Raw genomic sequence first — 48335 nt, 5'->3', positions numbered from 1 at the left:
CAGATACCCCAGAGGATGATCGGCGGTTTTTGCTAGATTTAGGCTTAGTTAAGCGTAGTCCTTTGGGTGGACTAACCATTGCCAATCCCATCTACCAGGAGGTGATTCCTCGTGTTTTATCCCAGGGTAGTCAGGACAGTTTACCTCAAATTCAACCCACTTGGTTAAATACTGACAATAGTTTAAATCCCCAAGCTCTATTAAATGCTTTTCTAGAGTTTTGGCGACAACACGGGGAACCATTACTCAGAAGTGCGCCCTATCATGAGATTGCTCCCCATTTGGTATTGATGGCATTTTTGCATCGGGTAGTTAATGGTGGTGGTACGTTAGAGCGGGAATATGCCATTGGTTCTGGGAGAATGGATATTTGTTTACGCTATGGCAAGGTGGTGATGGGTATGGAACTAAAGGTGTGGCGTGAAAGAAAGTCAGATCCGTTAATCAAGGGTTTGACCCAACTGGATAAATACCTGGATGGGTTAGGATTAGATACGGGTTGGTTAGTGATTTTCGATCGCCGTCCCGGTTTACCACCCATGGGAGAGAGGATTAGTACGGAGGAGGTTATTAGTCCTAATGGGCGCACCATTACCCTCATTCGTAGTTAGATTCCCATAAATTTGAACCACACCTTAAATTATTGCCGATTATGCCCAAACACTTTAACATTTAGGGTTATTTAATTTAAAAAACTCCCCATCCTAGACGGTGGGGAGTATGAAGGAGACTGTTAATTTTTAGATCGGTAAAAATCTAAATGATCACAAAGAGTGGAATTATAACTTATCGACTTGTGAAACTTCCCCACTTACAGGAGTTTGTAAACTGTGTTTTTCAGCTTCTTCCCAGATAGTTTTACCATTGGCATCAACTTTGACAAACTTGTACTCAAAGCTAGTAGACGCAGGTAAGGAGACCTTAACGCTCCAGGTAGGATAACTAACCGCAGAGAGCTTAACACCGGAAGTGGGTTCCCAATTGCCTAGTAAGGGACTATTGCCAACCAAATACACATTCTCACCTGGTTTTGTGGTTGCATTTTTAGCGGTGAAAGTCACATCAGTTTGGGGTTTGTCACAAGCGTAGCGTTGACAAACTACATCCGGAGCATCACTCTTACCATCTTTAACGGCTACAATCAGGTTAATATATTCACCCATAGCCCAGCTAAGAGGACGTATAGAGCGTGTGGAAGTGCCAGGAAGATGAGATGCGGGAGTAATTGTTTCCCAACCTGTAATGGTAGTGCTGTTATTCCAAACTTGCTCAGGAATAAATCCTGCTTCTGAAGACATGACTTTCAGATCTTTCAGATATTTTTGACCAGCACACCCATTACCAGATTTAGCAATTTCGTAAATCCCACGTTCAGCGGTGAAAATTGGCCACAGACGACCACGACCACTAGTATCAAAATTACGGTCGTCATTGTATTCACCATAGCCATCGTAGTTATACCGGAACCAAGCTTCCGCTTCTACACCATCCTTAGAAATGGTTTGTTTCAAAATTTCATCATATTCAGGAATGGTTTCTAGAATTGTCCAGTCGTTGGCACTCATCACCCCTAAACGTACCAACTCTAAAAAGCCACCATCAATGATGTAGCGCTGATCATGTGTTCCACCACCATTACCATAGGTCAGTTGCACACCATCATTGGGATTTTTATCGCTGGTGATTCTTACATAATACTGTTTATTACCATGATAACCAGTAGTTGTAAATGTCCAATTGGCAACGTTATTACGCCACTCATCGGCTTTTTTGAGATAATACTCAGCCGCACCTGGATCATTGGATTTTTTAGCCAAGTCAGCTGCACAGACTAATCCTGCAATTTCAGCAGCAATGGTGGAAGGTGAATAACCACGCATTTCTTCCCAGCGTTCTTGCTGAGTATAGGGTCCATATTTGGCTAAATATTCAGCTGCTAACTTGATTTTAGGCCACAAATCCGTGCGGTTAAGTTTCCAAGCCAAGATGATGGGCATTCCAGTTTGGTCCATCTGGGTGCCATTCCAGTATATCCTACCATCTACATAGTTATTTTGTGGAAAACGACCAGGACGAGAATAGGGATCATCACTGGTAGTAGTCTGCATCTGAACATTGAAGAAATAGTCAACAGCTTCATTAGCTGACTCTGTATCACCAGCAGCAATCAAAGAACTAGCAAATTTGAACAAGTCACGGGGCCAAACCAGGTGGTAACCACCTTGATTTTTATCAGTGTTAGTTTCTCCCCAAGGTGTAGCAGGTCCTGCTACCATCGCACCATTACTCTTGTCTTGAATACTCTTCAGATTCATTGCTGCTAGGTAGTACTGGTCATCAGCCAATCCATTTTGATCACTGAGTTTAGCAGTATAAGCTACCCATTCTTTGGTGTAATCATTTTCTACCGCAGCCAAATCACTATTTAGAGTAGCATTTGCTACATCCATGGCAGCTTGCTCACTGTTACCAAATGCCAGTGCCACGTCAAAAGAAATCTTGGTATCAGTGGTATTGCCAAAATCTACCCAGCCAATTTGAGCAACGTTTCCACCAACAGCATTATCATAATGCCAGTCCATGGTTTTATCGCCTGCTCCAACAAAAAGGTCTGTATAGCCATCGTTTTGAGCCACAAACCCATTAGACACCATTAAAGTGCCACCAACGGTCTTCCAAGGTAGGGAAGTAGTGACAGCTGAAGAGGTAGAATTAGGCTCGGAAGCGGCTAAAAAGGTTCGACCATTGGATGACAGAGTGCGAGAGTTATCTCCACCCGTTGCTTGTGGTCCACTACAAGTATTAGCAGCACTACCACTACCCGAATTGTTGATAGATGGATTATTCAGCAGGTAGAGGTTATAGTCTTGGACTGTCTTTCCTGGTTCAAGAGTAGCGAAAGTAACTCTTTCAATTACAGTAGGACGATTGGGATCACTAAAAAATCTCTTAGTAATTTTCCAACGTTTGTCTTTATCTGTAGTTGTTACTTCCCACACCATGGAGCGTTTATTAACCTGAGTAACTTTATGGTCTTGCTTGCGCTCTTCGTCACCCCAGGTTCTTTTGGCATCGGTGACTAAAAATTGCAAGTCAACATTTTGCACGTTATCCACAGTGGGATAAAACACCTCTGTTAAAATACCTTCTCCACCAGTGAAATAAACATTGGATTTTTTGCTGGCTGAAGTACCCACAAAATCCTTGACTGAGGTTGCCCACAAGGAGGAAGCTCCAGGTGCACAAGGTGCATTTTCCGCTAAAACAATTCCAGGATCTAGAAATACTGAACCTAGAGATACACAGGCAAAAACAAGTGATGCCAGTAAAATTGATAACTTTGACTTTCGCATAAGGTTGAAAACAAGGAGAACACTTAACTCATCAATTGTCATCGGCACAAGTAATAGTCGTATTAAATACTAACTATTATTAATATCACATTAGTAGATAGTAAATTAAAAACTCAAAATCTACTTATGTTGATTGCTCCACTACCCACCCTCCACCCTCAAACTGTTGTAATGTCATGATTTTAACATAGTTATTTTGGCATCATTGTTGGTTAACAAGTTGTAATATTTTGGAGGAAACTAATACTAGGAGCAAAAAAATACTCTCCTCCTTTCATATTTACCCATAGTTTAAACGGGTGCTGTAAAGTTTTAGCCTGTCCCCAAGTTATTGGCCACTTTTGTGTTCCTTCTGGTTGACCAATGAGGGGATCTGGTCCAACATTAGCCTGAACAAAACCCCCAGCATTTGCCCATCTGGTTTGCATGAAATTGAACTGGTTTTCAATATCCGCTTGAAAACACATAAATAGTAGCCCTGAACCCTCTTCTGGTTCCTGTATGGGATTATTAGTTCCATAACTAACTCCCCTTCGGGCAATACGATGTTTTCTCTCCACGGCCAAAGCTTCATCAAATCCGGGAGAAGACACCACTTTTCCTGTGTCTCCACGGGGGTTCATTTTGCGCACGTGGGCATGAAATGGGCATTTAGTTGCAGTAAGATCCTCATCATAATTAAAGTTATTAGTTGGATTGTGTAAAAAAGTTGGTATATCTGTAAGAGTCACTGGAGTGCCATCATAGAAACGACCTACAACTAAAGCTCCTGCTAAGTCCTCTTTCACCTTAAGAGCATTAGCTAATTCTTCCTGTGATTGTCGAAACGCCTTAATATTTTGTTCTAGCTTGCGATATACTAGGTAGCTACCATAGCTATCCTCCTTTTTGCCATTGGGGTCTGGAGTCAAAATAATATCCAGAGAAGCTCTGGAGTCCCATTGGCTAAAACCACCATCTTGAACACGGGAGCGGACAACATCTCGCTTTAAAAAGATAGGTTGGCTCAAACCGTCGACGAAGCCAAAGTGCTCAACGATTTGTCCCGCTTGATTTCGCAGGATAAATCCGTCTTCTCGATGCACAATACTAGCCACTTTGCGTAGTGATTGCATCATTTGATTTACCCCTTGCAGCAGGGCAATAATGTCATCATCCGCAATAAGGATTAATCCGTGAATTTGCTGTTGAAATCCAGGTTCCCACTTATCAATTTTTGGATCTCCTAAAACAGCTCTGATGTCCTCATTTTTCATTCCCTGACGGAATGGGTTGTCTGCGGGAATCAAAAAGGGTTCAATTTCTAAATATTCATAACCTTTACATGATAAGAAAAAGTTGGTGAATAATCCACCTGATATTCTCTTTTGCCGATAGTTTACTGCTTCATCCGATTGCTGCTTAGCAGATTTTAAATACTTTTTGGCAAAATCCTCAATCCATTGCTTAACCTCAATGGTTTTATCTGGTTTAAACTCCACAAATAGGTGAACGCTATGGTCACGTCCATGTCCCCTGAGGATATTACCCTGTAAATCTTCCAGTAACCCCCCGTATTTGCCAGGATTTTCTGGGTCTATGCCGTCTTCTGGCAATTTCCGTAAATCTTCTTCTTTTAGTCCCATGGTTTGTTCTTTTTCGTAGATGTTAGTTGATTTACTCTGAGAGAGGACCCTAGGGTCCTCCTGTGCTGATTGTCACCTAGCTAGCAGCTTCCAGTTTTACCATCTTGGCCATAGAAGGTTTACCTACATCATTTAGGTAAAAGATCATGTAGTAACCCGGGGGGTAGAGATTAGCATTTTCCGGAGCTCTGAAGACAATATTAGATGGACTAGATGAGTCTTTTGCAGTTGTGATCAGTCTTACATTCCACAATTCTGCCAACTTTTGTCCATAGTCGAAGGAATGAGTAACTGCTCCTAGCTTAACTAAAACCACAGAACCTGTTGCACTAGCATTTTTGACAAATAATACTCCAGGTTTGCCATATACCACGGTTGTTGGAGCATCAAGTATTTCAGGCCGTGGTCCACTTTTGAATAAATAGGGCGGACTAAATATTTCAGCTTGCCAAATTTCCGCTGGCACAAAGGGTTCGCTATCTCCTTCTAGAAAGTAACTTTGAGGAGATTTGTAATACTCATCGACCGTAAATTCTTTCTTTTGACCAGATTTGTCCTTTAACTCAGGAAACTTGTAATATGTTTGTGGATCTCTGACCGCATTAACGTGTACAGTTCCATCTTTCTCTAGTGAAGCCCTATTGGCATTACCACCAATAACTAGAACACGAGCATCGGGCAATAAAACCGCCCCATTATGGTATAGTCTAGGCAAGTTAGCAGGGTTCATACTCTTGGTAGTATAACCCCCGGGGGCTTCAGGATTAGGTGTCATTAACAAAGGTTCATATACGGGTTTGTATTCCGGATATTGACCACCATTGACCACTAAAATCTCTTTGGTAGGTAGAATTACTGCTTCTAAATTGGCTCTAGGTTTGTCAAGAAAGTGATTGACTATTTCCCATTTGCCATTTTTCTCTCCACTCTTGTCCGGAGATACCCAGCGTTGCAAGCTATCAGCAACTCTAGAACCAGCAGGAAATCCTTTTGTGTTTCCCCCTCTACCAAAGTTAATATCGTTTGTGCCGATAATTCCGCCTAGTAAGAGCACATCTTCGCTATTGGGAACCTGTATAGCAGTTCCATAGGCTTTAGATGTTTCAGCTTTTTCTGGACCTATTTCAAAACTGACTGCGAAACTGCCATCAGCATTTTCTTTGATAGACATCAAATAGGTTTTTTTGCTGGACTGGGAGACTAAAACTCCGCCAATACCACCATCATCTCCAGTAATTAGTAGTCTACCATCTTTGGTAGGAAATACTCTAGGATAAAGGTCTATCGTGTCGTAGCTATCAACATCCTTGAGTTTAGTGTTGAAGGGACTGTTTTTAATTCTTGTCAGGTCAACATAGGAAAATTTCTGGGTTTTGGGATCGTAGATTTCCAAACTAGGGTTAATCTGGTTAGGAGCATCTAGCTTCAGACCGGAGAAAATCACCACCTTACCATCAGCTAAGGGAATTAAACTGGGATACCATCTTCCTTGTTTTAATTGACCTACAGTAGACCATTTATCAGTCTTCCAGTCATATATATTTACTTGTCTAGAACCGGTAAATGCTCCCCCTGGATAATAGCGTCCAGTACCACCAATAAATAGAACATTACCATCTGCTAATTGTAAATGACCAGAGCAGAATAAATCATTACTCTCACCAAATTGCATAGCAGGCGGAGTGGAAATACGCTTAAATTTTCCACTAACTGGATCAAACAAACTAGTATTGTCAACTATCTTATTGTCTGTGACATCTACTCCCTCAATAAACTTGTTATTGCCATTTTCATCTTTGGTTAGAGTAGTACGAAAGCTACTTCCATTCAAGGTTAATACCTTACCATTGGGGAGAACGATGGTATGAATGGACTGCATCCGGTTTTCTGGTGGTGCAAGAGGAATAGTTTCCCATGCTCCCATTTCTTTTTCGCATCCAACTGCTGGCAATGCTATTGTTTCCTCAACCCCACATAGGATGAGGGCCAAAGCCAGGAAAAAAGTCAGAAAAACTGATAGAATGTTAACCGACCTGTTATTTTTCAATACCATTATTTTTGACTACTTGGATTGTATTTTGCTCAATTGTTTTTGGGTAATTTCAATGGCTGATTTTGCAATTTGATAGGCGCTCGGGTAAGCATTTGCACTGTCTTCACCAGGAATCCAAAACTTACGTCTAGTGAGTCGGAGTAACTCCTGAAATTCAGGAATGGCATTAAAAACTTCAATGGAAAAAGGTCCTTTGTAGACCGGTACAATTGGTTCTAAAAATGATTGCCAGGGGATCCAACTAGTGTGCACAGCACCCCTGTCTGGAGGAGATATTTGGATATAATGGAGTCTTCCTTCACGAGCTAGGTGTTCTACTTGAGTTTTAAATATTTCTGGCCCATCCCCGTCTAAAATTTCATGGGCACTATCAATAACTACTCCTACCTGTTTACTTTGTACTCCTCCCAAAAACTGAATTAATTGAGATAGTTTATTCGGTGCTGGCGTTTCCCAGTGGGTAATTGGTTCAATGGCTAATTTAACTTTCTTCGTTTCCGCGTACTTACCTAACTCATTTAGGATTGGTCGGGCGTTGTCATAACGGTTTTTTAGCTGTTCTTGTAGTTCATCACTCCAAAAATACTCTTTTTTAGGTTCTTTTCCACTAGATGGTTTTTCAGGAAAAGCAGCGTAGGGAACAATAATTGGACCCATCATGATTTCACCACCCAATGCTTGGGTAATATCAACCCTTGATTTCAAGTATTCTAATGCTTTTCTTTGTGTTTCTGGGTTTGATGAACTGGGATCTGCTGTGGGAGTAACTCCAACATTAGTACTAATTTTAATGTGACTTAATCCCTGTTGATCTAAATGACGGCGCAAGTTGGTATAGTTAACTAAGTCTTCTGCGTATTTTGCTGATACATGTTCTGTCTCCTTTGGTGCAGCAATGGGAAACTCAAATCCCGTATAACCATAACTTGCTAGCTCTTTAATATGTCGAACGACAGTCTCCCGGTACTGCTCATCATGGGGTTTCACATTGCTTGTGAACATGAAAAAACTAAAGTAAATTTCTTTGCCACTCATATATTATCTACTCACAAAAATTTAGTTGGGTTGGTAAGTCTAATGAAGGAGTATTTTGGGGTTTAAAATCCTAGCCTGGGGTTATCAACTAACTTAATTAGGGTTTGTTATTCCAAATTTGGCGATCAATTTTCCATTTCCCATTTTGCCTTTTCATTATCCATAATGCATGAAAACGAACAGTTTTGGTAGGACCACCAGCTATGGGAGTAATTTGGGCTATGGAAAAGCCTATTACATAACCTAAATCGCCAATAACCCTGATTTCTTCGGCCGTAAATTTTGGATCTATATATTTATCAGCGATCTGATTCATAAATCCCAGCTTAATATTAGCAGCTCCGCAACGGTTCGTATCATTTGGTGGCATCCAAACGGCATCCTGCGTATACATTTGAGTATAAACATCAGGATTACGTAATCTCATGGCATCTGCATAATCGCTCTCAAACACTTTCTTAATTTCTTCTACATCACTCAAATTCTGAACTTGCATAATTCTATTCCTGATTCCTGGTTATGTGAGAGTAGAACTAGATTAGTTTCTACTCCCCACTCAAAAACTAGTTGAATAAACTAAAAGGAAAAACTAAAAACCTATTAGTTTTTGCAGGTATTGACGAGCCATAAGTGCGTATTGCAATGGCTCAGCCTTGTTAGGATCTTGCTCAGCTTCCACCATTAACCATCCTTGGTAGTTAACCTTGGCAAGTTCTTGTAAAATGGGCTGAAAATCAATGGCACCATTGGGATCTCCAGGAACAGTAAATATTCCTGCACGAATGGAATTTAAAAAGCTCCGACCAGTCTTCCTAGAATCATCTAATACCGACTGGCGAATATTCTTCAGGTGCACGTGCTTAATTCGATTGGCATGTTGTTTTGCTATGGTTAGAGGGTTAACTCCTGCATAGTACAAGTGACCAGTATCTAGGAGCAAGTTTACATATTCAGGGTTAGTGCCAGCCATCAACCGGCAAATATCCTGAGCGTTTTCTACTCCAGTGCCAATATGAGGATGATACATTAACTGCATACCTTCTTCTTTGGCCCTTTTACCCATTTGATTCAAACCCGCTAATAAATCAGACCATTGTTTACCATCAAAACGAGGTCTGTTGACTAATGGATCCACACCTTTATCCACACCGTTCTCGTCCAGAACTTTTTGCTGATGAACAGCACCACCTAATTCAGCCACGACTATGGTGTTGCCTCCCATCGCTTTCATGAAGGCTATTTGTTTCTCTAATTCATCAAAGGTCTCTTTACCTTTGCCTATGGTAAATTCAGTTCCTACCCAAGGCTCAGAAATTCTCAGTCCCCTAATATTTAATTCCCTTTGTAAATCCACAAGCGCTTTCGGAAATTTAGGTGCATTTTGTGTGCCCTTATAACCCGACAGTGCAATTTCGCTGAGGATTTGTTGGTATGGAATGGGGGGATTGAGATCAATAGTTAAATCATCACTGTTGCTCCACCCTGTTGGTGTAATACCTAACTTCACTTTTGTACTATCAAATGTGGGATCCAACAGGGGTTTGGTTGTAGAGGAAACCAGGGACACTAATACTGAATTGGAATCACTGGTAGCAGCCATTACGGTTAGTGGCAAGCTAGTAATGCCAACTAACAGTAAAGTAGCTAAAACTATTGATAAACGAAAGATCCTGCTAATTTTTGACAACATGGTTCTTGTACCCTAAGTCAATAATTGGTGTTGATTAAGTTACCTTTCATACCGCTTGTAAAAATGTATTCTAATCATGCTCTTAGAACATATAAAAACTCTGCGGTATTAGTTTTGGTAGTTTTTTGGTTGTTTTATTTCAAGGCGCCGAATTTAGACAGATCGCCATTGTAAATAGTACTGTCAGGCATTGTGGACTCAAATAAGTCGGTTTTAATGAATTTAGCTCCCTGAAGAATCGCCTTTGATAATTTTGCTCTTCGCATCTTACTTTCAGAAAAATCTGTGCCTGATAGGTTAGAACGGGAGAGGTTAACCTTTTCTAAGTTTGCAGACTTTACCACAGCTTCGGTTAAATTAGCATCGGAGACAATTGCTGAATTCAAATCAGAACTACTTAAATTTGCCCGGAACAAGTTGGCTTTATCTAGCAAGGCGTTATACAATTCCGCATGGAAGAGGTTAGCACTTGTTAGGTTGGCCCCTGATAAAACTATACCAGTCAAATTGCCATCGGATAAATTAGCACCCGTCAAGTTTGCTCCATCTAGCTTGGCATCATTCATCAGAGCCTTAGAAAGGTTAGTGTTAGAGAGATTGGCATTACTTAGTGCGCTGCCATATAAGTCCTTTCCTGCCAAGTCTAGGTTTGATAAATCACAACCAACACAGGAATTTGTTTCCAGGAGCTTATTATAGTCTTTGCAAACAAAAGCCCGAGCTGGCAAGCTGAATACTGTCAGACTAAGAATTACGGCCAGAGCAATTGCGGAACCTTTACGCAAGCAAGATACAATGTTCATTTTTGTTTGGGGAGAATACTTATTGGATGAAGTGCGGTTAGGGAAAGATCAACACTATGGTTATTTCTGATCCAGAGTTACCAAGGGAGGTTCACTCCAAGTACCATATCCTTGACCTTTAGCTCCTTTGGGGTTCACACCAACAGCTGGCCAGAGTAATCCCTCAGGATAAGCAGCAGATGCGGGGATAAAGGTTTTATCATTGGGCATTGTGCCATAAACATCTCGCCACTCTTGAGGTAATTGATACCATGTGGACAAGTACCAGAGCTTAATGATATTCCGGGCAATTGGTCCCAATTTTTCTGACCCTAATATATTCAACCGCAATCCTTGGGTAAGGATTGATTCTTTTCCCTGAGCTTGAGAATTAAGGTTGTGAAAGGTAGTTAATAACTCCTCAAAAATTCTCTCTCCTACCACACTATTTACCGTGTCAAAGTAAAGACTGGTTTGTCCGGTTCCTTGAAGATGAAATCGAGAAAACCCAGTTAAAACCACTGATAAATCCAGAAAATACCCTACCAACTCGGGTTTTTGATTGCCCATCTGTTGTTTACCTCTACAAGAACATCGTCACATTTTTTCAATCGGTCAAATTTACTTACCCTGGATTACCTGTCTGCTCTAACACTTGGTGCGGTTATTAAACAGTGTCAGACAGTTATCACCCATAGTCTTTTACCAAGGATAGCGTTTTTGTGGATCTTGAATATTAGGTATGACTCGGAACACAGGAGCACCATGAAGTCCTTCAGCATTTCCGGGGATCGGATTACGGATCAATTGGGCAGCAAGTTCTTTGAGGCGGAACATAGCCCCTACTGCTGGGATCAATTTCTCCCGCTCTCCTGTAAAAGAGGCTTCAATCTCTGCCAAAAATTTGCTGTACTCTTTTTGGAATGCTACTGCTGCTTGACGCAGTTCTCCTTCCGGATAGTCTGCTAGTGTGGCATTGGTTTTAATTGGATAAACCTCGTCCCAATTGACTTTTAAAGACTCCCCAGATGGTTTGTGGGGTGAGTCAGATTCTAAAGGATCGTCATGGTTAATGGTATAAAACTTAGTCTGTGTGAGCTGCTCAAAACGATAGAAGTGGGCCATTTCTCTTTCCGCATCATAGATAGCCCCAATTCTCGAACCTTCCCCTTGTTCCTGAATAATTCTGATGGCGCGGATAGCTGAACGTAAATCTGTCACTTCAATGATATCCCCACCACCGTTGTAATAGTATTCAGGGGTAATCTGTAACTTAGGATCTCCACAGAATAAGGCATCTCCTTTTTCCTTATACAAGGCATTGAGACCACGAATAATTTCTGCATAGAAGAGTCCAATGCTATAAAAAGTATTGGCAGGATTGCCCTCATGAATAGTGAGGAAGTTCTGTTTCTCTTGTGTTTCTCGAGCTACCACTAGGGGTTTATCCTCTTCTACCTCTTCTGCACGCTCGATCTTCATGAAGGTAGCGATCGCCTGAGGAGAGAATTTTATTAAATCGACTTCGAAGTCACTTGCTCCAGTGGGAATAGGAGTTGGGTAGTTGGGGATAAAATCTGGGTGTGTCAGAGTACCTTTAAGACTCCCTCCCACCGCATTCAACACATTAGACACTAAACTCAGGTGCAGCATTTCTTCTACAGCTACCTGTCGAATAATATGAAAAGCGTCCACATTCTTGCCGGGTTTGATAGAATACAAAGCCGTCAAGTAAGGGGGGATTGTTGCGTGTTCCAGTCTAAGTGCCTGCTTGAGATAGAAATGCAGATTCTCTACTGTCTTAATCAGTGTATAACCAGTTTGTGTGGACATATTTCTCCCAGTATTTTCTCAGTAATAATCTGTTCTGAATTCAGAAAGGAGGACTAACAATACCCCCAAAAAATTTCCTGACAAAGACTTATAACTCTTTGAGCATCTGTTCAGCAGCTTTAAAAGTGAGGGCAGCAATTGTCACAGTGGTATTAGATGTACCAATTGTGGGCATACTACCTGAGCCGACTAAATAGAGATTAGGATGATCCCAAGACTTTAGATTTTGATCCACCACTGAGTTTTGGGGGGTAGTTCCCATAATATGGGTACCGGAGAAGTGGTTTCCACCCTTGTAAACGTAACCCGATCCTTCAAATTCAAAATATCCGGGATCCTTGGGGTCATAGTGGGTATAGTCCTCAGCACCCAAACGCTGGAACATCAGACGGGAAACTTTTCTGGTATAGGCCAAAGTTCTTAAAGAATAATCTGGCAGGTTATAATTAATTACCGGGCGATAATTACCCAGCTTATCCTTGTACTTCGGATCTATGGTTACACGGTTACTGATATCGGGAGGCATTTCACACATAAATGCTAGTAACAGTTGACGCGAGATTCTATTAATCAGAGTTTCGCGCAATTCCGCACCATATTTATTTTTGTGATCAACAGCATCAAATAATTCCGTATCAGGGGATCCGGTTGCCCATCCCCAACCATCATTGTGAATATCCATAGCAAATCCAGATTGTTTGGCACGGAATGTTCCATCTCGCAAAGTGCCAATACCTGAAGTTACCAAAGGTCCACGCATAGTTCCAGTTACTTCTGGCATCAAAGCCCAAGCTAAAACGAAGGGGTGATCCATCAAATGGCGCCCAATCATATCACTTGTATTAGGTAAATTACAAGACAGCATGAGCCGGGCATTTTCCACAGCATTTGCTGCTAGCACAAACAATGTCCCCTCAACTTTTAGAGGAGAGTCAATGGAACCGGTTTTTTCATTTCCATAGTACTTGTACTCAATGCTTTCTATACGCCCATTTTCGCGATTGTAGTTGATATGGAAAGCTACTGCTTTTGGTAATATGTGAACACGACCTGTTTCTAGAGCTCTTGCTAGAGTACGGCGAGCATCGTATTTAGCTTGGGCGGGACAAATTGGCACACAATTAGCGTTCCCTTGACAACGTTCTCCATATTGAACAGGAGTGACACTGCTAACCCCTTGCGGCACAAATAAATTACCATGATCATACTTAGGATTGGGTATGCCATTACGTCCCTGGGGGAAGGTAGAGAATTTTAACTCTACGGTTTCACCACACACCTGAACCTTTGTGCCATCCACCTTTTCTATAACTTTCTGGTCTAGGAATGATGGTGGCATCTTTTCCATGGGAAAGACGTATCCATCTTCAAATTTGAGACCTAGGCTTTTCTGCTCTTCTACATCTCCAGAAACCCCTATTTCATACTCTGCTTGTTGATAATAAGGCATCAGGTCGTCATAAGAAATCGGCCAATCCAGACCCTGTCCATAGAGGCTTTTGGTCTTGAAATCATTGGGTAACATTCTCGGTGTCTTCGCTTCCCAGTGCATGGTTGTTCCCCCTAGAACCCTAGTGTAAGAACCTCCAAGAGTCATGGGACCCTTTTCTACAAAATACCCATTATCGTCCATGGGACTTTGGACATAGTGGTTTTCTGGATAGGGAGAGTTGGGATGCTTTTCTGTGGATCCATAGAAGGTATCCAAATAATGTTGAAATCCTGAAAGGGTTAAGTCCTTAGCCTCTCCCGCTTCCAGAATTAAGACGGTTTTGCCCTGCTGACTTAATCGTTTAGCAACAATGGCTCCAGCCACACCAGCTCCAACTATTACCACATCATATTTTGGTAACAATCTATCGGGTGTAATAAATGTTGTTGTAGTTGTTGTTTGATTTTGATTCACATTAGGCTCCTGAATAGGGAGTTCTTCCTTTTGCCAAGTAGCGCCAAGAATGGCACCATGCTTAGCATTTTTGGTTTTATCATTGGCATCCCCATTTAAAGGGTAATAAGCTACCAATCCCGCTTCACTTCCACTTAGGCGGCGGTTCATGTTTTGTTCAATTTCCTCTGGGGTGCGGGCAATGTTCCACAACCTGACCTCAGCCATTTTACCTTCAAAGTAACCATCGTTTGACCAGCTACTCTTTCCTATGTAGTTTAGCTTGCGAACCACATTGTCTGGAAGACGGAATGGTTTTGTTTGAAGCAATTTACCATTCTTGTAGAGTTTAGCCTCCCCGGATTTATTGATGGTAGCAGCTACGTGTGTCCACTTACCTATCTCTAAGGAGTTAGGAACTTCAAAAGCATATCCCCCCGTACTAGTACCAACAAGATGGAATCCCAGGGAATTAGATTTTCCTGCATGACCTAAGACAATATTTTTCTGTCCTGGTCCGTTGCCAAACTCAACAATTCTTGACCAATGCTGTTCAAAACTACCGTACCAGACCCATGCTTCTACCGTAAACCCCTGGGAGTAATCAGTATTGTCTGTTGGTAAAACTACATGATTGTCTTTTCCATCGAAGCAAAGCACATTTGATTTTTGACTCACTCAGCACTCCTATTTCAGACTGTTATTTTTCTTAAAAAGCCCCGCGCGGGGAAATTTTGCTCTGAGAAGTTTTCAAAGCTGAAAGTAATCTATCACCTTCAGATAGTAAGGTCTAGATATATAAACAAATATTTAACATTTCTTTACTTGTAATTCTAGGTCTAAATGTTTTGTCTTTTCCATACCAAGATATAGCTAGAGTCAATAAATACCACAACCACTCTGAAAATTAATTCTCAAGTAATTGACGGATTTTCCTTCATTAGTCCCCTTTTATCAACTATTTTTGGCTAACGCTGCAGTTGTATATATGAACACCTCACTCAAATTTATCTCCGTGTGGTATATGTATAATCTAGAGAATATCTAACTAAAATTTTATACTACTACCTTGTATTTTTTGCTGTATATGTATATTAATATTGGATACAATTAAACTGAGTTTTCGATTAAATTTGCAACTATAATAAAAAGCGAGATAACAGTATCGAAACCAGATCAAAGTGTGTAAAAATGATTAAAAATCAGCAGACAGTTTCTAAGCACAATTATGATTCCTATTACTGATAACTTTTATAGCTTAAAAAAGCCGAATATTACTTATGTGATAATTGGTATTAGCCTAGTCATATTTTGTGCGCAACTTATGTGGGATGTCAATGGTCAACTAGGTAACTTTATCAATAGTTGGACTACTATTCCTCGAGAATTCTCCCGAACAATCTCCAGTGCTATTGATGACAGTTTAGCTGCTTGGGTGGTTGTAGGGTGGCAATTATTCACCCTACCCGTTTCCCTATTTATACATGGTAGTTTTGCCCAGCTGCTGGGTAATATGTTATTTTTGTGGGTATTCGGAAGAACATTAGAAAGAACCATAGGGTCGTATCAATTCTTGCTGTTATATTTAACTGCTGGCGTGCTGGTAGGAATAATAGAGATTTTTGCCCAACCGCAGTTAACAGCACCAGTTATAGGTAGCACTGGGGCGATCGCCTGTATTGTAGGTGCTTATATTATGCAATTTCCCCAAATTAAAATCTATTCTGTTTTACCGTTGGTAATTGTTTTTATTCCCCTGGAAATTCCCGCAATGTTTTATTTATTCTGGTGGTTTATCCAACAATTTTTTTATGGAATTGGTGGATTAAATATTCCGGGTGGGTTTAATAATTGCAGCTATGGGAGTCAATTAATAGCCTTACTGATAGGTGTGGTTTTCATGGGGATTATACGGTTTCGGTAAATCCAGATTTTCTGCTTTCAACTAATAATTTTAATAGGTCTTAGGTTTGGCTAGATTTTTAAATTTTGTAAATTGGGGGTCAAATAGAAGTTTAACTGTTCCCGTGGGACCATTGCGATGTTTGGCAATAATAACTTCTGCTATACCGCGATCGGGGGTATCGGGTGCATAATATTCTTCGCGGTAAAGCATAATAACTAAATCCGCATCTTGTTCAATGGAACCAGATTCTCGCAGGTCTGACAACATAGGACGTTTATTAGTTCTAGCTTCCACACTTCTACTCAACTGAGATAGGGCAATTATGGGAACTGATAATTCCCTGGCTAAACCCTTGAGAGAACGGGTAATTTTGGATAATTCCTGTACACGATTGTCTCCCGCACCTTCCATTAGTTGCAGGTAGTCTATAACGATTAGACCTAGTTTGGAATTCTGTTGTGCTTGTAGTTTTCTAGCTTGACTCCGCATTTGGGTGATGGTAATATTGGGGGTGTCATCAATAAAAACGGGCATTTCTGATAGCAAACTAATAGCGCGACTTAGGGGTTCCCATTGGGTTTGACTGATCCTCCCGCTTCTTAAATAACCGGTTTCAATTTGGGCCTCACTAGCTAATAATCTTTGTACTAGCTGCTCTTTAGACATTTCTAAACTGAACACTGCTACCGGTAATTTATAGCCTACGGCAATGTTATGGGCTAGATTTAAACAAAATGCAGTGTTATGCACACAAATGTCATTGGCTATAAAGTTATGAGTATGTGGTATGGTTAGGTCATAGACCCGTTTTTCCCCCAAGTTCTCAATGGCTATGATTTCATCCCAGTAGATTTCACAGTCTGTCTGGGTTTCTATTGGTTCTAATGTTTGCGCTACAACACCAATCTCGAATCTCTCGATGGAAAGGGGTTCTGTAATTTCCACTTGCCAAGTGGTTTGGGTAGTTTGCTCTTTGTTATAGCCTTTTCCTAATCTGGCAATTATGCCAAATCTTAATAATAAATGTTGAATCTGTCTTGCTAGTTTCTCCTGGTTTGTTCTATAGGTCGTCTGTAATTTTTCTTTGATAGCTAAGGTGTGACCTTCATGCTCTATATTACTGATGAATAACTGATTTAAAAACAAAGCTATTTGCGATCGCCCTAATTTAAAAACTATGGGAGGTATGGTTTTCTCCATATTGCCATTTCCCAAACAATGGGCTATAATTTTGAGCTGACCATCACCAATTTTTTCCTTACCAAAGACATTGATTTGAGCGGGAACTGCTATTTTAGCACCTGGTTTGAGATCTGCTAACTTTTGCCATCCGGTTGGGGTTAAGTAAGGATGAGTAATGGTGGTATCAATAGAACGACCTAATGCAGTTGTAACCCGAAAAACTGGTTTTATGCCATCGTTGACAAATCCACAGGGTTGAGTAAAACTAAATTTCCAATTTGGGTTCAGGGTTAATACCATACCCCCCTTTCGGTTGTATAACTCTTCAATGGTGACAATTTCTCCATCTGCTAAGACTATTTCCGAGTCATAACTTACACACTTCCCCATAGAAGGTCTACCCGCGACGATAATTAAATCAGAACGCTGAAAACCGCTGGTCATGGCGTCCAAATCATAAAAACCACTAGGAATACCCGGTAAAGCAACTCCTTCATGACGGGTTTCAATTTCCTGAAAGGTATGAACTAGGGTATCCGAAATGTGAACTAGTCCCTCCTGGGGTTTTTCTTGGGTAATTCCAAAAACCTTCTGCTCTGCTTGATCTAAAACTATTGGTAATTCTGTCTGGGTCTCAAATCCTAATTTGACAATTTCATTACCTGCTTTAATTAATTGTCTACGCAGATACTTATCCATGACTAAATCCGCTAACATATCAATATTTACTGATGATACGGTGCGGTCTATCAATGTAGCTAGTTTATTTCTACCGCCAATACGATTTAGCTTGTCATTACCAGTTAGCCACTCTGTTAGGGAAAGTAAGTCGGTTGGTTTATTTTGGTTATTGAGAATTATTGCTGCTTGATAAATTTCTCTATGGGCATTAACATAAAACGCCTGGGGAAGAAGACGATCCCTGATTCTACCCATAGCTTCTGGATCCAAAAGAATACCCCCCAAAATAGCCTCTTCCGCTTCGATGTTTTGGGGAGGAAGCTGATCACTACTATTGCCTTGAAAGTTCAATTCTTTAGCCATAAATGATTGTAAACTTAAATTGTTGACATGGTTTCTGAAATGGATAATGTTATTGATTATGACGAATGTTCACACCAGTGATTATGAAGGCCACTATGACGCTGATTTTGCTCTCTGGGTTGAAGAAACTGTGGCCAAGTTAAAATCCCAGAATTTCCAACAGGTAGATTGGAAAAATTTGATCCAGGAGGTGGAATCCTTGGGAAAAAGTCAACGCAGTTCTGTGCGCAGTTATTTAGTGCGTCTGCTAGAACATTTACTGAAACGTTGCTATGTGCAAACACCCGATTGTAATCGTAGTTGGGAAATTGAAATTCGGAATTTTCGCCAACGTTTAATGTTTGAGTTGGAAGATTCGCCAAGTTTAAAAAATTTTATTTTAGAAATTTTGCCCAAGTGTTACCGAATTGGGTTGGATAACGTGAAAGATAGTTATCCCAGTGTTATTTTTCCCGAGGATTTCCCTTTTTCTCCTGAGCTAGAAAGATTATTAAATGAGAAATTCTGGGAAAAAGGTTAAATGCCTGTTTGGGCAATTTGTGATGCGTTAACCTGGCGTAACGCATCCCACTGAACGGTGCAATCATTAATCAATGGTTAATGTGACCTATAACCAATTTAGCTGGCTACAACCTCAATATCAATTTTAGCAGTCACTTCTGAGTGAAGTTTAATATCCGCTTTGTAAGTACCCAAATGGTTAATATCTGGAATAGTTATGCCACGTCTATCAATTGTTTGCCCTGTAGCTGCTTGAATAGCATCTACTACATCCTGGGTGGTGACAGTACCAAAAATAGCTTCGTTCTCACCTACCTGTTTGGCGATCGCTACTTTAACCAGTTTCTCTAAAGCAGATTTTTGCTCTTCCGCTTGTTGCTTGAGTTCTAGTTGACGTTGGCGTTCTATTTCCCGACGACGCTCTACTTGCTTTAAAATGCCAGGAGTTACCTGGGTGGCTAAACTCTGGGGAATTAGATAATTCCGCGCATAACCAGGAGCTACTTCCACTAGATCGCCGGATTTTCCTAGTTTGCTTACATCTTTTGTTAATACTAACTGCACTCGTTTGACCATTGTCTTTGTTGTTTCCTATCAAATCTCATTTAATTGGGTGTCAGCAGGATGGCTCACCAAAGTTTAGCTTCACCTGGAACGACTTGTTTGATATCCCAAAGTTATGAATTATAACCTATTATTCCAGGCGATCGCAATAGGTGGAATTAACTGGCGATCGCTCGCAAATTTTGACAACGAATTAATTCATTAAAATTGAGACCTAATCTTCCCTCAACTTTAGCAACTGTCTCAATAGCAGTTAACAAATGTCCAGCTGCTTCTGATTCGGAGTATCCTCGTTTTTGAGCAATAGCGATCGCTGTTTTATCAGCTTTCAGTTGTAGTTCTTGAGACTTATTGTTTTGCCACAGTTTTACGCCACTTGTGACGGTTAAGCCACCGGCTATGACTAAACCAACTATATCACCCTGAAGAGTTTCTATTACCCCTCCTAATAGTCCTACGAGGACTGCTCCCTGATAAATATCCGGTTGTATCCATTTGATTCCTATTAACCAACTCGTGTGATACAATATTAAGAGGTCTCTTTGTGGCTTTTTTAACTGTCTCCATAATTCAAAATTGATATATACCGGTTTACTCTGAATCCAAGGTAGGGGAAACTCTGCACTAATCACTTGATTCTGTTCCGGTTTGCTGATAATTTTAATTGTCATGCGTCCGGAAGCTGGTACTATATCCAACAGACGACGAATTTCAGTATTTGGATCCATCATAAAGACTTTCAGGTCTTCCTTGAGAACTAATCCCATATTTTACCGGATCTAGGTCGGAGAATTTGAACTCATGGATGCTTTTGCAGCTAACCCACCAGAATGGACGGATCGGTCAGTCCACTCTTATAACTTTTTTTGCCCTAAATGTGGCTCTGGTAGCAGGGAAGCAGTGGGAGTCTGGTTAAATCGAAGATCCCCTGTGACAACCCCAGAGCAACGTCGTAAGTGGCAAGAGTTTTATCTTTGTCACTGTGGTTGTGCTTGGTGGGCCTGGAGTACGGATCGTCCGTCTCCTAAAAGGTCTGATTAAGGTTTAAATCCTTTTTATGTAGGCTTTAACTAACAGATCAATTCCAGTAATTGCTGTGCCTACTACAACCGCATCCGCACCCAGCTCTAATGCTTTTTTTGCTTCCTCCGGGGAGGAAATCCCCCCTTCACAAATCACAAGAATGTCTGGGTGTTCCACTTTCAGGTTTTCTACTATGTGTTTGAGAAGTTCCCACCCAGGAGGAATGAGGTTTTTGGTTTCTTCTGTGTAACCAAAAAGGGTTGTACCCACTATGTCCGCACCGCTATCTATAGCTAATTTAGCAGATGTAAAGGTGTCTACATCAGCCATCACTGGTTTACCTATTTGTTGATGAATTCCCCTAATCATATCAACTAGTTTTTCTCCTCCTGGACGTTTTCTTTGAGTTGCGTCTATGGCAATTATGTCTGCTCCTGCTTCTGCAACAGCTAAAGCATGGTGAAATTGAGGGGTAATGTACACATCTGACTCTGCTACAATTTGCTTCCATAAACCTATAATTGGCACTGGAACTTTTTCTTTCACAGCTTTGATGTGATTGGGAGTATCAATTCTCACGGCTTTAGCACCATTATTTGCGGAGGCTTGTGCCATAGCTGCTATGATGGTGGGATTATGGAGTGGTGAGGTAATAGGAGCTTGACAAGACACAATAAGTCCTGATAGTTCCGGTAGTTTTGATAGTAAATTGTTCATATTGTTAATACTGTTAATATTGTTTATTTATCAAAAACCGAGCTAGGGATCCAGACGGTAAAGATTGAGCCAACACCTACTGTTGACTCCACTTCAATACGACCACGGTGGAGTTCCACTATTTGTTTAGTTAGGGCTAAACCAATGCCTGTACCTTCATAGGGACGATGATAGGAGGCATCTACCTGCTGAAACTTTTCAAAAACCAGGGGTAATTTTTCTTCTGGAATGCCAATTCCAGTATCTTCTACTTGAAAGATAACGGTATTGTCTTCTACCCAAAATCGGAGGGTGACATTTCCACCTTGGGGTGTAAATTTGATGGCATTAGTTAATAGGTTCCAAATAATTTGCTCTATTCTACCAGGATCGGCGCTAAATTGATCATGGCGTGGATTTACCTGCACGTCTAGTTTCAAGGTAACTTTGGCATTGGTGCTTTTTTCGAGTAGGGAATCTACTATATTTTCTGCTAACCTAGTTAGGGAAAACTCACAAATATTTAATACAGTTTTGCCAGCTTGAATTTGTGATAAATCCAGAATATCATTAATCATGTCTAAGAGTCTTTCACCACTGTCGTGGATTGTTTGTAAATATTCCCTTTGTCGTGGTGTCAGTTCTCCCAAAGGCCAACGTAATAAGGTAGAGGACATACCAATTACATAGGTAAGGGGGGTTAATAGTTCGTGACTAATAGTAGCTAAAAACTCATTTCTAATTCGACTGGCTGCTTCTGCGGCTAAAAGTGCTTCCCGCAGGGCCATAGTTCTTTCAATTACTCTTTGTTCTAAAGTTTGTTTTTCTTGGGTTAATTTGCGTGTTGCTTCCCGCAATGAGTCCATTAATTGTGACTGATTAATGGCGATCGCTAACTGTTCAGCAATGGAAGATAATAGGGCTTTTTCGGGTTCTGTCCATTGTCGAGGAGCATGACATTGGTGAGCAATTAGTAATCCCCACAGTTTGTTTTCAAAAATAATTGGTGCCACCACTTTAGCACGAATTTGATTGGTTCGGAGGAAATTTAGCAGGCAATTTTCCAGTATGTAGGTTTTTTCCACATCTTCCACGACTAAAATAAAACCCTGGTGATATTTTTGCCAACATGGGGAGTGCACTGCTAAACAGTCTTCTTGGGAGTTTAATATGGAGTTGATTGATTCTCCACCAAGGGATTCATAAATTACACAGCCTCCATTGTGTTCAGAATCTTGGGTAAACCACTGATGATCTACGGATCTAGGAGAGAAATATTGAGATTGGGGAGATGTTAAAGAATTGTTAGGAATAAGATCATGAAGATTATTAATGGGATTATTAATAGGAGCTGAAACAAATTTATAAATTACCAGTCTATCCAACTCTAGAAATTCCCGCACTTGGGTGATTGCTGTAGACATGATTACGGGGAGATCTAAGCTTTTACGAATTTGAGTAGTTACTTGATTTAAGAGTTTTTCTTGGGCAATTTGTTTGGTAAGAGCATCTTCCACAGGTTTACAAGTAAACCCTTCTGGTGGTAGAGAATGCGGATTAATTGTATTTTGACTAATAGTAGGGAGTAAATATTGTAACAACAAAATTGTGAATTTACTTTGGTAAGTGGCATTATTTGCTCCCAGGAGTTCTCTACACTGTAAGATATTTTGATGAATGTGAGAATTAGCAGCAAACAATTCGCTTAGTCTAGTGGCAAAATTTGCGATCGCCTCCGAGTTAAAAGTGAAGTGAATATGGAGGGACTCCAAAGTTGTATCCGATATGGACTGACCTTGTTGAGCACCGTCTGGAAGATTGCCAAGTAAAAGAGCGCTAAATTGCTGAGAGACTACAAGAATAAATCTTTGTGGTTGCCACCCTGGGGGAACAGAGATTCGTACTAACACTGCTTCTGTAAGTATGAGAGCAGCACTATCTACTTCGTGAGCTACCTGATGCAACAAATCACCAAGTTGATTAAATATACTCAAAGGTAAGATGCCAGCAAAGCTCAAATCGGTGTCACTAAGCATTTTGAAGATTTTAATGAAATGGGCGGAATGCCTGAAAGTTGGAAAAAACAGGCCAAATAATTCCCTTGCTTGTGGGTAATTAGTTGTGGTATACTGGTTTTTTAGGTGGTTTTATCCATGGTACTATGGAAGGTTGTTGTTAATCCCAAGTTAGTCCTGGTAATCAGTAAAAGTGTTCAGGTTTAAGAGTGTTCGGGGGAAATTCATTAAAGAATTATGCATCGTATCAATGCCACACCGGGTGGGTGGAACGAATCAGAAAGTTTGATATTTCTGGAACAAACCCCAGCCCCTTTTATATTTATCACTGCTGCTGACACAGATATACAAACCCTAGCCACAACAGTGCCAAAATTGCCCGTTCAATTTCCCCAGATGAGAGTTGCCAATCTGCTGCAATTACAGCAACAGATGACCATAGACACTTACGCTGAAGAAGTGTTGGAACTTGCTCAGGTAATAGTTTTACGTCTACTAGGAGGGGGTTCCTATTGGGCTTATGGTTTGGAGGTAGTACAAGAAATTGTAGCCACCAACTGCACTAGTCTTATTGTAATGCCAGGAGACGACGCTCTTGATCTGGATTTAATATCTAAGTCTACTGTTTCTGAAAAAATTGTTCGTCAGGTGTGGGAGTATTTTCAAGAAGGTGGCACGGAAAACTTTCTGAATGGTTTGTTATTTGTCTGTGATAATTGTCTCTCCACTGGATTTCACCCAGCACCACCACAAGCTGTCCCCAGGGTAGGACTATATGAACCCGCAAAACCGGAAAGTAGTAAATCCCTGGATGAGTTAGATTTTTCCCAATTACCCAGAGTAGGTATTTTATTCTATCGCGCTCATTATTTGGCAGGTAATGTTCGTGTAATTGATGCTTTGTGTCATGCTCTAGTGAGAAAAAATCTGCATCCAGTCCCGGTTTTTGTTTCTTCCTTGCGGGAACCGGGTGTGAGCGAACAATTAGTCCACCTATTCCAATCTTGCGAGAATCACCATATTGATTTATTACTCAACACCACGAGTTTTTCCTTAGCACGTTTGGAGACAGAAACACCCCAGGTTGAACTTTGGCAAAAATTGGATGTTCCAGTTTTTCAGGTCATCCTCTCTGGTGGTCCCCTAGAACAATGGACATCCCAACTGCAAGGTTTGACCCCCCGGGACATGGCTATGAATGTGGCCTTACCAGAGGTAGATGGCAGAATTATTACTAGAGCTGTATCTTTTAAAACTTTACAAACTCGCAATTCCAGTTTAGAAACCGATGTGGTGGTTTATGAACCTGTGGGCGATCGCATTAATTTTGTGGTAGATTTGGCGGCAAATTGGCTGAGATTACGGCGCAAAATGCCCTCAGAAAGGCGTGTAGCTATAATTTTGGCAAATTACCCTAACACCAATGGCAGATTGGCTAATGGGGTAGGTTTAGATAGTCCTGCTAGTTGTATAGAAATTCTCTTAGCTTTAGAGAGTGCGGGTTATGATGTGAGTGCCATACCCAAAAACGGTGATGAACTAATCAAAGTTCTTACCGCTGGGGTGACCAATGATCCGGAAGGTCGGGATTGGAAGCATGTAAATCAATCTGTTTCCTTTGAAGAATATACAAGATATTTTAATACATTACCCAGATCCGTTCAGGAAGAAGTTCTCAAGCGTTGGGGGAATTGGGAGGTGATGAATTCCGGGGAATCAAGGGGGATATCAGTTTGTGGAGTGAGTTTTGGCCATGTATTTGTGGGGATTCAACCCGCACGAGGTTATGAACAAGACCCCAGTTTAAATTATCATGCGCCAGATTTAGAACCTACCCATAATTATTTAGCGTTTTATTATTGGGTCAGGGAAGTGTTTAAGTGTGATGCCATTATTCACCTAGGAAAACACGGCAATTTAGAATGGTTACCCGGTAAAAGTGTGGCCCTATCAAATAGCTGTTATCCTGAAGTAGCTTTTGGAGCAACACCCCACTTTTACCCTTTTATTGTCAATGATCCCGGAGAGGGTTCCCAGGCTAAACGTCGCTCTCAAGCGGTGATTATTGACCATTTAACCCCACCCATGACCCGTGCGGAATTATACGGTTCCCTACAAAAGGTAGAAAATTTAATCGATGAGTATTATGAAGCAGAAACCTTAGATCCTTCCCGACTACCCACATTAAGACAGCGTATTCAAGAGTTAGTGATCCAAGAACATCTTTACCAAGATTTAGGGATCAAAGACGAAAAAGATATCCTTAACTTTGAATCTGCCATTTTAAACTCTTTAGATGGTTATCTGTGTGAACTTAAAGAAGCACAAATCCGTGACGGGTTACACATTTTTGGACAAGTTCCCCAGGGGAGACAATTAAGAGACTTAATAGTGGCGATCGCCCGGATTCCCAACCGTCATTCTCCGGGAATCACCCGTGCTATAGCTCAAGACTGGGGATTAAATATTGACCCGTTAACAGCAAAATATGGTGACATATTTCATCCACCATCAACTCCGTTACCCAATTGGGTTTCCAGGGAGATGGAAATAAAGTCCTGTCGCACCCAGGGCGATGTGGTAGAATTTCTGGAGGAACAAGCTGCTTTTCTGGTCACTCAAATTATAGAAAATCAGTTACATGGAACCAACACTAGCCAAGACGAGTCCTCAACTCAACAAGTTGTGAACTGGATAGAATCAAAACTACTTCCAGCTCTAGAAAAGACCACCGAAGAAATAGGTAATTTACTGCGGGGATTAGATGGTAAGTACGTCCCCAGCGCTGCATCTGGATCACCTACTAGAGGGAGACCAGAAGTGCTACCTACAGGTAGGAATTTTTATGCTGTGGATATTCGAGCTATCCCCACAGAAACAGCTTGGGATGTAGGTAGAAAAGCGGCGGAAAACTTGATTGAAACCTATACTCAAGAACAGGGGGAATATCCCAAAACTCTAGGTTTATCAGTGTGGGGAACTTCCACCATGAGAACCGGAGGTGATGACATTGCTGAGGCCTTAGCCCTATTGGGCGTACAACCTATTTGGGATGGTGCAGCAAGAAGGGTTATAGACTTTGAAATCTTACCCCTGTCCATTTTAGGTCGTCCCCGCGTGGATGTTACTTTGAGAATTTCTGGCTTTTTCCGGGATGCTTTCCCCAATTTAATCGACCTATTCTCTCGAGCAGTGGTAGCAGTGGCAAATTTGGATGAACCACCAGAGGAAAATCCCCTAGTAACTGCTGTGCGACAAGATATTGACCTGTGGACCCAGCAGGGATTAAGTTTAGAAGTGGCTACAGAAAAATCTCTTTATCGTGTTTTTGGTTCCCAACCAGGAACCTATGGTACGGGAATTCAAGGTTTAATAGCCTCTCAAAATTGGCAAAGTGACCAAGATTTAGCTCAGGCCTATATTAATTGGAGTTCTCATCCCTACTTGGGAACTGTGGAGTCACCATCTTCAGTTGCTAACACTGAAATTTTTGTAGAACGTTTAAAGCAAATGCAAATCGTTTTACACAATCAAGATAATCGAGAACACGATTTACTTGATTCTGATGACTATTATCAATTTCAAGGAGGTTTAACCGCAGCAGTTCGTTCTATTCAGGGTAAAAACCCAGAAACCTATTTTGGAGATCATGCCAATACGAACCAACCAAAAGTCCGCAAACTGAAAGAGGAAATTGCCAGGGTTTATCGCTCCCGGGTTATTAACCCCAAGTGGATTGAAGGGGTAATGCGCCATGGTTATAAGGGTGCTTTTGAAATAGCAGCAACAGTGGACTTTTTATTCGGTTATGATGCTACCACTCAATGTGTAGAAGACTACATGTATACAGGAATTTTTGACAGTTACTTACAAGATACAAAAGTTTGTGAATTCATTCGAGAAAAGAATCCTTGGGCCTTGCGTGATATAGCTGAAAGGTTATTAGAAGCACACCAAAGGAGATTATGGCAAAATGTCAGTCTAGAAACCTTAGAGACCTTGAGAAACCTGGTACATGAGGCGGAGTCCCTGGTAGAATGAACTATCTTGATAAATATTGTCAATAGGTCTCGACTATTGCAAATCAGTCCTGGGGTTTGTTATATTGTCAATTAGCAGGCTTTGTTGAGAATATTTAGTATGACTGTCTACACAACTGGTTCGCTTAAGGCAGAACTAAACGATCGAGGCTGGCGTTTAACTCCTCAAAGGGAAACAATTCTACATATTTTTCAAGAATTACCCCAGGGTGAACATTTAAGCGCAGAGGATCTTCATTATCGCCTAGAAAATGAGGGTGAAAGCATAAGTCTATCCACTGTCTACAGGACACTCAAGTTGATGGCTAGACTGGGAATTCTGCGGGAATTAGAACTAGGTGAGGGGCATAAGCACTATGAATTAAATCAGCCCTATCCCCATCATCACCATCACCTAATCTGTGTGAAATGTAATGCTACGATTGAGTTCAAAAACGAATCTATTTTGAAAATAGGTACAAAAACAGCACAGAAAGAAGGTTATCAACTCTTGGACTGTCAGTTAACTATCCATGCTGTTTGTCCTCGGTGTCAGCGAGCATTAATGCCACTTTAGATGAGGACAAAAAACAAAGAATTAAAGCTCCCTTACCCAGGTGGTTTGGGAACCTTAATCTTAGTATTGTCTAACTTAGAGACTCTAAATAATCACGAACTAAATTGCGCCGTTTAGGTTGACGGAGCTTCTGCAAAGCCTTAGATTCAATTTGTCTGACCCTTTCGCGGGAAAGTTCCAGAGCACGCCCTATTTCAGCCAGGGAGTAACTGTGCCCATCAGCTAAACCAAATCTCATCAAAATTACTTCCCGTTCTCTTGTGGTTAGGTCTGATAGCAAATGGTGTATATCTTTTTGTAAAGACTCTCGCATCAAGGTTTCTTCTGGAGTAATAGTGTCTGTTTCCAGGAGTTCTCCTAATTCTGTGTCTTTATCCTTACCAACCTTGGTTTCTAGGGAGACAGAACGAGGAACGCGCAACAATACTTCCCGAACTTGGTTAGGGGTCATATCCAGTTCTAGGGCCAAATCTTCTAAAGTCGGTGTTCTTCCCTTTTCCTGTGCTATTTTGCGCTGTGCTTTTTTGATTTTATTGAGTTTTTCTGTAATGTGAACAGGAAGACGAATAGTGCGACTAGATGTGGCAATTGCTCTTGTAATCCCTTGGCGGATCCACCAGTAAGCATAGGTGCTAAAACGATAGCCCTTGGTGGGATCAAATTTTTCCACTGCTCTCTCCAGACCCAAAGTTCCTTCTTGCACCAGGTCCAATAGTTCTAAACCACGATTCTGATACTTTTTGGCGACGGATACTACCAGGCGCAAATTCGCCTTAATCATGTGTTCCTTGGCCTGTATTCCCTGGGACTGAATCTGGTCTAATTCTTCCACTGTCAACTGGGTAATTTCCGCCCAGCGCCTTTTTCCTTCCGATAATGTAGGTTTGAGATCCGCCAGTTTGATCCCAGCGGTACTAGCCCACCTTTCTAAGGAAGGACGATGTCCTAATTCAGAGACCAAACGCTCTTGTACTTGAATTAATTGTAGGTAGGGAACGACTAGAGCATCACCTTGTTTAGCTGCATTGGCTAGTAATAATCTGATTTTCAGATGTCGCTGCACTTTTTGTGCTTCTCCAACTTCTTCGTCTCTTCCTAATAATCTGACTTTGCCAATTTCTTGTAGATACACTCTTACTAGGTCAGTGCTGCGACGGTTGTTCCCTACTAGGTTTTGAGGGTCAACAGCAGCTATTTCTATATCTTCTTCCTGTTCTATGTCTTGTAGGTCATCTAAGGACAGCTCCTCCGATAGATCCCCCCCATCAGTATTGACATCACCTACATTAATAAGGTCTAACTCAGGTAATGTCAGATGAGACTGTTGGGGATTGTATTCCACTTCTGTATCTAGCGATATGGCTAACATAACTTTTTTATTGCTCCAGGTAACAATGAGGGTCAGCTAAAATTACGGTCTATGAGTTGTACTAATCTAGAAGTCATCTGTTGGGAATTGGCCATAATGGCAAACAGAAAGATGAAGACCCTTACCCAAAATCATTACTCCTCACTGTCAGGTCTCAACTCTTCCTAATCTTATGCTTGAACAAAACTGTGATAAACCGTAACAAATTATACTTTAGTTGCTTTTAAGGTATGCAATTCGAGATAAGTTATCTTCAGCAAGTATTTTCTGGGAATCTGGCTAAGTGGTTTTATTAACTCAGCGGGAGGATATTTCCAGTGATTTTGCTGTGGATAAACTACATGGTTACATTTACATGACCGGAAAAGTCTTTTCCTGACAATTTAACAATTTCTTCCGGTAATTTTTGGGAGATAAGAGGGGGTGAAAAAAAGGTCAAAATTGTTGTTCATTGTCATGATTAGGGTGATTTGACGGACGGTCTGGGATTAACTTTACCTTTTGTAGTGTGTTTTGGGGTGGGGGGTAAAAACCCTATTCGTGATACTCGGACTTCATACCTCTTAACATCAGTTCTTCTAATGCTTGTTGAGGGGTGATTAGGCTTTCTAATAAACGATAAACTTGTTGGGTGATGGGCATAGGAATACTTTGTTCTCGAGATAGATGCATCAAGACGTAGCAGGTATTCACCCCTTCCGCTGTTCCAGGTAGATTGGCAAGAATTTCCGCCAGTGTTTTTCCACGGGCCAATTGATAACCAACCTGGTAATTACGACTTAGAGGGCTATTACAAGTTGCTAACAAGTCCCCTAGACCGGATAAACCATAAAAAGTTTCCGTTTTCGCACCAAAAATTGCTCCAATGCGAATTATTTCCGCTAAGCCACGAGTTACTAAGGCTGCTTTAGCGTTAGTTCCTAGGTTCAGTCCGTCACAAATCCCAGCTGCGATCGCCATGACGTTTTTGAGCGTTCCACCTAGTTCCACACCTACCGGGTCAGGGTTAGTATACACACGAAATCGACTAGATGAAAAGACTTGTTGCACGACTTGAGCTGCCATATTGTTTTTGCTAGCTACCACGGTAGCAGCAGGCAATTCTTGAGCAATTTCTTGGGATAAATTAGGCCCTGAGAGTACGACTATAGAATGATTAGGAAATTCTGTTTGCCAAATTTGGGAGGGTGTACAAGTGGTTTCTGGATCTAGACCTTTAGTAGCTGTGACAAATATAGTGTGGGGAGAGACAGGAAAGGACTTAACTAGTGAAGCCACTTCACGAACACCCTTCATAGAAACAGCGGATAAGACCATATCAACATTATTGATAAGATGACCTAAATGCTGGGATCCATGACGCGACCATACGGTCACTTGATTGCCATTCACACGAGCTAATTTTGCCAGAGTTGTTCCCCAAGCACCTGCACCTAAAATAAGGATAGATTTAAATTTTTTTTCATTAACTAGCATAACTTATCTTGGAAAAAGCGTCCTCAACTCTCTGACCTGTTCCGCATGATAGGAGCTTCTGGTCAAAGGGGAAGAAACAACTTGTAGAAACCCCAGTTGCTGACCATAAACTTGCCAGGTAGCAAATTGTTCAGGGGTAATAAATTCAGAGACTGGGAGATGTTTTGGACTAGGTTGGAGATATTGACCGATAGTCAAAATGTCGCAACCGACCGTTCGCAAATCCTGCATAACTTGACGAACTTCCTCATCTGTTTCACCCAGACCCACCATAATACCAGATTTAGTATAGGTTGTGGGTGAAATTTGGCGGGAGCGTTGTAATAATTCCATTGTCCGTTGATAATCTCCCTGGGGACGCACTCTCCGATACAGTCTTGGCACCGTCTCCGTGTTGTGATTTAGCACTTCTGGCACTGATTGTAGCAGACTTTCCAGAGCTTGCCAATTTCCGCATAAATCAGGAATTAAAATCTCTATTGTAGTATTAGGACATACCTCTCGTACAGAATTAATACAGTTGACAAACTGGGATGCACCACCATCGGGTAAATCATCTCTATTTACGGAGGTAATTACCAGATGGTTGAGCTGCATTCTGCGCGCAGCTTCTGCTAGTCTTGAGGGTTCAGTGGGATCCAAGGATTTAGGTTTTTTGTCAAAATCAATGTCACAATAAGGACAAGCTCTGGTGCAAGCAGGACCCATAATTAAAAATGTGGCGGTTCCAGCGTTGAAGCATTCCCCAATATTGGGACAGGAGGCCTCCTCGCAAACCGTATTCAGGGACAAATCCCGCAAGATCTCTTTGATGTTACCTACACGTTGCCACTGGGGTGCTTTTACCCGCAACCACTCTGGTTTTACTGCCACAATTGTCTCTAATGATCTAATTTGTACAAGTATTATCTTAACATCAATTGCTTGAACCTGCCAAGCAATTGATTCTCATTTTTGGTCGAATCTTGCTAGTAAGGTCAGTTGTAACTCTAACTAACCTAATTAAACAAGTCAAAATCAGTAATCGCACCAATGCTACTAGAAGCTACCAGTTTGGCATACTTTGCTAATACGCCTTTACTATAACGAGGTGGAAGAGGTTGCCAACTAGCTCGACGTTGGGCTAGTTCCTCATCCGACACATTTACCTGTAATAGTCTAGCATTCGCATCAATAGTAATACTATCACCCTCTTTCACCAAGGCAATATTTCCACCCACAGCTGCTTCTGGAGCAACATGACCAACTACCATGCCATAAGTACCACCAGAAAATCTGCCATCGGTAATTAAACCCACTGAATCACCTAAACCTGCACCGATAATCGCTGATGTAGGAGCAAGCATTTCCCTCATTCCCGGTCCGCCTTTGGGTCCTTCATAACGGATAATAATCACATCTCCGGCTTGGATTTTACCAGATAAAATAGCATCTAAACAGGCTTCTTCCGATTCAAATACCCTTGCAGGTCCAGTAATTGCCGGGTTTTTTACCCCTGTAATTTTAGCCACTGCGCCTTCCTTAGCCAGATTACCTTTGAGGATAGCTAGGTGTCCTTGGGGGTACATGGGGTTATGCCAAGGACGAATTACATCTTGCTGGGGATTTGGTTCATCAGGTATTTGTGCTAAAACTTCCTTTATGGTTTGTCCTGATATAGTTAGACAATCACCATGGAGGAGACCATGAACCAAAAGCATTTTCATGACTTGGGGAATACCACCAGCTTTGTGTAGGTCTGTAGCCACGTATTTACCACTGGGTTTTAAATCACATAAAACTGGAACCCGACCCCGAATGGTTTCAAAATCATCTAGGGTAAGTTCTACACCAGCAGCGCGAGCAATAGCCAGAAAATGTAATACTGCATTTGTTGAGCCACCCACTGCCATAATTACGGAAATAGCATTTTCTATAGATTGGCGGGTAATAATCTGTCTGGGTAATATTTGTTTACGAATAGCTTCTACCAGTACAGAAGCAGATTCTGCCGTACTGTCTGCTTTTTCTTCATCTTCAGCAGCCATAGTCGAAGAGTAGGGTAAACTCATACCCATAGCTTCAAATGCTGAAGACATGGTATTAGCTGTGTACATTCCCCCGCAAGAACCAGCACCAGGACAAGCGCGACGTTCTACTTCTAAAAGCTCTCGCTCATCAATTTTACCCGCACTGTACTGTCCTACCGCTTCAAAAGAGCTAACAACAGTTAAATCCTTGCCATTATAGTGTCCGGGTTTAATAGTGCCACCATAGACAAAAATTGCAGGTATATTCATGCGAGCGATCGCCAGCATGGCACCTGGCATATTTTTGTCACAGCCACCAATAGCTATTACCCCGTCCATGCTTTGTCCGCTACAGGCAGTTTCTATAGAATCAGCAATTACCTCCCGGGAGACCAGAGAGTATTTCATACCTTCCGTTCCCATAGAGATGCCATCACTGATAGTAATAGTACCGAAAATTTGAGGCATAGCACCAGCATTTTTAACAGCCAATTCTGCCCTTTGTGCCAGCTGATTAATTCCCATATTACAAGGTGTAATAGTGCTATAAGCATTAGCAATACCGACAATAGCCTTGTTAAAATCCCCATCTTGGAAGCCAACAGCTCGCAACATAGCGCGGTTAGGTGATCGTTGTACTCCTTGAGTAACTACTTGACTTTTTAAATTATCTACCATTTGATTATTCCTAATGATATGATTGTGATCATCACCGAAAAATTCCAGTCGTACTGACATTAGGGTATGTTAGCATTTTAGGAGTGATAATAGACTAACCATTACCAATGATAGATATAGTTTTTCCCGGAGAGGTAAGTAGGGAGGGACGATTATTTATAGGATGGGTTACCCTACCGCTAACCCATGGGGGCGTTGGGTTTCGTTCCTCAACCCAACCTACGTTCATGTTTAATTCCACTTACCCTATTTATTTATCTTTACATAGTTTGGTCTTTTAACGCCAACTTACTTACTTAAAAGTCGGATCTTTGAATTACCCATTTAAATTAGGATCTCCATTTGAGTAGAGAAGAAATGGTAAAGATTCCTTCCTGGGTATGATTGAAATCATACTAAGTAGCTCTATAGTGGGTGTTTGACATATTAGGATAATAAAAGTATGAAGATTGCACCAGAAATCACCTATCGTAACCTAGATAAATCCCAGGTAATTGATAAATTGGTTCGGGAGAAAATAGCCAAATTGGAAAATATTTGTAATTACATTAATAGCTGTCATATTGCCATAGAAAAAAGCCATGATCGTCCTCGGAGTGGTTCTCCCTATCGGGTAAGAATTGATCTAACTGTTCCTCCTGGTCATGAACTAGTAGCAGAAAAAAATCCTGGTGAGAGTATTCGATATGAACCTCTGGATGCAGTAATTAGACAAACTTTTGATGCCATGGTTCATCAACTATCTAAACTTACCCAAATGCAACGTGCCAGTGAGCAATATGATAGAGATGAAGAAACACGGGAGAGTAGAGGTTTCATCACAAAACTATTTAAAGAAGATGGATATGGATTTTTACAAGCCCTAGATGGGAGGGAAATATACTTTCATAAAAATAGTGTTTTACATCAAGATTTTAATCAATTAAAACTAGGTGCTTGTGTTCATTTTTCCCAAGAAGAAGGAGAGCAAGGACCACAAGCAACAACTATTCAATTAGTTGATAAACGTTGAAATTTTAGAGATTGCAAATGGGGAATAGGAAATATGGCTTATTACCTACTTCCCGTGACCTGATATTGATAATTACTATGTGCCTTATTTAAACTTTCCATCACTATTTTTACTAACCAATCTGGTTGTAGAACTCTAGCATTAGCGCCATATTGTAAAATTCTTTGCTGAAACCAGAAAATACAATCTTCTTGTGTTTCAATATCAACATGCTCTATCTTATCAGGAGGAGAAATAATTTTTTCATAGGGACGACGCGGTTTATAATTGGCTAAATTCCCTGTCAGACGATATTGAATTTTCAAAGTGGGAAATTTGGTGTAAGTCCAAGGTATTTGGGAAGAAGAACCCACCCTAGTAATACGGTCTACCCTTAAAGTGCAATTCTGCTCTGGATTAGGTGTTTTGTGAATGTGTTGACCAACAAAACTCGGAACTATACTAAATAAATAAAGGACTCCGTTATGCAGTCTTAATTCCGACTTGTCTAAGTCCCACTGTTTGTCATTACCATTTCTGCTTCTATACCAAACAACAAATCGACGCTTTTTCCCAATCCGATTTTGTAGATCCTGTACTATTTCCTGAATCTTATCTTCACTATAATTCGTAGGTGGGTGAAAATCCGTTGTCAGTTTGTGGGATATGCGATTTTCCGAGTTAGCAATTCTGTAAATATGTCCCGCCTCCGCAGAAAACCCCAGACTTGCTAGTAATTCACATGCCATAGCTAAAGCTTGTCGTTGTTCTTCTGTTATAATTACGGGGAAATCTGATGTCACCAATTTATATGGTTGGTTTGGCGCTGATTTAATTTCAAAACCACAACCCCTCAACTTAGTTACGGTGCGGGTGATCTTTTGTCCTAGATCCCCATCTGCAAAACCCCGTTCCCCTAGCAATAACATTAATTCTGATTTTTTTCGGGACTTTTGTGCGAGGAGTCTCAATATTTCTAGTGCGAATCCTATTTGATTCCATGGACTAGCATTATTTGATGACATCTTGACTGGGATAGACAATGTTTAATTCAGCAATAATTATACATCTTAATTTCAGGATTTATTACCACTTGTTTTTAAAAAGTATTTTTGTGTGTTAAACAAAGTTTTGATTTGATGATGTCAATTAACATCATTTTTCTAATCTATAAACCCAAAAATTTTTGAGATGTGGTCATTTTTTGATAACAACTCCCAATCAGGAAGTATTAGATTAGTTGCATCAAGTAAATACCTAGAGTAAACACTTACCCTAAAATGAAAATTTATTTACTGCTCCTATACTCGAAACTAGAGGAAAAGTAGGAGTTTGCGAGATATTTGCATGTTTGCAAAATCAAAAAGCACTAAGGATCCAAAAAGATGAGTTTTTTAGACAGTTTTTTACACAGTATCAAACCAGAATTTCCCACAGCTTTACCCCGTTTAGCATCTGGTAAATATGTCCATTTTGTAATGTTGCGTCACAGTCAATGCTTTCCTATATTACAACCCGATGGAGTGTTAAGCACAGTACGAACACGAGCAGGAATACAAACTAGTGATATGATTAATAGACTAGTAATGTTGAAGCATCAACAAACCACATCAGCAAGATTAGCAGGAAGGAAACTATTGTGTTCCCTTGGTTTAGCTAGTGATAACCCCAAGGATAAAGATAAATTTTGTAATGGTGAAAACTGCTGTAAAAAATGCCCAGATTGTATTATTTACGGATTTGCTGGTAATGAAAGTGGAATAGAGCTGGCAAAAGTCTACTCAGACTCATCTTTTTCTCTCGGTGACGAATCAAATGATGTTATTACCGAAATTACCTTTCCTACCCTAGAAACCTTGTGTGATCCTACTTTTGAGAGTTTTTTATATGTTTTGGGCAATTTATTGCATAACCCCCCTCATATAGGGCGGGAATTAACAATTAGTAAAATGTCCAATCATGTAATTGGCATTGTATTTTGTGATGGTGAAATATTCAGTAATCTTCATTTTACCCAAGCATTATATGATATTTTTAAATCAGATCTTAATACTTCCTTGGTGGACTTAATTACCAAAGCTACGGAAGTAAGCAATAATCTGTTAAATCAAGAACCGGTACGCAAGACTAGGATAATTACAGGATCACAGTTAACAGACCTACTAACAGAAGTTTCCATCCTTTATCAAGATGAGACTAAATTAAAAACTGTGATGACCACACTTTGTCAACAGACAAAAATTTATGCTCAAATCTATGGTGATTCTTGGTCTTCAAGAGGCAAAGAAATTATCCCCAGTCTACCTTTTAGAAAAAGAAATTTTATTAGTCTAGATAGTAGCAACTATCAATTAGTTAACCTCTAGTAAACCTCAATTAAATTTATGATGATTTATCAATGTGATTTAAAATTACATGATAATGTATTTCTTGCCAATCGTGAAATTGGTAACCTGTATGAAACCGAGAAATATCTGCACAATTGGGCATTGAGTTTTGCTTTTTTTGAAACAGATTATATTCCTCGTTCTTACCGTCTCCTGGGTAAAGTAGTTCCAGAACTTACTTATTTAGATACCAATCAAGAGCAAAGTCTTTTTCATCTAAATCAAGCTGGAATTTATGTCTTTCCTGCTTTACCAATTAGCTGGTCATATCAAGTTAACACCGTTGCCCAAATTCCTTGCTATCATGAGTATAGCAATGTCAAAGAATTAGCGGTAGGTAGTCACTTTAAAACCTATATTTTTGCTCCCCATGAAATTACAATTCCCCACTGGATTAGACTGGGTAAATGGTCAGCAAAAATTAAAGTTGAAACCAGTATTATCTCAGACTTCAAACAAAAATCTGGAGAATATGTTAGTAAACATCCTTTAAACCCCATAGATTTATCTCGAACCACCAAATTATTACTTTATAATAGGATTTTTATGTCACCCTCCAGCTTGTTAAGCCAAGCACAATTAATGGGAGATTATTATCAATTACCAGACCAAACTTGCTTACCTAAGAGAGTGGGTTATGGTGCAAGCACAGGGATATTGATCTAAGAATATGGTTTTACAAAGTTTAATTATTGAACTGGGCGCTGCAAGTGAAAAACCCATTCCTACAAGACTAAATGAGGCAATTTATGCTCAATTTATCGACTGGTTAAGCATAGGGAATTCCTATCTAGCTGAATCAGTTTCCAATAGTCAAGAATCATCATTTAGTTTATCTGGACTCATTGGGTATCGGCGTAAAGATGGGACAAGACTAGGGGATAGATTTTTGATTCGTATTTCTCTGTTAAATGGTAATTTAATACAACCCTTGTTACAAGGCATAGAAATGTATCAAACTCCATCTATTTATTTGGATAATTTTCCCTTTATCATTCGCGGTATTTATACTGTACCTAATTCTCATAATTTAGTCAATATTTCTAACTATGAAAGTTTGGCAAATATTGCTAATTTTAATTCTGAGATCGTGCTAAATTTTATTTCTCCCACTAGTTTACAGCATCATCGCAATATTCAACCTTTTCCCTTACCAGACTTGGTATTTAACACCCTACTACATCGTTGGAACTATTTTGCACCCCCAGAGCTACATTTTTCTTCTATTCAATGGCAAAGTTTAGCTTTAGCTTTTGATTTAAAAACCCAGTTTTTAAAAATTAACAGCTCCATAGAAACCCGTAGAGAAATAGGTTGTGTGGGTTGGGTTAAATATTTTTTTCCAGATCTGCAACAAGCTCGTATAGCGAATATTTTAGCCAAATTCGCCCTTTTTTCCGGTATTGGTCGCAAAACAACCATGGGCATGGGAGAAGTGAGAATTATTACCTGATTAGTATAGCACTTATCAGGTAACTTCTACCAAGCTCTACCCTATTAACTTAGTCCAAGTTGCAGGACCAATAATCCCATCAGCGGTTAAACCATTCTGCTGTTGAAATCTCTTAATTGCTGCTTCTGTTTGTCTACCATAAATACCATCGGGCGTTGTACCCACACGATATTGTAAATATCTCATGATTGGTCCACTAGTTTGATTCCCCTGAACTGTTCGTTTTGCCAATATCTGATTGATGGCATCCCAGGTAGTTTGAGTTGCCATTCCTGTAGGAATAATACCCACAACTCTTTGAAACTTTTCTACTGCAGAACTTGTCGCAGGTCCTGTAAAGTTATCTTCCGTCAGTGGTCGATTATTTCTATCAGTAATTTTTAGTTGATTGAGCGCTTTTTGTAGCCTCAAAATACTAGTATCCTTATTCTCCTTAGTATCCTTATCACCAGTTACATCTTCCACTGGTTTCACAGGAGTGGTTGGTAGTTTGCCAGTTAACCCTTTAACAATAGCATTAGCCATTGCTTCCCCGTCATACAGCTGCATGTCTTTAGCTGAATCTACAAAGCAACATTCTATGAGAACACTTGTCATATTAGTGTTTCTCAGTACATATAAATGAGATCCATTTTTAACGCCACGGTTAAAAAACCCTAAACTAACAATTTCATTCACTATGGATTGGGCAATTTTTCTTCCCGCATCACTTCCAGCAAGTACTTCTGTGCCATTTGCTTTTCCATTAAAGGCATTAAAATGAATAGAAGCAAAAACATCAACTCTATTACGGTTGGCAATATCACAACGTCTACCCAGAGACTGACTCACAGAAGAAGCGCTATCGGGTTTGCAAGGTATCACCTGATGACCTAAACCTCTTAACTTAGAGATAACTTTATTGCCCACTTCCATGGTTAATTTGTCTTCCGACCTAATACCTGCAGCTCCGGTGTCTGGAGGGCAATTATGACCTATATCAATGCCAAATTTCATGAATTATGATAAGATTCGTGGTTCAACTAATCCAATATAACTCACTCCCATGATAGATATTCTCCCGAAACCAGCTAAGAATGTTTAAGATCAAGGTAAATATTTAATAAATCTAAGAGTTTGGATAGCATGAAACGGATTGTCTTAATTGCTGGGTTTGAATCTTTTAATGCCGACTTATACAGAAAAGCAGCTCTTTTGGCTAGTTCTCGCTGTTCTGACCTAGATATTCATGTGTTTAGCGATCGCAATATTAGTACAAACCAAGAAGAGATTAAAAATGCACTTAAAAATGCCGATGTATTTTTTGGCAGTTTAATCTTTGATTATGATCAGGTTTTGTGGTTAAGGGAGCATATTCGTCATATTCCCATCCGACTAATTTTTGAGTCAGCGTTAGAATTAATGAGTTTGACCCAAATAGGTAAGTTCTCCATAGGTGACAAACCTGCGGGGATGCCAAAACCGATTAAGTTCATCCTGGATAAATTCAGCAATGGTAAAGAAGAAGACAAACTTGCTGGTTATATTAGTTTCCTCAAGCTGGGGCCCAAACTATTAAAATTTGTCCCAGTACAAAAAGTTCAAGACCTGCGCAACTGGTTAATCATCTACGGTTACTGGAATGCGGGTGGGAAAGAAAATGTAGCAGCTTTATTTTGGATCCTGGCGGAAAAATATTTAGGTTTGAAAGTGGAGAATATTCCCGAACCTATAGAAACACCTAACATGGGTTTATTACACCCAGACTACCCAGGTTTTTTTCTGTCACCGAGAGCATATTTAGAATGGTATGGGGGAGATGGTCACATCCAAGGAAAACCCGTTGTTGCCATATTACTATATAGAAAGCACGTTATTACTAAACAAAATTATATTCCTCAACTAATTAAAAAATTTGAAAGTTCAGGTTTAATACCCCTACCTATTTTCATTAACGGTGTAGAAGGTCATGTGGCGGTTCGTGATTGGCTGACAACGGATTATGAAAGTCAAGAGAGACAAAAGGGAAATATAGAAACACCCTCACTATCCATCGAAGCAGTAAAAGTTGATATCCTAGTTTCCACCATTGGGTTTCCCCTAGTGGGTGGACCAGCTGGTTCCATGGAAGCGGGAAGACAAGTAGAAGTGGCTAAACGCATTCTTATGGCTAAGAACATTCCCTACATTGTGGCTGCACCCCTACTAATTCAAGATATTTACTCTTGGACTCGTCAAGGAATTGGAGGTTTACAAAGTGTAGTTTTGTATGCCTTACCGGAACTAGATGGAGCAATTGATACAGTTCCCCTAGGTGGACTAGTGGGGGAAAATATATACTTAGTACCTGAGCGAGTGCAAAGATTAATTGATAGGGTGATCAACTGGGTTGCTCTAGGTCGAAAACCAACATCAGCGAGAAAAATTGCCATTATTCTTTATGGTTTTCCTCCCGGTTATGGTGCGGTGGGAACTGCTGCATTATTAAATGTTCCTCGCAGTTTGATTAAACTACTTCATGCACTCAAAGAACAGGGTTATACAGTGGGTGAAATTCCCCAAGATGGGGAAGAGTTAATTAGACAAGTAAAAGTGGTGGATGAAGAATTGGAAACCTGGGAAAAAAATAAACCCTTCCCCACTAAAACTAATACGGTGAATGTCAAAACCTTAGAAAAGTGGTTAGGTTATCTTCGCACTTCCCGAATTGAAAAACAATGGCAATCTTTGACCGGTGCAGGGATTAAAACCTATGGAGATGAATTACATATTGGTGGTGTGCAATTAGGAAATATTTGGATTGGCATTCAACCACCTTTAGGGATTCAAGGGGATCCCATGCGGTTAATGTTTGAAAGAGACCTAACTCCCCATCCCCAATATGCAGCTTATTATAAATGGTTACAAAATGAATTTCAAGCGGATGCAGTGGTGCATTTTGGTATGCATGGTACGGTGGAATGGTTACCAGGTTCTCCTTTAGGGAATACGGGTTATTCTTGGTCAGATATTCTTTTAGGAAATTTACCCAATTTATATATCTATGCTGCTAATAATCCCTCTGAATCAATTTTGGCTAAACGTCGTGGTTATGGGGTATTGATTTCTCATAATGTGCCACCTTATGGTCGAGCAGGTCTATATAAGGAATTAGTAAGTTTACGAGATCTCATCGCTGAATATCGAGAAGACCCACAAAAAAACTATGTTTTAAAAGACGGAATTTGCAAGAAAATTGTTGATACAGGTTTGGATATTGATTGTCCTTTCGATGATGCCAAAAAATTGGGAATTCCTTTTACACCAGAAAATGTCAAAATGTTTAGTGTTCATGCTTTTGAACATTATTTAGTGAAGTTATATGAGTACCTACAGGTATTGGAAAACCGTCTGTTTTCTTCCGGATTGCACACTTTAGGTGAACCACCTAATGAGGAGGAACTAACCGGTTACTTGAACGCCTATTTTGGGGAAGGAACTGAACTACAAAAAGAATCCCAAAAATCCCAAGAAAATCTAATTATAGATTTATTAAACCAGTCCACCGATGAATTAACCAACTTATTACGAGGATTAAATGGTGAGTATATTCCCCCTGCACCCGGTGGAGACTTGTTGAGAGATGGTCCGGGTGTATTACCTACGGGGAGAAATATTCATGCTTTAGATCCCTATAGAATGCCTTCCCCCGCTGCTTATGAGCGAGGTAGGGAAATTGCTCGCAAAATCCTTGACCAGCACTTACAAGAACATCACTCCTATCCAGAAACTGTAGCAGTTTTATTATGGGGTTTAGATGCAATTAAAACCAAGGGTGAATCCCTAGGGATTTTGTTAGAGTTGGTAGGTGCTGAACCAGTGAAGGAAGGAACAGGAAGAATTGTCAGATACGATTTAAAACCCCTAGAAACTGTGGGACATCCTAGAATTGATGTGCTGGGTAATCTATCGGGTATTTTCCGCGATAGCTTTGTGAATATTATTGAACTGTTGGATGATTTATTTCTGCGAGCAGCAGAAATTGATGAACCTCAAGAGTGGAATTTTATTAGAAAACATGCTTTGCTTTTACAAGCACAGGGAGTAGAAAATCCATCAGCTAGATTATTTTCTAACCCCTCCGGTGATTTCGGTTCTTTGGTTAATGACCGAGTAGTTGATGGTAATTGGGATAGTGGTGATGAATTGGGCAAAACCTGGGAGAGTCGCAATGTTTTTAGTTATGGTCGTCAAGATAAAGGACAAGCTAGACCAGAGGTATTACAAACCTTATTAAAGACAAGCGATCGCATAGTCCAGGAAATAGACTCTGTAGAGTATGGTTTAACCGATATTCAAGAATATTATGCCAATACGGGGGGTTTGAAAAAAGCTGCAGAGCAGCAAAGTGGAAAGCGAGTGACAGCTAGTTTCGTGGAGAGTTTTTCTAAAGACACCACACCCAGGAATTTAGATGATTTATTAAGAATGGAGTACAGAACTAAGTTATTAAATCCTAAATGGGCTAACTCCATGGCCAATCAAGGTTCGGGAGGTGCTTTTGAAATTTCCCAGCGGATGACAGCTTTAATTGGATGGGGGGGAACAGTGGATTTTAGAGACCATTGGGTTTATGAACAAGCAGCAGACACCTATGCTTTAGATCAGGAAATGGCGGAAAAATTGCGTCAAGCTAACCCGGAAGCATTTAGGAATATTGTCAGCAGGATGTTAGAAGCACATGGTCGAGGTTTGTGGAATGCGGATGAAAATAGACTAAATCAACTGCGTCAGTTGTATGAGTTGACTGATGAACAGTTGGAGGGTGTGGGAGTTTAAATAGACTGTTCTGTATTAAACCACCAAGGATCGTTAAGATTATTAGTTTTTATTAAGAAAGCCTTGGTTTGGAGGAACTTTTTAAAAACTGAGTTACCCATGCGAGACCCTCCTAAACCAGAAAATTTTAGGGGATGATTTTCCCCCTCTTGCATAATAGCTGTTAGACCTGCGTCATTAATACTAATGGCGCCCACATCTAATTCCATACCAATTTCTACCGCTAATTCTTCTGATTCAGCAAATATGGCAGCATTCAATCCATAAATAGAATCATTAGCCAAATTCACTGCTTCTGCAACTGTGGAAAAGCTCATGATGGGCATAATTGGACCAAAGGTTTGTTCCATCATTATTTTCATGGAATGATCTACTTGGGTAAGGACTGTAGGTTTACACCACCAAGTACCCTCCATCTCTTCAACTTTGCCTCCACAATGAATTACTGCTCCCTTTTTTATTGCATCTTGTAGGTGGTTATTGATAATTTTGGCCTGATTTTCAGACATAATTGGTCCTATTTCTCCACTTTTAATGTCAGGATAGGCCAATTTTAATTGATGGGATTTAGTGATTAGTAAGTGATAAAACTCTTCATATATAGATTCCGCAACGTAAATTCTTTCAATTGATGAACCACCCCTATTCATAACTGCTGACCATAAAATTGCAGAAGCTGCTAAATCTAAATTGGCAGATTCTAAAATAATGGCTGGATCTTTCCCTCCTAATTCTAAAAAAGCTGGAATAAAATTCCTAGCAGCATTTTGAGCAACTAATCTCCCCGTTTGTAAACTACCTCGAAAACAAATTAGATCTACTTCATCTATTAAAATTGCCCCTGTCTCTGGTCCACCTTCAATACAGGTTAATACATCCTTTAGTTTATTAATTTTATTGATGATAGTCATGAGATTGCCAAAAAACCGTGGTGTTAGTTCACTAGGTTTGATAATTACGCTACAACCCGCTAACAGAGCAGGAATAGCATCAACTGTTGATGTCAATAAAGGAAAATGACTGGGACTTATGATCCCAACTAGTCTGTAGGGAGCTAGTTGTTGTCTTAAACTAATAAAGGAAAGCGATGTATTTTTGGCCGTTGACTGTAACAGTTGAGGAGCTAAATTACACCATTTATCAATGTTATTTAAGAAAATATCTATCTCCAATGTTGATGTTCCTAATCTCCCTGTATCACTAACTAAAGCATTTTTTAATAGACTATACTCGCATACTATAGCTTCTCGAAATTGCTTTATAGTTTCTATTCTTGCTTCAACACCAATTTCCTGCCAAGAGATTTGTCCCCTACGCAGTCTATGACATTGCTGGGAAAGCAGTTTTGTTGGTGGGGGAACAATCACATAATCAAATTTACCTGTGCGGGGGTTACGCACTTCTATTGGTGTTATCATCAGTTAGGATATCCGTTGCAAACTATCCACTAGCTTATCAATCTGCTCTCTGTTATGGGTTGCCATTATTGTGATTCTGATCCGACTTGTGGGAACAGTGGGAGGACGAATAGCTGGAGCAAAAATCCCTTCTTCTCTTAGGTATTTTCCTACCTGCAATGCTGTTGCAGCATCAGGTAGCTCAAAACATAATATGGGGGACTGGGTTGGTAATATTTTCAGTTTCCCTAGGTTCTCTTTCACCACTGTTTGTAAATAATTAACATTCTCCCATAATCTTTTTCTTCGTTCCGGTTCTTTTTGCACTATATTTATTCCCGCAAGTGCAGCAGCGGTGTCTGCTGGTGACAGAGCTGTACTATAAATCCAACTGGGAGCCCGATTTCTAAGAAAGTCAATCAATGCGCTACTCCCCGCAGCATAACCTCCTAAACTCCCCAGTGCTTTACTTAATGTGCCAATTTGAATTAATTCCCTACCCGTACAATTAAAATGCTCTACACACCCAGCACCACTTTTACCCATTACCCCAGTTGCATGTGCTTCATCTATCAGTAACATACTGTTGAATTGTTCAGCTAAATCTAACAAGTTTGGTAAGGGACACAAATCCCCATCCATGCTAAACACACTATCTGTGACTATTAAACAACGACGGTATTTTTGCCGCTCCTCCTGTAGTTTCTTTCCTAAAACTGTCATGTCACAGTGGGGATATTCTATCACGGTTCCCCCACTCAAAATCCCTCCATTTTTTAAACTGGAATGATTGTACTGATCGGAAAATATGATATCTCTTTTCCCTACCAATGCGGTGATTGTACCTATATTAGCTAAGTAACCCGAACTGAATACCAGAGCATCTTCTGTCTGTTTGGTAGATGCGATCGCCTGCTCTAATTCCCTGTGTAATTGACGATCTCCAGTGAGCAATCGGGAACCAGTGCTTCCCGTACCAAACTGACGAATGGCTTCTATAGCAGACATTTTGAGATTATCATCAGCAGCTAATCCCAAATAATCATTACTGGCAAAATTGATCATCTTTTGCCCGGATAGGAGCACAACTGCACCCGGGGGACTGTTAATAGTTTGTACAGAACGATACCAGTCAGCCCGATGAATAGTATTTAATGATTCCTCTATCCAACTGTAAGGATTATTTTTCATTAGCTTAGGTGATATGGGAAAGTTAAGAGTTGCTCACAGTCTCATTGCTACTAAGATGAGCGATCGCCTGTTTAATCCAGTCCTCGGGGTAGGAATTTTTAGGCAAACCGATATCTTCACTGATAACATGGAGAGCATGACTAACTTCGTGAGGAGTATAACCCAAGGCAAAAAGTGTCATTTGCACCTCTTCTAAAATAGCTGGTGGTGGACCACCAGTAGCAACGAAAAACCCTGCTGACTTGCGCCATTCCACCAATTTACCCTTGAGTTCCAAACACAGACGCTCTGCGGTTTTTTTACCCACTCCCGGGGTTTGAACTAGCATAGTAGTATTACCGGAAATAATTGCTTGAACTAGTTCTGGTAATTCTAAAGTGTCTATGAGAGCGATCGCCATAGCTGTACCAATACCAGTTACAGAAAGTAGATGTCGAAATAAGTCTCTTTCTGCTGGAGAAGAAAAGCCATAGAGTATAGGTAGTTCTTCTCGTATTTGGTAATGGGTAAAAATATGGGCTACATCACCGTTATTAGTTAACTGATTAGCCAAACGCTGTGGTATGTAGACATCATAGCCAATACCATTGACTTCCAAAGTCAGGATCCAGCGATTGGGACTACCAGTTTGCACTCCAGCAACAATACCTTTGAGATAGCTGATCATTTGATAAATTCCAAGAATACCCCATTATAGTCCCATCCAAAAATTTGCCTTGATTTTCCGGGTTGATTGTGGTCTTTTTTTGAATTTTACCTAGTCTCGTGCGCATCTTAACCGCTCATTAATCATTAATTAACCTAATTAAGATAATTTTTTTTCTAGGACGATTATTTAATTGTTGCCCATAAAAACAGCGTGACACATCAGGTTTAATCAGCAAAAAGTCAGTTATAGAGAGTAAGAAAAATGACAACACCAAAATTAACAAGTTATGAATTTAAAAATCTGCCATCATTGGGAACCACAACTACAAACCAGAATATACTTTTAGGGGGATTTTCTGGACTGTATTTCCAGGGGGTAGCAAATAATGGCAACCTAAAATTTGTCACCCATACAGACAGGGGTCCCAATGGTGAGCCAACAGGACAAAACAGACCTTTTCTATTACCCAACTTTCAACCAGAGATAGTCAGTTTTGAACTGGATAAGGCCAGCGGGGAAATTAACATTACCAGTAGAACTAAGCTATTTCGTGCGGATGGTAAAACTCCACTGACAGGACTGCCAAACGTACAAGCTGGTGCAGGTAATACAGCTTACACTGACGAGATTGGTGTTGATTTAAATGGTACAGTTTTACCTAATGATCCTTTAGGTGCTGACTTAGAAGGGATTGTAGTTGCGGATAATGGTGATTATTGGATGGTAGATGAATACCGTCCAGCAATTTATCGTTTTAATAGAAATGGTATACTGGTAAGTCGATTTATTCCCCAGGGAACTGCATCCAAGTCAAACCAACCTGTGGGAACTTTTGGCACAGAAGTGTTACCAGAAGTTTATGCTCAAAGACGCAATAACCGAGGGTTTGAAGCGGTAGCTTTAGCAGGTAACAAACTATATGCTTTTATTCAAACGCCAATTGATAATCCGGACAGCACGGGGGATACAACTTCCAGAGGTTCCCGCAATTTGCGAATTTTAGAATTTGACATAGTTAGCGAAAAGGTAACTGGTGAATATCTTTACCTGTTGGATGATATTACGGGAGCTGGTAATGCTAAGACTGATAAAATTGGAGACGCGGTTTTCTTGGGTGGTTTTAGGTTTGCAGTAGTGGAAAGAGATGATAGAAGTGATACAACATCAAACAAACTGATCTATCAGATTGACCTAACTGGTGCAACGAATATTAATGACACTGGTAAACTCGCCTTACCCCAGGGTAAAACCATTGAACAGTTAACCCCAGCAGAATTAGGCCCTGCTGGTATTATTCCTGTGAATAAGAGTTTGATAGTTAATGCGGCACAAATTGGCTATACAGGCGTGGAAAAATTAGAGGGTTTAGCCCTAGTTTCAGCCAATACCCTAGCTATAGTTAATGACAATGACTTCATTACCACAATTCCTGAGAAATTAGGAATAATTGAATTACCTAATAATCTGGTGGAAGTAATTGGCACTGCTAACAAGGATGAGTTATTTGTCAAAAAAGGTGAATATGTACTTGGACTTGATGGAGACGATATATTAGATGCCAGTGATGGTTTAGGAAACAACGTCCTGGATGGTGGTGCAGGAAACGATCAACTTTATGCAGGAAGGTCAGATACCTTAATTGGTGGTGCTGGAAATGACCAATTATATGTGGTGGAGGGTAATAACAACACACTTTATGGTGGTGCTGGGAATGATCAATTATATGTAGCGGAGGGTAACAATAACACACTTTATGGTGAAGACGGAGATGATAACCTCTATATCATAGAGGGTGGTAATAATACCTTGAGTGGTGGTGGTGGAGCTGACAAGTTCTATATTGTTAATGGTGCAATTCCCACTGTTCCTAGTCGGGTTCTAGATTTCACTCGTGGGAATGATAAGGTGATAATTTCTGGTATTAGCCAGATTAAAAGTTTTGATAACCTCATCTTAGACCAGAATGGAGATGACACCATTATCAAAACGAAAGATTTGATAGATGGATCTCAAAAGATACTGGGTATTTTGAAAGCGGTCCTTGCCAATACCTTGACAGCGGATGACTTTAGAATTACGGTCAATGTCACGGATGCGGATGACACCGCCCCCGTTGTAAACGCCAACCAAACCTTCTCCTATGCAGAAGGAAAAA

General features: G+C 40.4%; 35 protein-coding genes and 2 pseudogenes. 12 read left to right on the top strand and 25 right to left on the bottom strand.

Features of this window, described 5'->3' with window-relative positions; translation table 11 throughout:
* Positions 1 to 611, top strand: a pseudogene (locus ASL19_RS11500) (ATP-binding protein); the annotation flags it as partial.
* Positions 612 to 779: 168 nt separating this feature from the next.
* On the opposite strand, the gene ASL19_RS11495 reads toward ASL19_RS11500, so the two are convergent.
* The 10 genes from ASL19_RS11495 to ASL19_RS11450 form a co-directional block, all read right to left on the bottom strand.
* Complete coding sequence (locus tag ASL19_RS11495; protein ID WP_082604690.1) at positions 780 to 3353, bottom strand: glycoside hydrolase family 15 protein; 2574 nt, start codon at positions 3351 to 3353, stop codon at positions 780 to 782.
* A gap of 212 nt (positions 3354 to 3565) precedes the next feature.
* Positions 3566 to 4978 carry a Dyp-type peroxidase gene (locus tag ASL19_RS11490; RefSeq protein WP_057178451.1) on the bottom strand — a complete coding sequence of 471 codons (1413 nt, stop codon included), beginning with the start codon at positions 4976 to 4978 and terminating at the stop codon, positions 3566 to 3568.
* A 76-nt stretch (positions 4979 to 5054) separates the two neighbouring features.
* Complete coding sequence (locus ASL19_RS11485; protein WP_057178450.1) at positions 5055 to 7031, bottom strand: galactose oxidase early set domain-containing protein; 1977 nt, start codon at positions 7029 to 7031, stop codon at positions 5055 to 5057.
* 9 nt (positions 7032 to 7040) lie between these two features.
* Entirely contained in the window at positions 7041 to 8066 is a 1026-nt protein-coding gene (locus tag ASL19_RS11480) for a sugar phosphate isomerase/epimerase family protein (RefSeq protein WP_057178449.1), read from the bottom strand.
* A 97-nt stretch (positions 8067 to 8163) separates the two neighbouring features.
* Positions 8164 to 8562 (bottom strand): SgcJ/EcaC family oxidoreductase, encoded by a 399-nt coding sequence (locus tag ASL19_RS11475; RefSeq protein WP_057178448.1) that lies wholly within the window; start codon positions 8560 to 8562, stop codon positions 8164 to 8166.
* Positions 8563 to 8655: 93 nt separating this feature from the next.
* On the bottom strand, positions 8656 to 9756 hold the full coding sequence (gene iolE, locus ASL19_RS11470) for a myo-inosose-2 dehydratase (protein WP_057178447.1): 1101 nt from the start codon (positions 9754 to 9756) through the stop codon (positions 8656 to 8658).
* Between the two features lie 134 nt (positions 9757 to 9890).
* Entirely contained in the window at positions 9891 to 10559 is a 669-nt protein-coding gene (locus ASL19_RS11465; RefSeq protein ID WP_057178446.1) for a pentapeptide repeat-containing protein, read from the bottom strand.
* Positions 10560 to 10619: 60 nt separating this feature from the next.
* Positions 10620 to 11108, bottom strand: a complete 489-nt coding sequence (locus ASL19_RS11460) for a hypothetical protein (RefSeq protein WP_057178445.1) — start codon at positions 11106 to 11108, stop codon at positions 10620 to 10622.
* A gap of 132 nt (positions 11109 to 11240) precedes the next feature.
* Entirely contained in the window at positions 11241 to 12371 is a 1131-nt protein-coding gene (locus tag ASL19_RS11455) for a ferritin-like protein (RefSeq protein WP_057178444.1), read from the bottom strand.
* An 88-nt stretch (positions 12372 to 12459) separates the two neighbouring features.
* Positions 12460 to 14934 (bottom strand): LamG-like jellyroll fold domain-containing protein, encoded by a 2475-nt coding sequence (locus tag ASL19_RS11450; protein WP_082604689.1) that lies wholly within the window; start codon positions 14932 to 14934, stop codon positions 12460 to 12462.
* A 550-nt stretch (positions 14935 to 15484) separates the two neighbouring features.
* Between ASL19_RS11450 and ASL19_RS11445 the strand changes: the two genes are divergently transcribed.
* Positions 15485 to 16180 (top strand): rhomboid family intramembrane serine protease, encoded by a 696-nt coding sequence (locus tag ASL19_RS11445; protein ID WP_057178443.1) that lies wholly within the window; start codon positions 15485 to 15487, stop codon positions 16178 to 16180.
* 30 nt (positions 16181 to 16210) lie between these two features.
* Here ASL19_RS11445 and dnaB read toward each other — a convergent pair whose 3' ends face one another.
* On the bottom strand, positions 16211 to 18388 hold the full coding sequence (dnaB, locus tag ASL19_RS11440) for a replicative DNA helicase (RefSeq protein ID WP_057178442.1): 2178 nt from the start codon (positions 18386 to 18388) through the stop codon (positions 16211 to 16213).
* 58 nt (positions 18389 to 18446) lie between these two features.
* On the opposite strand from dnaB, the gene ASL19_RS11435 reads away from it, so the two are divergent.
* Positions 18447 to 18908, top strand: coding sequence for a DUF29 domain-containing protein (locus ASL19_RS11435; protein ID WP_235528989.1), 462 nt, complete (start codon positions 18447 to 18449; stop codon positions 18906 to 18908).
* A gap of 98 nt (positions 18909 to 19006) precedes the next feature.
* On the opposite strand, the gene rplI is transcribed toward ASL19_RS11435, so the two are convergent.
* Complete coding sequence (rplI, locus tag ASL19_RS11430; protein ID WP_006277038.1) at positions 19007 to 19465, bottom strand: 50S ribosomal protein L9; 459 nt, start codon at positions 19463 to 19465, stop codon at positions 19007 to 19009.
* 146 nt (positions 19466 to 19611) lie between these two features.
* Complete coding sequence (locus tag ASL19_RS11425; protein ID WP_057178454.1) at positions 19612 to 20181, bottom strand: DUF3318 domain-containing protein; 570 nt, start codon at positions 20179 to 20181, stop codon at positions 19612 to 19614.
* 73 nt (positions 20182 to 20254) lie between these two features.
* Between ASL19_RS11425 and ASL19_RS11420 the strand changes: the two genes are divergently transcribed.
* Complete coding sequence (locus tag ASL19_RS11420; RefSeq protein ID WP_006277041.1) at positions 20255 to 20494, top strand: hypothetical protein; 240 nt, start codon at positions 20255 to 20257, stop codon at positions 20492 to 20494.
* Between the two features lie 3 nt (positions 20495 to 20497).
* Here the strand turns inward: ASL19_RS11420 and ASL19_RS11415 are convergent, their stop codons facing one another.
* Positions 20498 to 21193 carry an N-acetylmannosamine-6-phosphate 2-epimerase gene (locus tag ASL19_RS11415; protein ID WP_057178440.1) on the bottom strand — a complete coding sequence of 232 codons (696 nt, stop codon included), beginning with the start codon at positions 21191 to 21193 and terminating at the stop codon, positions 20498 to 20500.
* Positions 21194 to 21216: 23 nt separating this feature from the next.
* Positions 21217 to 23208: a GAF domain-containing sensor histidine kinase gene (locus ASL19_RS11410; RefSeq protein ID WP_057178439.1), complete on the bottom strand. Its 1992-nt coding sequence runs from the start codon at positions 23206 to 23208 to the stop codon at positions 21217 to 21219.
* A 216-nt stretch (positions 23209 to 23424) separates the two neighbouring features.
* Between ASL19_RS11410 and cobN the strand changes: the two genes are divergently transcribed.
* Positions 23425 to 27228: a cobaltochelatase subunit CobN gene (cobN, locus tag ASL19_RS11405; RefSeq protein WP_057178438.1), complete on the top strand. Its 3804-nt coding sequence runs from the start codon at positions 23425 to 23427 to the stop codon at positions 27226 to 27228.
* A gap of 99 nt (positions 27229 to 27327) precedes the next feature.
* Entirely contained in the window at positions 27328 to 27783 is a 456-nt protein-coding gene (locus ASL19_RS11400) for a Fur family transcriptional regulator (protein WP_057178437.1), read from the top strand.
* Between the two features lie 70 nt (positions 27784 to 27853).
* On the opposite strand, the gene sigC is transcribed toward ASL19_RS11400, so the two are convergent.
* From sigC to ASL19_RS18830, 5 genes are all read right to left on the bottom strand, one after another.
* Positions 27854 to 29152 (bottom strand): RNA polymerase sigma factor SigC, encoded by a 1299-nt coding sequence (gene sigC / locus ASL19_RS11395; protein ID WP_235528988.1) that lies wholly within the window; start codon positions 29150 to 29152, stop codon positions 27854 to 27856.
* A 534-nt stretch (positions 29153 to 29686) separates the two neighbouring features.
* Positions 29687 to 30628, bottom strand: a complete 942-nt coding sequence (locus tag ASL19_RS11390) for an NAD(P)H-dependent glycerol-3-phosphate dehydrogenase (protein WP_057178436.1) — start codon at positions 30626 to 30628, stop codon at positions 29687 to 29689.
* Between the two features lie 3 nt (positions 30629 to 30631).
* Entirely contained in the window at positions 30632 to 31501 is an 870-nt protein-coding gene (lipA, locus tag ASL19_RS11385) for a lipoyl synthase (RefSeq protein WP_006277048.1), read from the bottom strand.
* A 125-nt stretch (positions 31502 to 31626) separates the two neighbouring features.
* Positions 31627 to 33315, bottom strand: a complete 1689-nt coding sequence (ilvD, locus tag ASL19_RS11380; protein ID WP_057178452.1) for a dihydroxy-acid dehydratase — start codon at positions 33313 to 33315, stop codon at positions 31627 to 31629.
* A gap of 94 nt (positions 33316 to 33409) precedes the next feature.
* Positions 33410 to 33544 carry a hypothetical protein gene (locus tag ASL19_RS18830; RefSeq protein WP_255356459.1) on the bottom strand — a complete coding sequence of 45 codons (135 nt, stop codon included), beginning with the start codon at positions 33542 to 33544 and terminating at the stop codon, positions 33410 to 33412.
* A gap of 213 nt (positions 33545 to 33757) precedes the next feature.
* Here ASL19_RS18830 and ASL19_RS11375 point away from each other — a divergent pair, with 213 nt between their 5' ends.
* A complete protein-coding gene (locus ASL19_RS11375) occupies positions 33758 to 34327 on the top strand; it encodes an HPF/RaiA family ribosome-associated protein (protein ID WP_057178435.1) in 570 nt (189 codons plus the stop codon).
* Between the two features lie 41 nt (positions 34328 to 34368).
* Here the strand turns inward: ASL19_RS11375 and ASL19_RS11370 are convergent, their stop codons facing one another.
* Positions 34369 to 35349 (bottom strand): YafY family protein, encoded by a 981-nt coding sequence (locus tag ASL19_RS11370; RefSeq protein WP_235528987.1) that lies wholly within the window; start codon positions 35347 to 35349, stop codon positions 34369 to 34371.
* Between the two features lie 342 nt (positions 35350 to 35691).
* Between ASL19_RS11370 and cas7d the strand changes: the two genes are divergently transcribed.
* From cas7d to cas6, 3 genes are read left to right on the top strand one after another with little or no spacing between them, the layout of a single operon-like run.
* Entirely contained in the window at positions 35692 to 36672 is a 981-nt protein-coding gene (cas7d, locus tag ASL19_RS11365; RefSeq protein ID WP_057178434.1) for a type I-D CRISPR-associated protein Cas7/Csc2, read from the top strand.
* 18 nt (positions 36673 to 36690) lie between these two features.
* Positions 36691 to 37359 carry a type I-D CRISPR-associated protein Cas5/Csc1 gene (cas5d, locus tag ASL19_RS11360; RefSeq protein ID WP_057178433.1) on the top strand — a complete coding sequence of 223 codons (669 nt, stop codon included), beginning with the start codon at positions 36691 to 36693 and terminating at the stop codon, positions 37357 to 37359.
* 4 nt (positions 37360 to 37363) lie between these two features.
* The gene (gene cas6, locus ASL19_RS11355; protein ID WP_057178432.1) at positions 37364 to 38146 is read left to right on the top strand and encodes a CRISPR system precrRNA processing endoribonuclease RAMP protein Cas6; all 783 of its coding nucleotides are present in this window, start codon (positions 37364 to 37366) and stop codon (positions 38144 to 38146) included.
* A 36-nt stretch (positions 38147 to 38182) separates the two neighbouring features.
* Here cas6 and ASL19_RS11350 read toward each other — a convergent pair whose 3' ends face one another.
* Positions 38183 to 39142, bottom strand: coding sequence for an N-acetylmuramoyl-L-alanine amidase (locus ASL19_RS11350; RefSeq protein ID WP_057178431.1), 960 nt, complete (start codon positions 39140 to 39142; stop codon positions 38183 to 38185).
* 129 nt (positions 39143 to 39271) lie between these two features.
* On the opposite strand from ASL19_RS11350, the gene bchH reads away from it, so the two are divergent.
* Positions 39272 to 42943: a magnesium chelatase subunit H gene (bchH, locus tag ASL19_RS11345; RefSeq protein ID WP_057178430.1), complete on the top strand. Its 3672-nt coding sequence runs from the start codon at positions 39272 to 39274 to the stop codon at positions 42941 to 42943.
* Here bchH and ASL19_RS11340 read toward each other — a convergent pair.
* Genes ASL19_RS11340 through ruvA form a run of 3 tightly spaced genes read right to left on the bottom strand, consistent with a single transcriptional unit; the run spans position 42940 to position 46198 of the window.
* Entirely contained in the window at positions 42940 to 44361 is a 1422-nt protein-coding gene (locus tag ASL19_RS11340) for an aldehyde dehydrogenase family protein (RefSeq protein WP_057178429.1), read from the bottom strand. The two genes, bchH and ASL19_RS11340, sit on opposite strands and share 4 nt — an antisense overlap.
* Positions 44362 to 44364: 3 nt before the next feature.
* Positions 44365 to 45531, bottom strand: coding sequence for an 8-amino-7-oxononanoate synthase (gene bioF, locus ASL19_RS11335; protein ID WP_057178428.1), 1167 nt, complete (start codon positions 45529 to 45531; stop codon positions 44365 to 44367).
* Positions 45532 to 45553: 22 nt separating this feature from the next.
* Positions 45554 to 46198, bottom strand: coding sequence for a Holliday junction branch migration protein RuvA (ruvA, locus tag ASL19_RS11330; protein WP_006276467.1), 645 nt, complete (start codon positions 46196 to 46198; stop codon positions 45554 to 45556).
* A 252-nt stretch (positions 46199 to 46450) separates the two neighbouring features.
* On the opposite strand from ruvA, the pseudogene ASL19_RS17605 reads away from it, so the two are divergent.
* A pseudogene (locus tag ASL19_RS17605) lies at positions 46451 to 48335 on the top strand (esterase-like activity of phytase family protein); the annotation flags it as partial.

This window comes from Cylindrospermopsis sp. CR12 (genome assembly GCF_001432185.1).
Lineage (GTDB): Bacteria > Cyanobacteriota > Cyanobacteriia > Cyanobacteriales > Nostocaceae > Raphidiopsis > Raphidiopsis raciborskii.
The sequence above is the reverse complement of the archived record's forward strand: the minus strand, read 5'-3'. Positions and strand labels throughout refer to the sequence as shown.

Excerpts from the sequence above, each read along its gene's own strand:
- ASL19_RS11495 (WP_082604690.1), bottom strand. The coding sequence starts at position 3,353 with ATGCGAAAGTCAAAGTTATCAATTTTACTGGCATCACTTGTTTTTGCC.
- ASL19_RS11490 (WP_057178451.1), bottom strand. The coding sequence starts at position 4,978 with ATGGGACTAAAAGAAGAAGATTTACGGAAATTGCCAGAAGACGGCATA.
- ASL19_RS11485 (WP_057178450.1), bottom strand. The coding sequence starts at position 7,031 with ATGGTATTGAAAAATAACAGGTCGGTTAACATTCTATCAGTTTTTCTG.
- ASL19_RS11480 (WP_057178449.1), bottom strand. The coding sequence starts at position 8,066 with ATGAGTGGCAAAGAAATTTACTTTAGTTTTTTCATGTTCACAAGCAAT.
- ASL19_RS11475 (WP_057178448.1), bottom strand. The coding sequence starts at position 8,562 with ATGCAAGTTCAGAATTTGAGTGATGTAGAAGAAATTAAGAAAGTGTTT.
- iolE (WP_057178447.1), bottom strand. The coding sequence starts at position 9,756 with ATGTTGTCAAAAATTAGCAGGATCTTTCGTTTATCAATAGTTTTAGCT.
- ASL19_RS11465 (WP_057178446.1), bottom strand. The coding sequence starts at position 10,559 with ATGAACATTGTATCTTGCTTGCGTAAAGGTTCCGCAATTGCTCTGGCC.
- ASL19_RS11460 (WP_057178445.1), bottom strand. The coding sequence starts at position 11,108 with ATGGGCAATCAAAAACCCGAGTTGGTAGGGTATTTTCTGGATTTATCA.
- ASL19_RS11455 (WP_057178444.1), bottom strand. The coding sequence starts at position 12,371 with ATGTCCACACAAACTGGTTATACACTGATTAAGACAGTAGAGAATCTG.
- ASL19_RS11445 (WP_057178443.1), top strand. The coding sequence starts at position 15,485 with ATGATTCCTATTACTGATAACTTTTATAGCTTAAAAAAGCCGAATATT.
- dnaB (WP_057178442.1), bottom strand. The coding sequence starts at position 18,388 with ATGGCTAAAGAATTGAACTTTCAAGGCAATAGTAGTGATCAGCTTCCT.
- ASL19_RS11435 (WP_235528989.1), top strand. The coding sequence starts at position 18,447 with ATGACGAATGTTCACACCAGTGATTATGAAGGCCACTATGACGCTGAT.
- rplI (WP_006277038.1), bottom strand. The coding sequence starts at position 19,465 with ATGGTCAAACGAGTGCAGTTAGTATTAACAAAAGATGTAAGCAAACTA.
- ASL19_RS11425 (WP_057178454.1), bottom strand. The coding sequence starts at position 20,181 with ATGGATCCAAATACTGAAATTCGTCGTCTGTTGGATATAGTACCAGCT.
- ASL19_RS11420 (WP_006277041.1), top strand. The coding sequence starts at position 20,255 with ATGGATGCTTTTGCAGCTAACCCACCAGAATGGACGGATCGGTCAGTC.
- ASL19_RS11415 (WP_057178440.1), bottom strand. The coding sequence starts at position 21,193 with ATGAACAATTTACTATCAAAACTACCGGAACTATCAGGACTTATTGTG.
- ASL19_RS11410 (WP_057178439.1), bottom strand. The coding sequence starts at position 23,208 with ATGCTTAGTGACACCGATTTGAGCTTTGCTGGCATCTTACCTTTGAGT.
- cobN (WP_057178438.1), top strand. The coding sequence starts at position 23,425 with ATGCATCGTATCAATGCCACACCGGGTGGGTGGAACGAATCAGAAAGT.
- ASL19_RS11400 (WP_057178437.1), top strand. The coding sequence starts at position 27,328 with ATGACTGTCTACACAACTGGTTCGCTTAAGGCAGAACTAAACGATCGA.
- sigC (WP_235528988.1), bottom strand. The coding sequence starts at position 29,152 with ATGTTAGCCATATCGCTAGATACAGAAGTGGAATACAATCCCCAACAG.
- ASL19_RS11390 (WP_057178436.1), bottom strand. The coding sequence starts at position 30,628 with ATGCTAGTTAATGAAAAAAAATTTAAATCTATCCTTATTTTAGGTGCA.
- ilvD (WP_057178452.1), bottom strand. The coding sequence starts at position 33,315 with ATGGTAGATAATTTAAAAAGTCAAGTAGTTACTCAAGGAGTACAACGA.
- ASL19_RS18830 (WP_255356459.1), bottom strand. The coding sequence starts at position 33,544 with ATGAACGTAGGTTGGGTTGAGGAACGAAACCCAACGCCCCCATGGGTT.
- ASL19_RS11375 (WP_057178435.1), top strand. The coding sequence starts at position 33,758 with ATGAAGATTGCACCAGAAATCACCTATCGTAACCTAGATAAATCCCAG.
- cas7d (WP_057178434.1), top strand. The coding sequence starts at position 35,692 with ATGAGTTTTTTAGACAGTTTTTTACACAGTATCAAACCAGAATTTCCC.
- cas5d (WP_057178433.1), top strand. The coding sequence starts at position 36,691 with ATGATGATTTATCAATGTGATTTAAAATTACATGATAATGTATTTCTT.
- cas6 (WP_057178432.1), top strand. The coding sequence starts at position 37,364 with ATGGTTTTACAAAGTTTAATTATTGAACTGGGCGCTGCAAGTGAAAAA.
- ASL19_RS11350 (WP_057178431.1), bottom strand. The coding sequence starts at position 39,142 with ATGAAATTTGGCATTGATATAGGTCATAATTGCCCTCCAGACACCGGA.
- bchH (WP_057178430.1), top strand. The coding sequence starts at position 39,272 with ATGAAACGGATTGTCTTAATTGCTGGGTTTGAATCTTTTAATGCCGAC.
- ASL19_RS11340 (WP_057178429.1), bottom strand. The coding sequence starts at position 44,361 with ATGATAACACCAATAGAAGTGCGTAACCCCCGCACAGGTAAATTTGAT.
- bioF (WP_057178428.1), bottom strand. The coding sequence starts at position 45,531 with ATGAAAAATAATCCTTACAGTTGGATAGAGGAATCATTAAATACTATT.
- ruvA (WP_006276467.1), bottom strand. The coding sequence starts at position 46,198 with ATGATCAGCTATCTCAAAGGTATTGTTGCTGGAGTGCAAACTGGTAGT.